Origin of the sequence: Pseudomonas thivervalensis, assembly GCF_001269655.1 — a bacterium.
Classification (GTDB): domain Bacteria; phylum Pseudomonadota; class Gammaproteobacteria; order Pseudomonadales; family Pseudomonadaceae; genus Aquipseudomonas; species Aquipseudomonas thivervalensis.
Genome location: NZ_LHVE01000020.1, coordinates 567,789 through 625,459, shown reverse-complemented (window position 1 = coordinate 625,459; position 57,671 = coordinate 567,789). Strand labels below are relative to the sequence as shown.

Below are 57,671 nucleotides of genomic sequence, written 5' to 3'. Positions count from 1 at the left end.
GGCAGGGCGAACCCCGGCACGATTGGCGAGTGGTCCTGGGCGCAACCGGCATGGCGATCACCCATTCCAGCTTCACCGTCAAAACCGTTCGAGAGGTGATGGGGGCGGACTTCCCCGTCGCCGCCATCGCCGCGCCAGTATGGGACCGCTTTGCCGCACGCGGTGCGGTGCTGGCCCAGCGACCGACGGTGGATCACATGCGCCTGCAATTGCGTGGCCTGTTGATCGACAGCCGCACCACCGACCTGCGGCCTTATGGCCCACCGGCGCATCATGCCGGCACGCCGCTGGTGCTGGACGGCCCGGCCGAGGATTGCGAGTTACTGCTGGACGGTGTGATCTACACCTCCGTGTTCAATCCTTACGACGGCCGCAAGAACTGGAAGGACATGATCAGCGCGTTTTGCACGACATTCCGCGACGTTGCCGACGCAACCTTGGTACTCAAGTTGACGCATCACGACGTCACCGCCGCGCTGACCGACATGCTTCACCACGTCTACAAGAACCAGTCGTACCGCTGCCGCATCGTGCTGATACATGGATATCTGGCGGACGCGGACTACGAGCGACTGGTGGAAGCCACCCGGTATGTGGTCAACAGTTCCTATGGGGAAGGGCAATGCCTGCCGTTGATGGAGTTCATGTCCTGCGGTCGCCCGGCGATTGCGCCGCTGAACACGGCAATGGCTGACTACATCGACCACGACAATGCCTTCGTGGTGGACTCGACCGAAGAACTGACCGCCTGGCCCCACGACCCGCGTGCCGCCTACCGGACCCTGCGGTATGTCACCGATTGGGACTCGTTGTGCTCGGCCTATCGCGCCAGTTATGACGTGGCCAAAAACGACCCTGAGCGTTACCGCCGGATGTCGGCCCACGCCGTGCGCAGCCTGGAGACATTCTGCAGTCAGGCCAATGCCGAGCAGCGTCTGCGGGCGTTTTTCGACGACATACTCAAGCGGCGCGGGAACGCGCAGCTGTCATGATCCGCCGATGGCTGGCGGGGCTCAGGCCACCGGTCGAACCTTCGCCACCCGTGACGGTGGCCGCTTCACCCCGTGATGTCGGCCTCTATGACGCGATGCTCGACGGTTGGTTTCGCAGTGAAACCGGTGAGTTGCTCAAGGGCTTTGCCATCACGGCCGAGGATACATTGCTGGATGTCGGCTGCGGCGAAGGCGTGGCGACCCTGTTTGCAATGCGCCAGGGCGCGTCCGTGATCTTTACCGACAGCGAACAGGACAAGGTGCGCGACCTGGCCCGCCAAGTCGAAGCCCGGGCCACCGCGCCGTTCCTGGGCCTGGTCAGCAACAGCCTGCCGCTGCCCCTGGCCGATGGCTGTGCGAACAAGATCGTCTGCATGGAGGTGCTCGAGCATATCCACGAGCCGGAGCCGTTCATGGCCGAACTGGTGCGCATGGGCCGGCCCGGGGCGCAGTACCTACTCAGCGTGCCGGCCTCGGTGGGTGAGCATTTGCAGCAAGGCATCGCGCCGCCGGGCTATTTTCAAGCGCCCAACCACGTGCAGATTTTCACTGCCGAACGATTCGCCGCGCTGGTGGAGGGTGCCGGGCTGGTGATCGAGCACCGCCAGGCCAGCGGATTTTTCTGGGTCATGGGCATGATTTTCTTCTGGGCCAGCGAACAGGCGGCAGGCCGGGAGCTAGAGGGCGCTGTGCGGGACCGTATCCAGGCGCCGTATCCACCGTTGATGGAGCGCTGGGCGGGCCTCTGGCGGGACGTACTGACGCAACCCGACGGCTTGGCAATCAAGCAGGTGCTGGACCGGTTCATGCCCAAGAGCCAGGTCATCATCGCGCGTAAACCCGATCCTTCTTCCGGGAGCCCTTCATGAGCAGCAAGCGGATCCTGGACATCGAGTTGCTGCGCGCCGTTGCGGTCATCGGCGTGCTGTTCCATCACCTGCAAGGCATGCCGTTTCCTGGCGGCTGGCCGCGCCTGGCGGCCCTGTCCGACAGTTTCCAGCTGTGGTGGGGCGTGGACCTGTTCTTCGCGATTTCCGGGTTCGTCATCGGGCGCAGCCTGATCCCGCAATTGCGGCGCTGCGACAACCCCCGGCAATTCTGGGCGGTCACCCGGGACTTCTGGATTCGCCGGGCGTTTCGCCTGTTGCCGTCGGCCTGGCTCTGGCTGCTGCTGGTGCTGTTCGCGGTGTTCTTCCTCAACCGCTCCGGCGCGTTCGGCAGCGTGCAGGCCAACCTGCAGGCGACCCTGGCCGGTTTCCTGCAATTTGCCAACCTGCGCTTTGCCGATGCGTTCATGCACTATGAGTACGGCGCGAGCTTCGTGTACTGGACGCTGTCGTTGGAAGAGCAGTTCTATCTGATCCTGCCGCTGCTGGTGTTCGTCTCGCGTCGCTACCTGGCGTGGGTGTTGCTGGCGGTGGTGCTGGTGCAGTTCTTTACCTGGCGGGCGCTGTGGCTGTCGGTGATTCGTACCGATGCCTTGGCGCTGGGCGTGTTGTTGTCGATCTGGAGCCTGCAGGCCAGCTACTGGCGCTTCGAGCCCACCTGGTTTCGCCGCCCGCCGTTGGGTGTGCTGCTGGTGCTGGGCCTTGGCAGCGTGATGGCCTGGATCGCGACTGAGCACTTCAATTTGTCGTTCTACCGTCTCGGGGTCATTGCCGTACTCAGCGCCGTGCTGGTCTGGGTGGCCTCCTATGATCGGGATTACCTGTTGCCCCGCGGTCGATTGAAAACGGCGCTGACCTGGGTGGGCAGTCGTTCCTATGGGATCTACCTGATCCACATCCCGGTGTTTTTCCTGCTGCGCGAGTTGTGGTTTCGTTTCGCCCCCTTGGGCTCGCCGGACCCGGCAAGCCATCCCTGGCCGGCCTTGGCCTGTGCGTTGTTGCTGATCGGGCTATTGAGCGAACTCAACTACCGCTGGGTCGAAATGCCCATGCGCAATCGTGGTGCCCGGTTGGTTGAACGCCTGTCCGCCGCCCGAACCGTCCTTCCTGCCTCTGGAGCCCCGTCATGCTGAGCCTTTTGAAGAAACTCACCACGGGCGCGCCCGCGTCCGCCGAGCCGGTCGCCGAGAAAGTCGACCCGTATATGCTCGGGCTGCACGATGCGATGCTCAGCGGCTGGTTCAACCAGCAAACCGGCGAACTGTTCACAGGGTTCCCGGTGACGCCTGAAGACACGCTGCTGGACGTGGGTTGCGGCGATGGTGGCAACGTGCATTTTTGTGGCATGCGTGGGGCGAAGATCATCATCGCCGACATCGACGCGGCCAAGGTCGAAGCCACTCGCCAGCGCTTGAGCGACACCCCCGCGCGCGAAGTCGAGTGCCACGTGACCGACTGCAACCCGCTGCCGATTGCCGATGCCACGGCTACCCGAGTGGTGTCCACCGAAGTCATCGAGCACGTCGACGACCCGGCGCAGTTCCTCGCCGAGCTGGTAAGGGTCGGCCAGCCCGGTGCGCTGTACTTGCTGAGCGTGCCGCACCCCAGCTCCGAAGACCTGCAAAAAGACATCGCCGCGCCGGAGTACTTCCGCAAACCCAACCACATTCGCATCATCAGCGAAGAGCAGTTCAAGGCGATGGTCAGCGAGGCCGGGCTGGAGGTATTGAGCCACAGCCAATACGGTTTCTACTGGTCGATGTGGATGTTGCTGTTCTGGGAAGCCAAGGTCGATTTCAGCAACCCCGACCATCCATTGCTCAAGCATTGGGCCGACACTTGGCAAGCGGTGCTGAGTTCGCCACGCGGTGCGCAGATCAAGCAGGCGCTGGACGCGGTGGTGGCCAAGAGTCAGGTGATTATTGCGCGTAAGCCTGGCGCGCTTTCATAACACCCCCTTGTAGTGATGGTGCTTACTGTGGCGAGGGAGCTTGCTCCCGCTGGGTTGCGCAGCGACCCCTTTTGGTGGGCGCTGCGCACCCAAGCGGGAGCAAGCTCCCTCGCCACAGGTATTCGCTAGGATCCGAGTGGCGTAATCTGCCGGGCTTTATGAGTGGTAAGGCTTCATGACTGTTTTTTCCCGGCTCTTCCTGGTCCTCGCCGTGTTGCTTCTGGGGGCCTGCGAACAACCTCCGGCCCCGGCCCTCGATCAACAGCTCTACATTTGGCAACGCCAATGGACCCCGGCCCACGGGCAGGCGTTGCTCCAAAGTCGCGGCGATTTCTCTACGCTACGAGTGCTGGCGTTGCAGGCGTTTCCCGGGGCGGGCTGGCGCCGTGCGCGGATCGATCCAGCCCTGCTCAAGGCGGACGGTCGTCCGCTGATCGCCGTGATTCGCCTGGACGGCCAGCTCAAGGCCCTGGACCAGGACGAGGTCATCGCGCAAATCCAGCAAGTGCTGGGCGATTGGCAGGCCCAAGGCCTGGCCCCGGTGGGCGTGGAGATCGACCACGATGCTGGCAATGCACGGCTGCCGGCCTATGGAAATTTCCTCGCCCAACTGCGGCACATCCTGCCGGCCGACCTGCGGCTCAGCATCACGGCGCTACCGGCCTGGCTCGACAGTCCTGCATTGTCGGGGGTGTTGGATGCGGTGGACAGCAGTGTGCTGCAGGTCCATGCGGTGAGCGATCCTCGGCAAGGCCTGTTCGATCCGAAACAGGCCCGGCAGTGGGCGCTACGCTGGGGTGACATCACCACCAAGCCGTTTTATCTGGCCCTGCCGGCCTACGGCGTGGCGCTGCTGACCCAGGAGAGCGGCGTGCCGGTGGTGGAAAGCGAGGTGCCGATCGACCGCGGTGGCGAGCGTCGGGAGTTGCTGGCCGATCCGCAACACGTGGCCGGGCTTGCAACGGATCTGCGGGCTGATCCGCCGCGACATCTCGCCGGGCTGATCTGGTTTCGCCTGCCCCTGGCCGGCGACCGTCGGGCGTGGAGCCTGACCACGCTCGGCGCTGTCGCTCGGGGCGATCACTTGGACAGTCGCCTGGCGTTGCAGTGGGCGGAGCAGGGCGGTTTGTACGATATCCGCCTGGTCAACCAGGGCAATCTCGACAGCCCCTGGCCTCAGCGCCTGACCCTTGCTGTCGGCGCATGTGACGGCGTCGATGCCTTGGCCGGTTATACGTTGCAACAAACCCCCGGACTGCTTACCTTCACCCGCATTCAGGAAGGCCGCTTGGCGGCGGGTAGCCAACGGGCAATCGGCTGGGCGCGCTGTACGAAAATTGACCAAGGAGGTTTCAATGTTTACCCGTAAGTGGCCTCGTCACCTGCTGTGCCTGAGTCTTTGCCTGCCGCTGGGCCCGGCGCTGGCCTGCGGGCCGGATTTCCCGATGCGCCTGCTGGATAACCGCGCCCAGACGCTGGCGGAGTTGCCCGAAGGCAGCTTTCGCTTCGAAGTCAGCCGTCTCGGCCAGGTGATTGCCGGGCTTAAGCCGGCCACCGAGGCGACGCGCAACCCGGACTACAGCTATGACGACCTGCCTTCCTACGTGGAGCAACGCAGCAAGGCCGAGCAGATTGGCCTGACCCCGCCGCAGCAAGCGGTGGTGGAGCGCTTGCGGGCGCTGACCGACATCGACCAGGTGGCGGCTGAGGCGGCGAATCTGCCGGACGAGCTGCGCCTGTATGCGCTCGGCGCGGCGGCTTTCAATATCGGTGAGCATCAGCGCGCCGTGGAAGCCTTTCAGCAATTGCTGGCATTACCGGCTGATCAACGTCGGTTGCGCAGCACCTGGGCCGCGTATTCCCTGGGGCGGGCCTTGTTCGCCGTGAGCACCGAGGCGGGTAGCGGCGACCCTGTGGCCTTGCAGGATCAGGCGCGAGCGGCGTTTCGCCAGGCTCGGGAGTTGAGCATTGCCGGCTTCAGCGACCCGCTGGAATTGGGCATCGCCAGCCTCGGCGAGGAGGCCCGGGTGGCCTACACCGCTGATGATTGGGACAGTGCCATCGGCCTGTATGCGATCCAGAACCTGCAAGGGTCTCCGGTCGGCTACAGCTCGTTGCTGCAATTGGCCGGAGATTTGAGCGTCCAGTCGGATGAGCGCTTGAGTGAATTGCTCAAAACCAAGGCGGTGCAGCGATTGGTCACCGCCTACCTGCTCAGCCGTGTCGGCTGGTGGGACGGTGAAGAACCCTCTGGCGAGAAAAGGCTGTTCGAACTGTTGCAGGCCAGCGCCCGGGACAACCTGGACGATGCCGACCGTTTGGCCGCGGTGAGTTACCAGCACGGCGATTACGCCAGCGCCCAGGCCTTTGTACAAAAGGCTGTCGACACCGGCCTGGCGTGGTGGGTGCGCGCCAAGCTGGCCTTGCGCGACGGCGATAAAGTGGCCGCGGCGGCGGCTTATGCCAAGGCTGCCCAGGCTTTCCCGAACGATGAATCCTGGGGCAGCCGGCGCACGCCGGATTGGAACTACGAGTCGGTGCAGCCCAAGTGCCGGGTCGAAGGTGAAAGCGCGATCCTGGCCTTGCAGCGCGGCGATTACCTGCAAGCCTTCGATCAGCTCTATCGCGGCCAGGGCAACTATTGGTACGACGCCGCCGCCGTCGCCGAGCGGGTGCTCACGGTGGAGGAGCTCAAGCAGTACGTCGACGCCCAAGTCCCGGCGCCACCGGCGTTGAGCCAGGCGGATCGGGACAACTACGTGCCGCTGCCCGTGGCCGCGAGTCTGCGCAATCTGCTGGGGCGGCGTTTGCTGAGGGAAGGGCGCTTCGATGAGGCGCCGGCTTATTTCGATAACCCGGAGCTGCAGGAAAAGGCCCGCACCTATGGGCGATTGCGCCAGGACGCGGAGTCCAAATGGTGGCCAACCCGACGGGCCGAGGCGTATTTCAATGCGTCCCGGATGGCCCGCAAATGGGGCATGGAGCTGCTCGGCTATGAGATGGCGCCGGATTACGCCAGCCTGGGCGGCAATTACAGCCTGGAGCCGGTCGAGCTGAACGTCGGGCCGCTGGTGGCTGAAGGTGAACTGCAGCGCCAGCAGGCCAGCGCCGCGCAGCCGGACGTGCGTTACCACTATCGGTTTGTCGCCACGGCATTGGCGAGCCAGGCAGCGGATTATCTGCCGCATACCAGCCAGGCGTTCGCGGCGGTGCTGTGCAAGGCGGTGGGCTACAACTCCAGCCTTGAAGAGCAAAGCGCGCTGTATCAGCGCTATGTGAAGGAAGGCCCGTACGTGGAGTGGGCCGGGGATTTTGGTCATCAATGCCAGGAACCGGAATTCGGCACAGCGAACAAACGCTACGTGACCCAGGCCCTGGACCCGATTCGCTCGACGCTGCGGCCTTACAAGATCTGGCTGGAAGTGGGCGGGGCCGTGTTGGTGGCGGCGGTGGCGTTGGGATTGATCAGCCGGCGCCGGCGCAAGGTGCGGATGTCGGCCAGCTAAGCTAACGGCCAGCCGAACACCGCCTGTGGCGAGGGAGCTTGCTCCCGCTCGGCTCTGTAGGAGCTGGCGAAGCCTGCGATCTTTTGATCTTTTGATCTTTTGATCTTTTGATCTTTTGATCTTTCGCTTGAGATTCAAGCGTATGGGGAAAGATCGCAGCCTCGTTGCACTCGTCAGCTCCTACACAGCTCCTACAGACGCGCTCCGGCGGGAGCAATCCCTGGCCACAAAAAAGTGTTCATTCCCGCTTTGCGTTGTTCCTACATCTGCGTCGCCATTCCCTCCACATTCATGGCCGCCTGGCGCAACGCCTCCGAACGGGTAGGGTGGGGGTGGCAGGTCAGGGCGATGTCCTCGGCCGAGGCGCTGAACTCCATGGCCACGCAGTACTCACCGATCATCTCACTGACACTCGGGCCCACCAGGTGCACGCCAAGGATTTCATCGGTGCGTTCATCGGCCAGGACCTTGGCGAATCCTTCGGTCTCGTGGTTGATCTTGGCCCGGCTGTTGGCCGTGAACGGAAACTTGCCGACCTTGTAGGCGCGGCCTTCAGCCTTGAGTTGTTCCTCGGTCTTGCCGACGCTGGCCAGTTCCGGACGGGTATAGATGACGCTGGGGATCAGCGCATAGTTGACCTCGGCGGCCTTGCCGGCGATCTGTTCGATGCAGGCCATGGCTTCGTCTTCGGCCTTGTGGGCCAGCATCGGTCCGGCCGTCACATCACCGATGACCCAGACGCCGGGGGCTTCGGTGCGGTGACGCTGGTTGGCGAGCATGCCGCGTTTATCGGTGCTCAACCCGACGTTCTCCAGCCCCAGTCCTTGTGTGTAAGGCCGACGACCGATGGCGACCAGGACGTAATCGGCGTCCAGGGTCTGTGCTTCACCGCCCGCCGCCGGTTCGACCTGCAGTTGCACGCCGCTGGCGGAGGTGGCGGCGCCGGTGACTTTCGAACTCAACTTGAACTGGATGCCTTGTTTAGCCAAGGCCCGTTGCAAGGTCTTGCCGGCCTCGCCGTCCACGCCCGGGCAGATGCGATCGAGGTATTCCACTACGGTCACCTGGGCGCCCAGCCGCCGCCAGACCGAACCCAGCTCCAGGCCGATGACACCCGCGCCGATCACCACCAGATGCCGGGGCACCTCACTCAGGGACAAGGCGCCGGTGGAGTCAAGGATGCGCTGGTTGTCGATGGCCACGCCTGGCAACGGCATGGGTTCCGAGCCGGTGGCGATGACGATGTCTTTGGCACTCAGATCGGTCTTGGTGCCATCGTCGCCGGTGACGGTCACCTTGCCTGGCCCGTCGATGTGGCCCCAGCCTTTGATCCAGTCGACCTTGTTCTTGCGGAACAGGAACTCGATGCCCTTGGTCAGGCCCGCCACGCTTTCGTCTTTCTGCTTCATCATCTGCGCAAGATTGAGCGTGGGGCTGACTTCAATGCCCAGGTTGGCGAACTCCGTTCCCGTGGCCGCTTCGTACAGTTCCGAAGCGTGCAGCAATGCCTTGGAGGGCATGCAGCCGACGTTCAGGCAGGTGCCGCCCAGCGTGGCTCGGCCTTCGACACAGGCGGCCTTCAACCCCAACTGCCCGGCCCGAATCGCCGCGTTATACCCGCCAGGGCCGCCGCCCAGAATGACCACGTCGTAGTTGCTCATCGCTGTTCTCCCGCTTGGCCTGATAAAAAATTATGCGCGTAATATGAGCGTTTCCGGAGATTTCGGTCAAGGCTTAAGTCAAGAGGCCGGCACACGCGTTGTCATGAAGAATTCAAAACGGAAATTTCACAGCAATCGTTATAAGGTAACGGCATATAACAGAGCGTCGGTGGCGTCTGTCCACGGGCCCGGATTTTGATCGCCACAAGTGCTGGGGTGGTATGCAAGTCGATCTAGATATCGAGGGAGCACAAGTGGCCGAATGGCCGCGTTTGCAGCGAGCGTCGTTTCAAGGGCGCCGCTTGAAGCGGATCGCCTTCGCCTTGGGAGGCGTGGCGGGCCTGGGCCTGGTGTTGGCGTTTTTTATCGGAGTGTTTTCACCCCAATCGCTGTGGCCGGTCTTGTTGGTCAGCCAAGGTGCGGGGTTGTTGGTGCTGGTGGCTGGCTTGCAATCCGCCTGGTGGGTGACGCAGTGGCGCAGCAGGGCGCTGTTGCCGGCTGTGGATAACCTGCCGACTGAAAACGAGCCTGTTGATAACCAGGGGTGGTATGAGCGGTTGCTGGACCGCGTCGGCGCCCGTTCGGTCGGCCTGCTCAAGCAAATCGGTGCGCCTACGCTGTGGCTGGCCGGTTGGGCGGTGCTGGTATTGCTGAGCCTGGAGCAGGCCTGGGACTTGCAACTGCCCGCTGCAACCCTCGGCGTCTCGGCCAGTGTGGGGGCGGTGCTGTCGCTGTTGTTGGCGTTCGGGTTATTGGTGTTCGAGCGACAATTGGCCCAGCAATCCCCCGTGGAATGGCCGGAAGCGCCACCGCTGGCGCAACTCACGCGGGTGGCGATCATCGTGTTGGTGCTCGGCGCCTTGTGCTTGCTGTTCTCCACCGAAACGTCCCTCTGGCCGCTGCGCCTGGCGGTGCTGATGGGGTTGTTGCCCGGGCTGGTGGCGGCGGAATTGTTGCTGCGCGCGGTGCTGTCGTTGTTCATCCCACGCCGGGACACCCTGGAGCCGACGCTGTTGGGGCGCAGTGTCATCGCCGATCTGCTGCGCTGGCCGCCGCAACCGCTGCTGGCCTTGCAGCATGAACTGCACAACCGTTTCGGCATCGACCTGCGCCAGATCTGGGCCTTCAGCTACATGCGCCGGGCTTTTTTGCCGGTGTTGGCGCTGGTGTCGCTGGTTGGTTGGTTGCTGACGGGCGTGCACGAAGTGCCGCTGCAGGGGCGGGGCATCTATGAGCGCTTTGGAAAACCGGTGGCGGTGTTCGGCCCAGGCTTGCACGTTGCGTTGCCTTGGCCGTGGGGCAGGGTACTGAACATCGAGAATGGCGTCGTACATGAACTGGCAACCAGCGTCACGGACAGTCGGACCGTTACCGAGGCTGAACCGGCGGAAGGGCCGGCGCCGGCAGTTGCCAATCGATTGTGGGACGCCAGCCATGTGAACGACAAATCCCAGGTCATTGCCAGTCGTCGTGCCGACCAGCAGAGCTTCCAGATCGTCAACATGGACGTACGGTTTGTCTATCGCATCGGCCTGACTGACGCCGCGGCATTGGCGGCTACCTATAACAGCGCCGATGTGCCGACATTGATTCGCAGTACCGCCAGCCGCATTTTGGTACATGAATTTGCTTCGCGCACGTTGGATGGTTTGCTGGGCGCGGACCGTGTCAGCCTGGCCGAAGAAATCGGTCGCGCCGTCCAGGCGGATTTGCAATCGCTCGACAGTGGCGTGGAAATTCTGGCGACGGTGGTGGAGGCGATTCATCCGCCGGCCGGTGCGGCCAATGCCTACCACGGCGTGCAGGCAGCGCAGATCGGCGCCCAGGCCTTGATTGCCCGCGAGCGTGGTGCGGCGGCAGAACAGACCAATCAGGCGCAGTTGCAAGCCAGCATCGCCCACGACCAGGCCACTGCCACCGCCGAGGAAATCAACGCGTCCGCCCAGGCTGCCGATTTGCGTTTCAACGCCGACCGCAAAGCCTACGCCACGGCGGGGCACGCTTTTGTGCTGGAACATTACTTGAGTCAACTGAGCCAGGGACTCGGCAATGCCCAGTTGCTGATTCTCGATCATCGCCTGGGCGGCAGCAGCAACGCGCCGACCATCGACTTGCGTACCTTCACGCTGCCGGCCGACCCCGCGTCGCCGCGTAACCCTGTCCCACCAGGAGCTGCCCATTGAGCCAGTCCTCTTCACACGGTCACCACGACCACGCCGGTCACGATCACGGTCACGGCGGTCATCACCCTGGTCATCATCACCACCATCATGGCGACCCGCAGCAAGCCGGTCCGTTTCCCTGGCGGCGGATGGGCTGGGCGGTGCTGTTGGTGGCATTTGCCGTCGCCGCCGCGAGCCTGGTGCAAGTGCGTTCGGGGGAGGCCACGGTCATCACCCGTTTCGGTAATCCGGCCCGGGTGCTGTTGCAACCCGGTCTGGGATGGCGCTGGCCGGCACCGTTCGAGGCGGCGATTCCGGTGGACCTGCGATTGCGCACCACGTCCAGCGGCCTGCAGGATGTCGGCACCCGCGACGGACTGCGGATCATCGTCCAGGCGTACGTGGCTTGGCAGGTGCAGGGCGACCCGGACAACGTGCAGCGTTTCATGCGTGCGGTACAGAACCAACCGGACGAAGCGGCGCGACAGATTCGCACGTTCGTCGGCTCGGCGTTGGAAACCACGGCCGCCAGCTTTGACTTGGCGAACCTGGTCAACACCGATGCCAGCCAAGTGCGCATCGCCGATTTCGAAGCCCAGTTGCGTCAGCAGATCGATCAACAGTTGCTCACCACTTACGGCGTGCGGGTGTTGCAAGTCGGTATCGAGCGCCTGACCTTGCCGTCGGTGACGCTGACCGCGACGGTGGATCGCATGCGGGCCGAGCGCGAGACCATCGCCACCGAACGCACCGCCATCGGCAAGCGCGAAGCGGCGCAGATTCACTCCGCTGCGGAACGTGATGCGCGCGTTGTGCAAGCCGATGCCACGGTGAAAGCCGCGGACATCGAAGCGCAATCCCGGGTAGAGGCGGCGGAAATTTACGGCCGGGCATACGCGGGCTCTCCGCAGCTCTACAACCTGCTCCGTTCGCTGGACACCTTGGGCACCATTGTCAGCCCAGGCACGAAATTGATTTTGCGCACCGATGCGGCGCCATTCCGTGTACTGGTAGACGGCCCTGCTTCCGTGGAAGGCAAAGGTGGAACACAACCATGAGTGTGGTTCCACGTGGAACAAATGAATTGTCCAGCCCCTGGATCCAGGCTGGGCGCCTGGCGTTCCTGGCGCTTTACGCCGTCACGGTGTTGGCGGCGTTGGCCTGGGTGTTCTCCAATGTGCGGCAGATCGACCCGCAGAATCGCGCAGTGGTGCTGCACTTTGGCGCCTTGGATCGAATCCAGAATGCCGGCCTCTTGTTGGCCTGGCCGCGTCCAGTGGAACAAGTGATCCTGCTGCCAGCGGCGGATCGGGTGCTTGAGCGGCGAGTGGAAAATCTGCTGCGCTCGGACGCGGCCCTGCAAGCTGATCGTGTCGCCAGTTTCGCCACGCCGGTCAGCGATGCGTTGGCTGGTTCTGGTTATTTACTGACCGGTGATGCTGGTGTGGTGCAACTGGATGTGCGGGTGTTCTACAAAGTCACCGACCCTTACGCCTTCGTCCTGCAAGGTGAACATGTCCTGCCGGCCTTGGACCGGTTGGCGACCCGCAGCGCCGTCGCCCTGACCGCGGCCCGGGACCTCGACACGATTCTGGTGGCTCGCCCGGAACTGATGGGCAGCGACAACCAGGCCGCCGAGCGTCGTGAACGCTTGCGGGGTGATCTGGTGCAGGGGCTTAACCGACGCTTGGCCGACTTGGCAGCGACGGGGCAGGGGTTAGGCATCGAGGTGGTGCGGGTCGACGTGCAATCGAGTCTGCCGGGGCCGGCCGTGAGCGCTTTCAACGCCGTGCTGACCGCCAGCCAGCAGGCCGACAAAGCCGTGGCCAATGCGCGCACCGAAGCCGAGAAACTCACCCAGGCCGCCCGCCAAGACGCTGACCGTGCCGTGCAAGTCGCCCACGCCCAGGCCAGCGAACGGCTCGCCAAGGCTTCGGCCGACACGGCCACGGTGCTTGGCCTGGCGAAGACCCAAGGCAGCGATCCGCAAATGCTGCTGCGCCTGTATCGCGAGCGCATGCCTGCCATCCTTCGCCAGGCCGGTTCCGTGACCACGGTCGACCCGAAAGACGATTCCCGCCTGATCATCCAGGGAGCCGGCCAATGACCGCCCAACCCCCCGCAGCACCGATGTTGTCCTCGACGGAACAACGCATCGCCGCTCGGCAACTGACCTTGGCGATGCTCGCCCTCGGCTTGCTCGCATTGGGCCTGGTATGGCGCGCTTGGTCGCCGCAGCAGAGCGGTGTCAGCCAACTGCTGTTGGGGTTCGCCTCGCTGCTGGTGGCGGTGCCGGTGATGCGTTCGGCCTGGTACAGCTTGCGTTACCCAAGCTTGCACGGAATCACTGACCAACTGATCGCCCTGGCGATGCTCGGTGCCTGGGCCACCGGCGATCTGCTGACGGCGGCCTTGCTGCCGATCATCATGATCTTTGGTCATGTGCTGGAAGAGCGCAGTGTCATCGGTTCCCAGGAGGCGATCCATGCCCTTGGTCAATTGACCCGCAGCCAGGGTCGCAAGGTGCAGGCCGACGGCTCGATCATCGATGTCGATAACGCGACGCTCCAGCCCGGCGATGTCGTCGAGGTGCGCGCCGGTGACCGGGTGCCGGCCGATGGTCGGGTGCTGTCCGGCCAGGCCAGCCTCGACACCGCGCCCATTACCGGTGAGTCGGTGCCGCTGGAGGCGGTGGTCGGCACCGAAGTCTTTGGTGGGGCGATCAACCTCGATGGCCTGCTGCGCCTGGAAGTGACCCGCACCGGCGAAGAATCCACCTTGGGCAAAGTCATCGCCCTGATGCAAAACGCCGAACGCTCCAAGCCACCCATCACCCGCTTGCTGGAGCGCTACGCTGGCAGTTACCTGGTATTGGTGTTGCTGCTGGCGGCAGTGACCTGGTTCGTGACCAATGATGCCCAGGCAATGCTGGCGGTATTAGTCGCCGCCTGTCCTTGCGCGTTGGTGCTGTCGGCGCCAGCCACCGCCATTGCCGGGATCGCGGTGGCGGCGCGCCACGGGATCCTGATCCGCAGCTCGGCCTTCCTGGAAGAACTGGCGGACCTGACCTCGTTGGTGGTCGACAAGACCGGCACCTTGACCTACGGCGTGCTGCGCCTGCAATCCATCGAACGTGCCCAGGATGTTCACGCATCGTTGTTGCTGCCATTGGCCGCCAGCCTGGGGTCGGCCAGCAGTCATCCGGTCAGTCGTGTCTTGGCGGGGTTGGTGGAGCAGGACAATGGCCTGGCCCTGACGGACATTCGCGAGCGCCAGGGGTTGGGGGTGGTCGCGATGACAGCCCAGGGCGAAGCGGCGCTCGGTCGGCCAGAGTTGTTTGCACAGTTGGGCATTCCAACGTCCGGAGTCCCTGAGCACGACGGCCCGATTGCCGGCCTGTCCCTGGACGGGCAGTTTCTCGCCTGGTTGCTGTTGGCCGACAGCGTGAAGCCGGAGGCACAGGTGGCCATGGCCGAGCTGCGCGAGTTGGGCCTGGGGCGTCAGTTATTGTTGACCGGCGACCGCCAGAGCGTGGCCGCGACCCTGGCCCGGGATGTCGGCATCGGCGACGTGCAAGCCCAGGCCTTGCCGGAAGACAAACTCAAGCGGGTCATGGCTGAAATCGACCATGGGTTCCGTCCCATGGTGGTGGGCGATGGCATCAATGATTCCCTGGCACTCAAGGCCGGGGTGGTGGGCGTCGCCATGGGCGCGGGCGGTGCAGACATCGCCCTGGCGTCGTCGGACATCGTGCTGATCGGCAGCGACTTGCGGCGCCTTGGCACCTGCGTGCGATTGAGTCGCCAATGCCGACGCACCTTGCAGGTCAACGTGATCATCGGCCTGGGCTGGACACTGGCCATCGTCGCGTTTGCCGCCTTCGGGTGGCTTGGCGCGGCGGGGGCGATGATCGCAGCATTGCTGCACAATTTGAGTACCCTGCTAGTCTTGGGTAATGCCGGGCGCTTGCTGCGGTTCCATGAGCCATTGCTCAAGATCCAAGCGAAAGGCACCGTTGAATAACTTCAGGCGAACTGCGCGTCACACGTGCAGTCTGCTATTGGAGAGGGCATACCGCCGCAGCATTTACCCGTCACAGGGAGTGATATGGGACAGCGATAGAAAAAGGCTATAAATTCGATAGCCTGCTATTTTTCTAACATGGTCTACCCTCATTTCAGACGTCTGAAACAAGGGGGATTTTCCATGCTCGCGCAACTTCCACCGGCCTTACAGAATCTGCATCTACCGCTTCGACTGCGGCTCTGGGATGGCCATGAGTTTTCACTGGGTGACGACCCCAGCGTCACGATTGTGGTCAAGGACCCACAAATGGTCGCGCAATTCACCCACCCCAGCCTGGACGCATTGGGGGCGGCGTTTGTCGAAGGTAAGCTGGAACTCGAAGGTTCGATCCACGAAGTCATTCGGGTCTGCGATGAACTGAGCCAGGCATTGGTGGAGGATGGCGCCGGCAACCAGCCGGTGCGCTCGGTCCACGACAAGGAAACCGATGCCAAGGCGATCTCCTATCACTACGATCTTTCCAACGCGTTCTATCAGCTGTGGCTCGACAGTGACATGGCGTATTCCTGTGCCTACTTCGAGACAGGCAGCGAAACCCTCGAACAGGCCCAGCAGGCCAAATTCCGTCATTTGTGCCGCAAGCTGCGATTGCAGCCGGGCGACTACCTGCTGGATGTCGGTTGCGGCTGGGGCGGTCTGGCGCGATACGCCGCGCGGGAGTTCGGTGCCAAGGTCTTCGGCATCACCCTGAGCAAGGCGCAGCTCACCCTGGCCCGGGAACGGGTCAAGGCAGACGGTCTGGAGGATCAGGTCGAGCTGCAATTGTTGGATTACCGCGATTTGCCCCAAGACGGGCGCTTCGACAAAGTAGTCAGCGTGGGCATGTTCGAGCATGTTGGCCACGCCAACCTCGAGCAGTACTGCAAGACGCTGTTCGGCGCCGTGCGCGAGGGCGGGCTGGTGATGAACCATGGCATCACCGCCAAGCACACCGACGGGCGTCCGGTCGGTCGCGGCGCGGGCGAATTCATTGAGAAGTATGTTTTCCCCAACGGCGAGCTGCCGCACCTGTCGATGATTTCCGCCCAGATCAGCGAAGCGGGGCTGGAGATCGTCGACGTGGAAAGCCTGCGTATGCACTATGCGCGCACGCTCGATCACTGGAGTGAACGTCTGGAGGACAACCTTGAGGCAGCATCGAAGGAAGTGCCGGAGCAGGCCTTGCGGATCTGGCGTTTGTACCTGGCCGGCTGCGCCTACGCGTTCGCCAAGGGCTGGATCAATCTTCACCAGATCCTGGCGGTGAAGGCCCACGCCGACGGCAGCCACGAGTTGCCTTGGACCCGCGACGATCTCTACGTCCCTTAGAGTATCGGTGAAATAAGCCGGGCGATCCGCATGCCGACCTGCTGCAGGCGGTGGGTCTCCCGGCTTTCCTGCTTGTCGATTTCCTGGGCCTGGGCGAAGTCCAGCTCAAGCATCTGCTCGACCTCGGTGGCGAAGGGGATATCCACGGTGAGCAGCATGACCTCGAAATTCAATCGGAACGAACGGTTGTCCAGGTTCGCGCTGCCGATGGCGCTGATTTCCTGATCGATCAGTACCACTTTCTGATGCAGGAAACCCGGCCCATAACGGAACATCCGCACGCCGGCTCGCACCGCTTCAAACGCATACAGGCTCGACGCGGCATAGACGATCTTGTGGTCGGGCCGCGAGGGCAGCAGGATGCGCACATCCACGCCGCGCAGGACCGCCAGGCGTAAGGCGGCGAACACCGCTTCGTCGGGGATGAAGTAGGGCGTGGTGATCCAGACGCGTTCGCTGGCGGCGTGAATGGCCTCGACGAAAAACAATGAGCAGGTTTCATAGGGGTCCGCCGGGCCGCTGGCCAGCAACTGGCACAGCACGCCGTCGTCTGGATAGCTGTCTGGCAGGATCAGTGGAGGCAGCGAACGGGCCGCCCAGAACCAGTCTTCGGCGAACGACTCCTGCATGCTCGCCACCACCGGCCCGCGCACTTGCACATGGGTGTCGCGCCACGGTGCCAAGGGTGGTTTGTCGCCCATGTATTCGTCACCGACGTTGTGCCCGCCGACGAACCCTTGCACGCCGTCTACCACGACGATCTTGCGATGATTGCGAAAATTGACCTGGAACCGATTGAGCCAACCGCTGCGGGTGGCGAACGCTTTTACGTGGACGCCACCGTCGCGCAGGGTCTGCACATAGTGATGGGGCAGGGAGTGGCTGCCGATGCGGTCATAGAGCAGGTACACCGCCACGCCTTCGGCGGCTTTCTTCAAGAGCAGTGTTTGCAGGCGTTGGCCGAGGCGGTCGTCATGGATGATGAAAAACTGAATCAGCACGGCCTGTCGTGCCTGCTCGACGGCCTGGAAAATCGCCTCGAACGTGGCGTGACCGTTGACCAGCAAACGCACCTGGTTATTCGCCAGGCACGGCGCGCGTCCCAGTTTCGGCATGGCCCGTAACGAAGCGTAGGCCTGGGAGGCGCGCGCGGTCAGGGCTTCTTCGACCCAAGGGCGCCAGTTCAGCTCGGAGATCGCTTTGCGCATTTCTTCGTTGGCTTGCCGGCGCGCCTTGATGTAGCCATCGAACGTGCTGCGGCCGAACACCAGATAAGGAATCAGCGTCAGGTAGGGAATGAACATCAGCGACAGGGCCCAGGCAATCGAACCCTGTGCGGTGCGAACCGTCAGTACGGCGTGGACGGCGGCGATGGAACCCAGGGTATGGAGCAGCGCGATCAGGTAACCGAAAACATGCGGGCCGAAATAATCCATGGGACAGCCTAGCTCCTGAGGTTTCAATGCCTAACAGACCATGTTCCAGGGCGAATGTCGCTATTTAATTCACTTGAGCGGGGCCTGAACCGAAGCCCGTGGCCGACGTCTAACGGCCACTTGTCCTCTGGAGTTTGTGCAATGAATGTTCGTCTGCTGGGTGTGGCCTTGGCGATAGGTTTGTCGGTGCCGATGGCGGCTCAGGCGCAGATGCTTCAGCCGGGTTTGTGGGAATTGACCACCAGCAACATGAAGGTCGATAACCAGAACCTGCCGGACCTGCAACTGATCCTCGGCCAGTTGCAAACCCAGATGACCCCGGAGCAACGGGCGATGCTGGAAAAGCAGGGGATCACCATGGGTGGCAAAGGCATTCGCGTGTGCCTGACCCCGGCGCAGGTGCAAACCAATGATATTCCGCTGCAAGACCCGCAATCGGGTTGCAAGCAGCAAATCACCGAGCGCACCGGCAATCAGTGGAAGTTTCGTTTCAGTTGCCCGAAAGCCCAGGGTAATGGGGTCGCGACGTTCCAGAGCGATCGCGAATTCACTACCAAGGTCAATGGCACTTTTAACGCCACCGGCATCCAGCAGAACGGCAGCCTCGACACACGCGCGGTGTGGCTGGGGCAGGATTGCGGGACGGTCAAGCCGAGGGCTTGACCGTTTCAAGCGACAGCAACGCTGTGGCGAGGGAGCTTGCTCGCGCTGGGCTGCGCAGCAGCCCTAATGCCTCCCCCCCCTTTACACAGCCTGATCAAGGCCGACTCAGCGCCTCATACAAGGTATTGAGGTTGTACTCGAACAGGCCAGTGAACGTACTGGCCGGTCCGCTGGCAGCAAGCGCATCAGAGTACAACGTGCCGCCAATATGGGCGCCACTCTCATCGGCGATCTGCTTGAGCAGGCGCGCATCCTTGATGTTTTCCATGAACACCGCTTTGACCTTCGCCTGACGGATCTGGGTAATCAGCGCCGCGACTTCTGCCGCCGACGGTTCGCGCTCGGTGGACAAACCCTGGGGCGCCATGAAGTCGATGCCATAGGCCTGGCCCAGGTAACCGAAAGCATCGTGGGAGGTCACGATCTTGCGATTACCGGCAGGCAATGCGCCGAGCTTGGTCTTGGCTTCGGCAAGCAGGGCATAGATCTTCTTCAGGTACGCCTGGCTGTTGCGTTCGTAATCGGCCTTGTTGGCCGGGTCGGCCGCTTCCAGTGCCTTGGTGATGTTACTGACGTACAGCTCGGCGTTCGCCAGGTTGTGCCACGCGTGCGGGTCGGGGACGGTTTCGCCATCCTCGTCCAATGACCGCGGGATAACGCCGCGGCTGGCGCTGATCACGGGGGCGCTGGTTTCGGTGCTGGTCACCAGACGGTCCAGCCACGGCTCGAAGCCCAAGCCATTCTTGATGATCAGTTTTGCCTTGAGCAATGCCTTGGCGTCATCCGGCGTGGGTTCGTAGGTATGTGCATCGGCGTCCGGCCCGACCATGTTGGTGATTTGAATATGCTCACCGCCGACCTGCTGGGTCATGTCGGCGAGGATGCTGAAGCTGGTCACGACCTGGAGTTTTTCGGCGGCGGACAGGGACATGGACAGCATCAGACTGAGTAGCACGAGCAGAACGCGCATCGGGAGACACCTCATTGGGATGTGAGCAAAGGCGGGCGGCGCAGCAAACCGTGCACCGGACCGAATACCACCGACAACAGATACAACACGCCCGCCACCAGAACGATGGATGGCCCGCTGGGCAGTGAGTAATAGAAGGACAGCAACAGGCCAAGCCAAACCGAGAGGCAGCCGAGCAGGCCGGCGATCAGCATCAGCAGCGGCAGGCGACGGCTCCAGAATCGCGACGCGGCGGCCGGCAGCATCATCAGGCCGACCACCATCAGCGCGCCGATGGCCTGGAAGCCGATCACCAGGTTCAGCACCACCAAGGTCAGGAACACGCCGTGGGCCAACGGGCCGAGACGACTGACGGTTTGCAGGAACAGCGGGTCCAGCGTATCGAGCAGCAGCGGTCGATAAATCAACGCCATCGCGACCAGACTGGCACCGGAAACCCACAACATGCCGGTGAGGGTCGGGCCGTCCACCGCCAAGGCCGAGCCAAACAGTAGGTGCAGCAAGTCCAGGCGTTTGCCGGCCATGCCGAGGATCAACACGCCGGCCGCCAGGGAAATGGGATAAATCGCCGCGAGGCTGGCGTCCTCTCGCAGGCCGGTGCGCCGGGTAATCCACGCGGCGAGCCCGGCCATGCTCAAGCCCGCGCCCAGGCCGCCGATGGTCAAGGCGGGCAGGCTCAACCCGGCAAACCAGAAGCCCAGGGCGGCACCGGGCAGGATGCCATGAGCGACGGCGTCACCGATCAGGCTCATGCGCCGAAGAATTAGGAACACACCCAACGGAGCTGTGCTGCACGCCAACACCAGGCCGCCCAGCAAGGCCCGGCGCATGAAGACAAACTCTTGGAACGGTTGCCAGAAATGAGTGGCCGCGAGCATCAAGCCACCCACGTTTGGGGTTGTTGGGCAATCAAGTCGACACTGCGGCCCAGCACGCAGCCGGTATTTCTGATCAGCAGCGTATGGGCGACATGTTGCCGTACCGCCGCCAAATCATGACACACCATCACGATAGTTCTGCCTGAGGCATGCCAGCGATGAATGTGTTTCCACAGGAGCGCCTGGCCTTGTTCGTCGAGGGCGGCGTGGGGTTCGTCGAGCAACAACAAGGGTGCCTCCGCCAGGCTCAGCCGGGCGAGCAGGGCACGTTGCAACTCGCCCCCGGACAGCGCCATTAAGGGACGATGCTCGAGGCCGCTCAGCGCCCAATCCTCCAGTACGGTCTGCAGCAACTGTCTGCGCATCGCCGGTGTATGCCGATTACCCCAAGCACCGGCGGCCACCAACTCTTGCAAACTGATGGGAAACTGCCGGTCCAGATGCTGCTGCTGGGGCATGAACGAAACCCCGCCACGCCGTGGAACCTCCAGGGTGACGTTGCCAGACAGTGGTTTTTGCAGTCCCGCGATGACTTTCAACAGGCTGCTTTTGCCCGAGCCGTTGGCCCCGATGATGGCGGTGAGGCTGCCTGCCGGTCGTTCCATGGCGAGTGGCGGCGTGAGCGGTTGCCCGGGAATGCCCCAGAGCAGTGCTTGGCAGTTGATCATGATAGGTCTCGGGTCCAGCGGCTTTGCGCCACGGCGTCATGGGCATGGAGGCTTTCGGAATGAACGACGCGCACGTCCAAGGCCGTGATCTCGGGGGACCGGGCCAGGGCGGTGCTCAGTCGCCGCGCAGCGTCTTCGCAGAACATCAGGTTTTGGCCGTTGGCCAGGGCGAATGCTTGCTCATCGGCGCGTTTGACGGCGGTCTGCACAGCGGTGCCGAGGGCTGCTTCGGCTTCGTTGATGAACGACTGCAGCGGCAATTCCTCGACGTCGGCGTCCAGGCGCAGGGTCAGGGTCGCGGTACTGCGCTGGCTATGCGGGGTGGCGACAATGCCGTTCGATGAACCCAACCAAGCCAGGATTTCGGCGTGCTCGAGTTTCTTGTTGGCAAATTCGTCGACGAATTGCTGCTGAATCAACTGCCGGGAAAGGGCTGCCGAGCACGGGCAAGTCGAGGAATAGGGAATCTGGATTTTCAGTTCCACGTGGAACATTGTGTTTTTCAAGTGAGCTTCGACACTCACCGGATAGCCTTTCCAACCCATCAACGGGCTGATTAACGCCGGACGCTTGAGCAATAGATCGGTATGCACGCTGAGCGAAGCCGACTGGGACAAGCCTTCATGGCTGTCGAGGAATTGCTTCAGGATTCGGCGCAATAGCGCTGGCGAAAGTGGTGTCTCTTCAAGCACCCCCAGCGCCAGATATAAGCGCGACATGTGAATGCCGCGCGCTTCGCCGTCATCGAGGCTGACACCAGCGTCGGCCGTTGCGCTTAGACGCTGGCCGTCAATCAATACCGGCGTTGCGATACCACACATGCCCACCCAATCAAGTGGCAGGGTTTGACGTGAAACCTGCGCAGCCACATCCGGCAGCGTTAACGCGTTCATGGTCAAGGTCCGTCGAAGGTTCAAAATTAGATGTTATAGTATAACGACTAATTTAAAGAAACCTTTTCCATGAAAGGAGTTTCATCTACCCAAACGCTCACGTTCCACGTGAAACATCAGCGCGGCGAATCCTGACAACCGTTCAAACGGCCGCATACAAATGCGCCGGCACTACCGCCCGAGCTCGAGAAGCGATTGAGGGTTGTCCAGCCCACACGCCGGCTGTATCCAACCCAACTTTCTCCATCCGACGCCAATCCGGTAAAGAACGTGAGCTGACCGTAACGGCTGTTCGTTTGCGCCCAATAACGGCGACTAGCAGCTTCAAAACCGCGCAAATAAATAGTGTTTCCGGCCGTCGCGACGCTATAGGCATTGCCCTGGCCATCCACGCAGGCCAGTAAATTCGCGCTTCGGGTGCAATTCGCCAAAAGTGGACTTTGGGCCTCAGCGCTCAACGCCCACAGCAACAGCGGGCCCGCCAGAATAAATTTCAATTGATTGCGCATGGATTGATCTCAGACCAATGAGGACCGGCGGGGCTGGATGGATTGCGTTGTTATACTATAACATAAAGAATGCCAGGTCCTGAACCCAGCCAAACCCTGGAAACGAGCCGTCATCGAAGCGGCCGCCCGATGAGGATATACCGATGCCCAATCGCCTTCCCGTTACCGTACTGTCCGGATTTCTCGGTGCTGGTAAAAGCACGCTGCTCAACCATGTCCTGCGTAATCGCGACAACCTGCGGGTTGCCGTGATCGTCAACGATATGAGCGAGATCAACATCGATGGCAGCGAAGTCCAACGAGATGTCACCCTGAGTCGTTCCGAAGAGAAATTGGTGGAGATGAGCAACGGCTGCATCTGCTGCACACTGCGTGAGGACTTGCTTGAAGAAGTCGGGCAGCTCGCCAGGGAAGGGCGTTTCGATTACCTGTTGATCGAGTCCACGGGTATCTCCGAGCCGCTGCCCGTGGCGGAAACGTTCACATTTCGTGACGAAGAAGGCCGAAGCCTGGCCGATGTGGCGCGACTCGACACCATGGTTACGGTGGTCGACGGAGTGAATTTCCTGCTGGATTACCAGGCTGCCGAAAGCCTGGCGTCACGGGGCGAAACCCTGGGTGAGGAGGATGAGCGCTCGATCACCGACCTGCTGATCGAGCAGATCGAATTTGCCGACGTAATCCTGGTCAGCAAGATCGACCTGATCAGCCAGCAAGAGCGGGAAGAATTGATCGCAATTCTGCAGCGCCTCAATGCCCAGGCGCAGATCATTCCCATGGTCATGGGGCAGGTGCCCCTGGGTCGAATCCTCGACACCGGCCTTTTCGATTTTGAACGCGCCGCCCAGGCACCTGGCTGGCTACAAGAATTGCGTGGCGAGCACGTACCGGAAACCGAGGAATATGGCATCGCCTCGACTGCCTACCGGGCCCGCCGGCCGTTCCATCCCCAGCGGTTCTTCAACTTCATCGATCGTCCGTGGCCCAACGGCAAGCTCCTGCGCTCCAAAGGTTTCTTCTGGCTGGCCAGCAAACCTGAGGAGGCGGGCGGTTGGTCTCAGGCCGGCGGTTTGATGCGGCATGGCTTCGCCGGGCGCTGGTGGCGGTTCGTGCCGAAAAACCAGTGGCCGCAGGACGAAGAAAGCACGGCGACCATCATGAAGAACTGGCTGGCCGCCACCGGCGATTGCCGTCAGGAACTGGTCTTCATTGGTCAGGACATCGATTTTGCTCAACTTACCGCCGAGCTGGACGCTTGCCTGCTCACCGATGCGGAAATGGCCTTGGGCGTCGAAAACTGGCGGCTGTTGCCCGATCCGTTCGGCCCGTGGCATGAAGAGGAAGCAGCGTGATGCTGGCGCCGAGCCTGAAAAGAACCCCGCAGGTACGACAGGTCCAAGGTGATACGCCAGGGATATTCACGCAGATCCTGGACGACGGCACCAACCTGGCGGTCTGGCAGCGTCAGCTTCCCGCGCACATCAGCGACTTTGCGGTCATGGTGCTGGCGATGGACCAGCCGCTGGCTGAATCCCGTGTGCTCGACTTGCCAGAGGAAGACACCCAGCCAGCGCTGCACGGCCTCGCCGCCGGTTTCAGCGACCTGCAAGGCTATGAAGGCTTTATCGCCGATGTGTCCTGGCTCGTCAGTGCGTTTGCCTGCCTGTTGGGCGCCCAACGTGTCGGTCTGCGTCTACGCACCTTGGACAAGGCCATGTGCCCGCGCTTCCACGTTGACCACGTGCCGGTGCGGCTGCTGACCACTTATGCGGGCGTGGGCAGCCAGTGGCTCGGGGAGGGCGTCATGGATCGCCGGCGCCTGGCGCAACCTGAGGCAGAACCGGTTGATCCACGCGTGATCCAGCAGTTTTGTTGCGGTGATGTCGGCCTGCTCAAAGGCGAAAAATGGCACGGCAACGAGGGGTTTGGCCTGATCCATCGCTCGCCGGAGCTCGCGCCGGGAGAGCGTCGCCTGATTCTCACGCTGGACTGGCTGACTTAAGGCTTGAGCCAGGTCCCCTGGCTTTGTCCTTCGCAAAATGGCTGCAGGTAAGCGGCATCGGTCGCCACGCCGTAATAGTGAATATCCTGGCGGTAAGGCATATTGGCGACCTGGGCGTTGCTGCACACGCCGAACGCGCCGCCAGGGCACTGATCGACGTATTGCACCTCGACCTTCTGGCCGGCCAGGTTTGGCTGGCAGAAGCCGTCGGCAAACAGTTTCTGCGGAATGTTGCGGTTCTGTTGGCAGACTTTCACGTCGAGCCGCTCCGCCTGGCTGTGAACCACGCAAGCCTGGGCCAGCGCCTGGTTCGACGTCAGCGCCAGTAACAACCAGCCGATCATTCGCATCTTCACCTCCATCGAAAGCCGTCGATTATGTTGCAGCACATTCCCACCCATGTCATCGCCGGCCCCTTGGGCGCCGGCAAGACCAGCCTGATCAGGCATCTGCTGGCCCAGCGTCCGGCCAATGAACGCTGGGCGGTGCTGATCAACGAGTTCGGCCAGATCGGTCTGGATGCCGCGCTGCTGACCCAGGCGGGCGATGGTATCGCACTGGGCGAAGTGGCTGGCGGCTGCTTGTGCTGCGTCAACGGCGCGCCATTTCAGATCGGTCTTGGGCGTTTGCTGCGCAAGGCCCGGCCGGATCGGCTGTTCATCGAACCCTCGGGCCTGGGCCATCCAGCACAATTGATGCGACAACTGAGCGAAGCGCCATGGCTCGGCGTGTTGGCGGTGCAACCCTGTGTGCTGGTGTTGGATGCCCGGGCGGTGGCGGACGGCAAACCTTTGCCCGATGCGCAGCGACAAACCCTCGCGGATGCCGGACTGTTGCTGCTGAACAAATCCGAGACCCTCACACAAGCGGATCGAGAACGGGTGACGGCGCAGTTGTCAGGGCGTACGTTGTACTTCACGCAACACGCGGCACTACCGGTCGAGCGATTGCCAGGCCTGGCGGCTCGGGGCCACGGGGCTGTGGATAACTTGACCCTGCCCAAGCGCCTGGGCCAGGTGCCGGCCATCTGGATCGACCCGGCGCAGCCCATTTGCCTGCATCAGCAACAGGACGGTGGCTGGAGTATCGGTTGGCGCTGGCACCCCAGCCAACGATTCGACGCAGCGGCGCTGACACGATGGCTACAAGACCAGGACTGGAAACGGGCGAAGATGGTTATCCACAGCCTCGACGGTTGGGTTTCAGCCAATGCGCTGGAAGGGGCGGCGCTGGGCTGGCAAGCCAGTGAATGGCGCCAGGATTCCCGGATCGAGCTGATTTTCGATCAGCCTCAAGACGTTGATCGCCTGCAAGCCGGTCTGGTGAGTTGTCGGTGTCCCTGAGTCAGCCCTGTTTCAAGGCTTCCACTTGTTGTGTTCCTGGCGCCACTGGCTCAACTCGATGACTTCAGCCCTGGGCCTGGTCTGGACCGGTTCAATGGGCGCTGGCGGTGTCTCTTCGAAGGGCATCGGGTAGGGTGCCAGCTCTATGTGTGCGCTGTGGGCACCGAACTGGGTGATGGTGCCCGAATGACGGCTTTCGCCCGTGACGGTGAACTCGAAGGTGTAGACCCGAGCCAGTCGTCGTCGACCGTTGGCGTCCTTCACGAAGCCGATTTTTTTCAGTGCCACGTTGCCGTCCAGCAACTCGATCTTGAGGTTGGCGCAATGCTGCATGACCCTGGCCAACGCCCGTTCGCGCAAGCCATGGTTGTGCCATAGCCAGGCGCCGCCGGTAGCCAGCAGCATCAGCACGAAGATGTTTCCAAGGGTCAGCATGAACGAAGTGCTCCAACAAGTTGTTGTCAGCTTAACTGTCTCGCCGGTCTGTCGTACAGGCTGCGTTTAGTCGCATACTGCGCGGCTTGAATTTCAATCGTTTTACGGAAACTTCCCGCATGAAACGTACGCCTCATCTGCTTGCTATTCAGTCCCACGTGGTGTTCGGTCACGCCGGCAATAGCGCCGCAGTGTTTCCGATGCAGCGGGTCGGCGTGAATGTCTGGCCGCTCAATACCGTGCAGTTTTCCAATCACACCCAGTACGGCCAATGGACCGGGGAAGTGCTGGCGCCCGAGCAAATTCCGGCATTGGTGGAAGGCATTGCGGCCATTGGTGAGCTGGGTCACTGCGATGCGGTGTTGTCCGGTTACCTGGGCAGTGCGGCTCAGGGGCGGGCGATCCTGACGGGTGTGGCGCGGATCAAGGCGGCCAATCCGAAGGCGCTGTACCTGTGTGATCCGGTCATGGGGCATCCAGAGAAGGGCTGCATCGTGGCTCCCGAGGTGAGCCAGTTTCTCCTGGAAGAAGCCGCTGCCGTGGCGGACCTCATGTGCCCGAACCAACTGGAACTGGACAGTTTTTCAGGACGCAAGGCGCAGTCGTTGCTGGACTGCCTGGCCATGGCTCGCGCGTTGCTGGTCCGGGGTCCGAAAGCGGTGCTGGTCAAGCACCTGGCCTACCCCGGCAAACCCGATGACAGCTTCGAAATGCTGCTGGTGACCGCTGAGGGCAGCTGGCACCTACGTCGTCCGCTATTGGCTTTCCCACGCCAGCCGGTGGGCGTGGGTGACCTGACATCGGGGTTGTTCCTGGCGCGGATACTGTTGGGGGACAGCCTGGTGGCGGCGTTCGAATTCACCGCCGCCGCGGTGCACGAAGTGCTGCTGGAAACCCAGGCCTGCACAAGTTATGAACTGGAACTGGTCCGCGCCCAGGACCGGATCGCCCATCCTCGGGTGCGGTTCGAGGCGGTGCCGATCAGCCTCTGATTACGCCCATTGGAAATGCTGCAGATCCCTGTGGGAGCGAGCTTGCTCGCGATGGCGGTGTGTCAGTCAATATCAGTATTGACTGATCGGCCGCTATCGCGAGCAAGCTCGCTCCCACAGTTGATTTCGGCGGCCGCTTAAGGCCCGTCCGCCTTGATGTCCTGATAACGCTTTTCCAGTTCCTGGCGGATCTGCCGGCGTTGCTGGGCCTGTTCGTAGCGGCGTTTTTCTTCGCTGTTTTGCGGCTGCAACGGCGGCACGGCAGCGGGTTTACGCTGGTCATCCACCGCAACCATGGTGAAGAAGCAACTGTTGGTGTGGCGCACCGAGCGTTCGCGAATATTTTCGGTCACGACTTTGATGCCCACTTCCATCGAGGTGTTGCCGGTGTAGTTCACCGAGGCCAGGAAGGTCACCAGCTCGCCGACATGAATCGGCTCACGGAAGATGACCTGGTCAACCGACAGGGTCACCACGTAGCGCCCGGCATAGCGGCTGGCGCAGGCGTAGGCGACTTCGTCGAGGTATTTGAGCAAGGTGCCGCCATGGACATTGCCAGAGAAGTTGGCCATATCGGGGGTCATCAACACCGTCATCGACAGCTGGGCGTTTCCGGGTTCCATAACGTACTCACGGTTCAAGGCAGCAAGGTTGGAGTGCACCTCTGCGGGTGCTGGTGAGTGGCCTGCAAACAGGTCACCAGGTTTTAACAACCACCGATATCGGGACGCTGCGCCTGTGGTTGCCGTCACGCGCCGATGGATCTGTTTCCATATATTGCACTGTCTTTTTGTCGGAAGTCGCGGTGTTACCCTTCAAAAGCCCGTCGCGAGGGCAATTACTACAGAGGAAACGGATTTCTCCAGCGCTGCAGTGAGTCATTTGAACAGGGAGCCCCGACATGCATGCCATCAGTTTCATCCAGGATTTGGCGATCATCATGATGGCTGCGGGGCTGGTGACCGTACTCTTTCACCGTTTCAAACAACCGGTGGTATTGGGCTACATCGTGGCCGGCTTCATTATCGGCCCGCATACGCCACCGTTCGGTTTTATCCACGACGAAGACACGATCAAGACCCTGGCCGAGCTCGGGGTGATCTTCCTGATGTTTTGTCTGGGCCTGGAATTCAGCCTGCGTAAACTGTTCAAGGTCGGCGCCACGGCCTTCATCGCGGCGTTTCTCGAAATCGTGCTGATGATCTGGATCGGCTATGAAATCGGTCGCTGGTTCGAGTGGAGCACCATGGACTCGCTGTTCCTGGGCGCGATCCTGGCCATTTCCTCCACCACCATCATCGTCAAGGCCCTCAACGACCTGAAGATGAAGAACGAGCGCTTCGCGCAGCTGATTTTCGGGGTGTTGATCGTCGAGGACATCCTGGGCATCGGCATCATCGCCTTGCTGTCGAGCATTGCCGTCAGCGGCACCGTGAGCTCCGGCGAGGTATTTTCCACAGTCGGCAAGTTGTCGCTGTTCATGATCGTCGCGTTGGTCGTCGGCATTCTATTGGTGCCGAGGGTGTTGGCCTACGTGGCGAAGTTCGACAGCAACGAAATGCTGCTGATTACCGTGCTGGGCCTGTGTTTCGGCTTCTGCCTGCTGGTGGTGAAGCTGGAATACAGCATGGTGCTCGGGGCATTCCTGATCGGTGCGATCATGGCCGAATCCCGGCAACTGCTGAGGATCGAGCGGTTGGTGGAGCCGGTGCGTGATCTGTTCAGCGCGATATTCTTCGTCGCCATCGGGCTGATGCTCGATCCGGCGATCTTGCTGCAGTACGCCTGGCCGATTGCGGTGATCACGGGTGCAGTGGTGCTCGGCAAGATGTTGTCCTGCGGCCTGGGTGCTTTTATCGCCGGCAACGACGGACGCACCTCGCTGCGCGTTGGGATGGGTCTTTCGCAGATTGGCGAATTTTCCTTCATCATCGCGTCGTTGGGGATGACCCTGCAGGTCACCAGCGATTTCCTCTACCCGGTTGCGGTCGCCGTCTCGGTGTTGACCACACTGCTGACGCCGTACCTGATCCGGGCCGCCGATCCGCTGTCCGTCAAGTTGGCAACGGTCATGCCGCACCGGCTGACGCGGGTGCTGGGGATGTATGGCGAATGGCTGCGCAGCATCCAGCCCCAAGGCCAAGGGGCGATGGTGGCGTCGATGATCCGGCGGATTTTGCTGCAGGTGGGGGTCAACCTGGCGCTGGTTATTGCGATTTTTGTCTCGGGTGGTTTTTTCGCCGAGCGAATGTCGGCTTATCTGCAAGCCTGGATCAGCGACCCGAGCTGGCAGAAAGCGCTGATCTGGGGAGCGGCGTTGCTGCTGTCGCTACCGTTCCTGATCGCCGCGTATCGCAAGCTCAAGGCGCTGTCGATGCTGCTGGCGGAGATGGGTGTGAAGCCGGAGATGGCTGGCCGCCACACCCAGCGCGTGCGTCGGGTGATCGCCGAAGTGATCCCGATTCTCTCGCTGCTGGTGATCTTCCTGCTATTGGCTGCCTTGTCGGCCAGCATCCTGCCGACCAACAAGTTGCTCGTACTGATCGCCGTGGTAGCGACTGCCGTGGCGGCAGTGCTCTGGCGCTGGTTCATCCGCGTGCATACGCGGATGCAGGTGGCCTTGCTTGAAACCCTGGACAACCACAAGGAGTCGTCCGGGCATTGACCGGCGGCGGGGCTCAGCTTTCCAGCCAGACGTCCCTGGCCCAGTGCCAGACCGATTCCCAGGTTTCCTCGGCGATCAGTTCTTCTTCGGCCTGCCACAGCACCACCGTGCCGTCCTCTTCGACGCAATAATAATCGTCGCCGTCCTGGCAGATCGGGATCAGGCTGCGGTCGACACCGGCATCCCAGGCATTGGCGGCCACGTCCGGCAGGTAGGTGTGGGACTGTGGATCGGTGACGGTCACCGGTTCCAGGCTGCCGTAGACGACATCGCTGACGGTCAGCAAAAACTCCCTGAAAACGAATGGGATATCGATGAACAGCTGCTCTTCGATCTCTACCAGCAAGTCTTCGTCGGGCAATTCCAGCGGGACCGGTACGGGCTCGTTGGCTTCACGCAATTGTTCGATGATTTCTTCCACGTCCGGGGATCCTCTTTCTCGATGGCGCGGTTTTATATGGAGCGGTTTATACAGTAGCTCGCTATAGATGCAACCGCGAAATAGAAAACCCCGGCCTGGGCCGGGGTTTTCTATTTCAACATGCAAAACGGGCAAAGGTTCAACCGTTCTGGCGGATACCTGCCACCAGCCAAGGCTGGTCATCGCCCTGGGCACGTTCCATGTTCCAGCTTTCGCTGAACGCCTCGCCCTTGTCGAAGCGAGAATCCTTCGACACACCGCTGAAGGTCAGGGTGGCGATGGTCTTGTCGGCACGATCGTCGACGCCATCCAGTTGCACCTGCAGGTTGTCGATGTAGGTGGACTGGAAGCCGTCACCCAGCTCGGCCCGTTCGCGCTTGAGGAATTCCAGCAGTTGCGGGGTGACGAACTCGGAGATCTTGTCCATCTCGTTCGCGTCCCAATGTTGCTGCAGGGCCATGAAGTGGTTGCGCGCGGCTTCGATGAAGCGTTGTTCATTGAACCAGGCCGGCGCATTGATGACCGGGCGAGCGGCCACAGGCGCTGCCGAACCACCGAAGATCGAGCCGCTGGCAGGTTGCTGGTTGAACACTTCACGCTGCATCGGCGCGTGGCCGGCTGGAGCGAGTTGCTCCTGTTGCTTGCGACGACGAGCGGCAATGAAGCGGAAGACCAGGAAGGCGATGACCGCCATGATCAGGATGTCGAAGATCTGCATGCCCTGGAAGCCGTCGCCCATGAACATGGAGGCGAGCAGGCCACCGGCGGCGATGCCGGCGAGGGGGCCGAGCCAGCGCGAAGCACCACTGGCCTTGGTGGCAGCGCCTGCCGCACCGGCCGCGCCTGCGGTGGCAGCGGTAGAGCCGGCAGCGGAAGACGGCGCCATCTGGCTGGTCTGGTGAGTCGGGGCTGCTCCCGAACTTTTACCACCGCCAAAGCGCTTGGCGGCATTGGCGTCGATGGCCATCGTCAGGCCGATGCACAACGCCATGGCGATGCTAAGAAAACGTTTCATATAAAGGCATTCCCATTTGTGGATAGCACGCGCGCCATGTTGCACAGCAGAACTGTTGCTGGCTAGCAGCAGAGTGTTTCGGGCTTTTGCATGACAGGTGAGGTTCCGCTTCAGTTGTACAAGAAGCCCTGTTCGCTTTGGGCTGTAGGAAAGGGGGACAAGTTCTATCGGAAATGTTTGGCGTCCCCAGAACAACTGTGGGAGCGAGCTTGCTCGCGATGGCGGCGTGTCAGTCAGCATCAACAGTGGCTGATCTACCGCTATCGCGAGCAAGCTCGCTCCCACAGGGGCCTATGCGAATCTTTAGATCGCTTCGAGCTTGGCATATCCCAGCATCAGCCATTTGCTGCCTTCGCTGAAGTTCACCTGCACCCGGGCCTGGGCGCCGGCGCCTTCGAAGTTGAGGATCACACCGTCACCGAACACCGAATGGCGCACGGTCTGGCCGAGGCTGAAGCCGGTTTCCGGGATATCGCTGCCGCCGAACAGGCTGCTGGTGCTTTGCTGCTGGCCGCCGCCGAACGGTCGGCTGACACTGTTGGACAGCCGCACTTCCTGGATCAGTCCCTTCGGCACTTCACGTACGAAGCGCGACACTTTGTTGTAGGTCTCGCTGCCATACAAGCGTCGGGTTTCGGCGTAGGTCATGACCAGGTTCTGCATGGCGCGGGTGATACCGACATAGGCCAGGCGCCGTTCCTCTTCCAGGCGTCCCGGTTCTTCCAGGCTCATCTTGTGGGGGAACAGGCCTTCCTCCATGCCCACGAGGAACACGTAGGGGAATTCCAGGCCCTTGGCACTGTGCAGGGTCATCAGCTGGATGCTGTCTTCATGTTCGTCGGCCTGGGTGTCGCCGGCCTCCAGGGAGGCATGACCGAGGAAGGCCGAGAGGGGCGACAGGTCTGCGTCTTCTTCGGTGTTCTCGAAGTTGCGCGCGGCGCTGACCAGTTCCTCCAGGTTTTCCACCCGGGCCTGGCCTTTCTCGCCTTTTTCCGCTTCGTGGTAGGCGATCAGGCCGGACTGCTCGATGACGGTCTGGGTCATCAGGTGCAGGGGCATTTCCCCGCACTTGGCGGCCAGGTCTTCGATCAGGTCCATGAAGGCCTTCAGGGCACCGGCGGCGCGACCGGTCACGCCTTTGTTGCCGACCAGTTGGCGCATGGCTTCCCACATGGACACGTGGCTGTGGCGCGCGTGATCGCGAATCGCCTCGACGGTTTTCTCGCCGATGCCCCGCGTCGGTACGTTGATCACCCGCTCCAGGGCCGCGTCGTTGCCGCGACCTTCGATCAGGCGCAGGTAGGCCATGGCGTTCTTGATTTCCGCACGCTCGAAGAAGCGCTGGCCGCCGTAGATGCGGTAGGGAATCCGCTCACGCAACAGCGCTTCTTCCAGCACCCGCGATTGGGCGTTGGAACGGTACAGGATGGCGATGTCGCTGCGGGCCAGGCCGGTTTTCAGCGCGCTTTCGATGGTTTCCACCACGTAGCGGGCCTCATCGTGCTCATTGAAGGCGGCGTAGAGGTTGATGGCTTCGCCTTCGCCGCCATCGGTCCACAGTTCCTTGCCCAGGCGCCCGGTGTTGTTGGCGATCAGGGCGTTGGCGGCCTTGAGGATGCCGGCGGTGGAGCGGTAGTTCTGTTCCAGGCGGATCACTTCGGCGTCGGGGAAGTCCGCCGAGTACTGGTGAATGTTCTCGATCTTGGCGCCGCGCCAGCCGTAGATCGACTGGTCGTCGTCACCCACCACCATCAGGCTGTCGCCGCCCTTGGCGAGCAGGCGCAACCAGGCGTATTGCACGGCGTTGGTGTCCTGGAATTCGTCTACCAGTACATGCCGGAAGCGCTTTTGGTAGTGGGCCAGCAAGCCCGGGTGGTCGCGCCACAGGTCCAGGGCCCGCAGCAGCAGCTCGGAGAAGTCGATCACCCCGGCACGCTGGCACGCCGCCTCATAGGCTTCGTAGATGCTGCGCATGGTCGCCAGGAACAGGTCGCCGCTGGCCTGGATGTGCTGCGGGCGCAGGCCTTCGTCTTTCTGGCCGTTGATGAACCACTGGGCCTGACGGGCGGGCCAGCGTTGTTCGTCCAGGCCCAGCTCGCGGATCACCCGCTTGACCAGGCGCTGCTGGTCATCGCTGTCCAGGATCTGGAAGGTCTGGCTCAGCCCGGCCTCCTGCCAATGCGCCCGCAACAAGCGGTGCGCCAGGCCGTGGAACGTGCCGACCCACATGCCGGCGGGGTTGATGCCCATCAGTTGTTCGATACGATGGCGCATCTCGGCCGCGGCCTTGTTGGTGAACGTCACCGACAGGACCGAATGGGGCGAGGCGTTCTCGACCTGGATCAACCAGGCGATACGGTGCACCAGCACTCGGGTTTTACCGGAGCCAGCACCGGCCAGGACCAACTGACGACCCACGGAGGCGGCTACGGCCTGACGTTGGGCATCGTTGAGAGAGTTCAGCAGAAGGGAGAGATCATCGCGCATCGGGGCATTCTAGGGTGCGGCGTCACCCCGGGCAAACCGAGCTTTGCATCAGCCGATAAAAGACCGCTGGGTGATGACCGGTGAGTCACAGGCCACAGGCGTTGATAAGACTCGCTCGGGAGGGGCGTCACCCAATGAAATAGCGACTTTTTTCGGTGTTTTTGTGAGCTGGGGCAGTGTGGGATGGCCCATGGCTTGTGTATGCTCGGTGCTCGTTTCGGGTTCTCCACGCTTCACTGAATAAGAACAAGAACAGTGCCAATGACCCTCAATTCCGATCCGGCGGGCCCCTGTGTGGAACCGCGGATCATCTGCAAGCAGTACGCCATGGAGATGGCGGTCGAGCGTACACGTCTGCTTTATCAAGGTTCGCTGCTGCCTACGCTGTTCATGCTGCTCAACGGTCTGGTCTGCGCCGCGCTGTTATGGGAGCCACGACGTTATTTCCTGGTCAGCGTCTGGCTGGTCTGGTTGTTGTCGCTGGTGGCGTTGCGGGTGATCCAAGTGGCCGCGTTCGATTCGGCGATGCCAAGCCGCCAGGCGCACCCGATCTGGTTGCGTATGTTTTTGCTCGGCTCAGCGATGACGGGCCTGACCTTGGCCGGGGCTGGCATCGCGTTGGTCCCGGCCGACAGCTTCCAGCAGCAGGCCTGGGTGTTCGGCCTGATTGGCGCGGCCGCGCTGTCGGCCAGCGTGGCCTATGCAGTCAGTCTTCCGGCGTTCCTGTCGTTTACCTTGCCCTGCCTGTTACCCGCCATCGGCTATCTGTTCTGGGGCGGCGATGAGCAGCAACGGGGGTGGGGCTGGCTGGGGCTGATCGTGCTGGTTTCCCTGAGCGTGGTGGCCTGGCAGGTCAACCGCTTGATCCACAGCGGGATGCTGCGACGCTTCCAGAACCAGGCCCTGATCGAGCATCTGCAACAAACCCAAACCCGCGGCGCGCTGCTCAACGAGGCGCTGGGTCGGGAGGTCGAGCAACGCCGCTCGGCCGAGGAAAAGTTACGGGCGGCCCAGGTTGGCCTGGAGGCGCGGGTCGCGCAGCGCAGTCTGGAGCTGGAGGCCGCCAGCCAGGCCCTGAGCAAGAGCGAGGCGCGCCTGGCCCTGGCCCTCAAGGCCAGTGAGCTGGGGTTGTGGGATTGGAACCTGCAGACTGACGAAGTCCATCACACCCAGCTCAAGGAACTGTTTGGCCTGGAGCCCGAATACGTCACGGCGATGCTCAGCCATCTCACTCCGCGCCTGCATCCCCAAGACCTGCCGGCGCTCAAGCGGGCCTTGGTCGAACACCTCAAGGGCCGCAGCGAGGATTACCAGATCGAATACCGCGTGCGGCACGGCGATGGCCACTGGGTCTGGATCGAAGACCGCGGTCGGGCCGTGGAGCGCAGCGCCAGCGGACGGGTGTTGCGCATGGTCGGGACTCGGCGCGACATCAGCGCCAGCAAGGAACTCGAGCAGCAACGACAGCTGGCGGCCACAGTGTTCGAGGCCGCCAGCGAAGGGATTGTGATTTTCGACCCCAACTATGTGCTGCTTGCGGCCAACCAGGCGTTCACGCGAGTCACCGGCTTCAATATCGATGACATGCTCGGGCGCAACGTCGTCAACCTGCCGTGCAGCCGCGATGCGCGCCGGCATTACCCCATCATTCGCCAATCGCTCAAGGAGCACGGCACCTGGCAGGGCGAACTGGTGGAGGCGCGGGCCAACGGCGAGCTGTATCCGCAGTGGCTGCAACTGAACGTCGTGCGCAATGCTCGGGGAAATGTCAGTCATATCGTGGGCTTCTTCGCCGATCTTTCGGCACGACGTGAATCCGAAGAACGCATGCGCTACCTGACCCACTACGACGAGCTGACCGGGTTGGCGAATCGCTCGCTGTTCCGCGAGCGCCTGAACGAAGCTCATCAGCGGGTGCGCCAGGGCGGACGACGCAGCCTGGCGCTGTTGCATATCAACCTGGACCGTTTCAAGTTGCTCAACGACAGCCTCGGCCATGACATCGCCGACCAGTTGTTGCAGAAAATGGCACGGCGCCTGATCAATGCGCTGCCTGAGGCCGACACCATTGCCCGGCTATCCGGCGATGAGTTTGCGGTGTTGTTCGATGCCTATGGCAACCTTTCAAGCCTGGCGCGGGTGGCGACCCGATTGGCCGCCAAGCTGCGCGTGCCGCTGACCATCGAAGGCCATGAGCTGGTGCTCAGTGCCTCCATCGGCATCAGCCTGTTGCCCGACAACACGCGGGAAATCGCCACGCTGGTCAGCCAGGCGAACATGGCCATGCAGCATGCCAAGCATTTGGGGGGCAACAATTTCCAGTTCTACACCGAGAGCCTCCAGGCCAGCACGCTGGAGCGCCTGCAACTGGAGAACCAACTGCGCAAGGCTTTGGAAGAGCAACAACTGAAAGTTTTTTATCAGCCAAAACTGTGCCTGGCGACCGGTCGCCTGAACGCCGCCGAGGCGCTGGTGCGCTGGGATCATCCGGCCATGGGCCGGGTTCCGCCGGGGGATTTCATTGGCCTTGCCGAAGAGACCGGTCTGATCGGGCCGATTGGCGAGTTCGTGTTGCGCCAGGCCTGTTGGCAGGCCTGCGAGTGGCAGCGCCAGGGGCTCGCGCCGATCAGGGTGTCAGTCAATCTGTCGGTGCATCAATTACGCCAGGGCAAGCTCGTCAGCCTCGTGCGGCAAGTGCTGGAAGAAACCGGTCTGGAGCCCCAGTACCTGGAGCTGGAATTGACCGAGAGCCAGTTGCTCGACAGCGTTGAACACATCATCGCCACGTTCCAGCAATTGCGTGACCTTGGGGTCAAGCTGGCGATCGACGACTTTGGCACCGGCTACTCATCGCTGAGTTATCTCAAGCGCATCCCGGTGGATTACGTGAAGATTGACCAGGCGTTCATTCGCGGGCTGGGTGAGGCTAGCGTGGACATGGCCATTACCCGGGCGATCATTGCCATGGCCCACGGGTTGTCGCTCAAGGTAGTGGCTGAGGGCGTTGAGCGGCAGGAGCAGCTCGAGTTTCTCAGGAACGAGCGCTGTGATGAGGTGCAAGGGTATCTGATCAGCCGGCCGGTGGAGGCCGAGGGGCTGGCTGGGTTGTTACGGATGCAACGCTTGGATTGAATGAACCTGATTCCCGACAAGAACTTCCTGCCAGACGACTTTGTTGCCCTGCGGGAAGTGGTGTGTGGGCTTGCGTTGCGGCACAGGCTGCTACATCGGCGATCTTCGGCCAAAACAAAGGGGCAACGAGGCAATCCAGTTACGTTTTGGACGGGCAAAGAGCCAGTTCTTGTAGTATAACTACAAGCTTGCTACATCCCGGCACCTGCCCATAACAAGAGTCCAGCCCCTTGAACCTGTTGCAACACATCGCCCAGTCACGCCACTTGCTGCGCAAGTCGGAGCTGAAAGTCGCCGATCACGTCCTGCTTGATCCTGCGGCCGTGATGCATAGCTCCATGGCCGATCTTGCCCACAGCGTCGGCATCAGCGAACCGACCATCGTGCGCTTCTGCCGGGCCATCGGTTGCTCGGGCTTCCAGGACCTGAAACTCAAGCTGGCGCAAAGCCTGGCCGCCGGCGCGAGCTTTGGCCAGTTTGCGATCCATGAAGATGATTCAGTGGCGGACTACAGCCTGAAAATCTTCGACACTACCCTGCATACCCTCATGGAGGTTCGCGAGAAACTCGATCCGGTGGCATTGCAAAAAGCCGTCACGGCCATGTCTCAGGCCCAGCGTGTCGAGTTTTATGGCTTTGGCGCCTCGGGCGCGGTGGCGGCCGATGCCCAGCACAAGTTCTTCCGGTTGCTGCTGACGGCAGCGGCCTATTCCGACCCGCACATGCAGGCCATGTCGGCGGTGACCTTGAAACCCACCGATGTGGCGATCTGCATTTCCCAGTCGGGGCGTTCCAAGGATCTGCTGATTACCGCGAACCTGGTGCGCGAAAGCGGTGCCTCGCTGATCACCTTGTGCCCGAGCCAGACGCCACTGGCGGAGCTTTCCACGGTGAACCTGGCCATCGATGTGCATGAGGACACCGAAATCTACACGCCGCTGACCTCGCGCATCGCCCATCTGGTGGTGATCGATGTGCTGGCGATGGGCGTCGCCATGGCCCGTGGCCCAAGCCTGGTCAACCACCTCAAGAGCGTGAAGCGCAGCCTTCGCAGCCTGCGGTTGTCACCCAAGTCGGTGAAGGCGCTGGACGACTGAATCCCGAGCCCTGAGGTCGAGGGCTTCTGTGGCGAGGGAGCTTGCTCCCGCTCGGCTGCGGTAGGAGCTGCCGAAGGCTGCGATCTTTTGATTTTGATCTTTCGCTTTTGACTCAATTGTCAGTGGAAAGATCGCAGCCTCGCTCCGCTCGACAGCTCCTACATAGCTCCTGCGACCCAGCGCGAGCAAGCTCCCTCGCCACAGGGTTCATTTGCCCGAATTCATCGTTCTGTAACGCACGCGCCGCCAAACCGTCATCCCCCGCCGTCATCGTAAAGCTCCCGTATACGTCTTGGGAGTCTCGACATGACCCAGTCCTACGAAGAACGCAGCGCCGTCAAAACCCGTCGTCAGCAGGAAGACCAACGCCGCATGGCGTTCCGTCGTGCCATCGAAGACCGCTATGAACAGCGCCAGCTTCTGGCCGAGATCAGCGAATTTCCTGACGCGGTAGAGTTCAATTACTGGCAGGCAACGCCGGCGGCTTCCCGTCGAAACGCTCAACCAGGCCGATGATCTGAGCCCGCTCGCCACGAACGAAGGCCAGGAAGGCGTGGGCCACCGGTGACAGGCGCTTGGCCCTGGCCTGCACCAGGCACCAACTGCGGTACAGCGGCAATTCCTCCACCGGCAACTCGATGAGCGCGCCGGATGACAGTTCCCGGCTCACGGCGTGGCGCGTCAACAGCGCCACGCCCAGCCCGGCCACCACACACTCGCGCTGGGCCTCCGCCGACGCCACTTCCAGCGTCTGGGTGAAATGCACCCGTTTCTCCTTGAAGTACTCCTCGCAGGCCAGCCGCGTGCCGGATCCCGGTTCGCGCAACAGCAGCGTGTAGGGCTCCAAGTCCTGCAAACGCAGCGGACCCAGGTGACACAGCGGATGGTCGGGCGGCGCCACGGCGACGATCGGATTGTTGAGGAACGGCAGGAATTCCAGGCCCATGTCCTGGGGCACCATGGACATGATCACCAGGTCGTCACGGTTGTCCGAGAGCCGGCGGATGACCTGGCCGCGATTGACCACGGTGAGGTTCAGGTTGACTTCCGGATGCTGGCGCTTGAACGCGGCGAACAAATGCGGGACGAAGTATTTGGCGCTGGACTCCACTGCCAGCTTCAATTGGCCTTGCAGCGAACCCTGCATGTCCGACAGTTGCATATCGAGGTTTTCCAGGCGCCCGAAGATGTCCCGACTGGCCCGTTGCAGGGCTTCGGCGGCTTCGGTCATGTAGAGCTTCTTGCCGACATACTCGAACAGCGGCTGGCCAATGAGCTCTTCCAAGGATCGAATCTGTAGGCTAACGGCCGGTTGTGTGAGAGACATTTCATCAGCTGCACGGCTGTAGGACCTCAGGTCGCACACCTCGTTGAAAATCTGCAATTGACGCAATGTCATACGCATCAATGACTTACGCATTTTCTAAGCACTCAGGGGTAGGGCGGACAGCTCAACTATAAGTCTTTGCTTATGCATGACCCAATAATTATTCATTTTTGTTAATTCACAGCCAGGACTAGTGTGGAGCTGCGACCAATTGTTACATCTGGTCACGCGTCGGCCTGGACCCCAGGCCGTGGTATCACCGGCTCAAGGGAACCTCCAATTGATAACAAAGATCCTGATCGCCAACCGTGGTGAGATTGCCGTCCGCATCGTGCGCGCTTGCGCCGAGATGGGCATTCGCTCGGTCGCGGTCTACTCCGACGCGGACCGCCATGCGTTGCATGTCAAGCGTGCGGACGAGGCCCACAGCATCGGCGCCGATCCGCTGGCCGGCTACCTCAACCCGCGCAAACTGGTGAACCTGGCGGTGGAAACCGGCTGTGATGCCTTGCACCCCGGCTACGGTTTCCTTTCGGAAAACGCCGAACTGGCGGACATCTGCGCGGAACGCGGCATCAAATTCATTGGCCCCTCGGCAGAAGTCATTCGCCGCATGGGCGACAAGACCGAAGCGCGCCGCAGCATGATCAAGGCCGGTGTGCCGGTCACGCCGGGCACCGAAGGCAACGTGGCAGGCATCGAGGAGGCGCTGACCGAAGGTGATCGGATCGGTTACCCGGTGATGCTCAAGGCCACGTCGGGCGGTGGCGGTCGCGGTATCCGTCGCTGCAACAGCCGCGAAGAACTCGAACAGGCCTTCCCGCGGGTGATTTCCGAAGCCACCAAGGCATTCGGTTCGGCGGAAGTGTTCCTGGAAAAATGCATCGTCAATCCCAAGCACATCGAAGCGCAGATCCTCGGCGACAGTTTCGGCAACGTCGTGCACTTGTTCGAACGGGACTGCTCGATCCAGCGCCGTAACCAGAAGCTGATCGAAATCGCCCCGAGCCCGCAACTGACGCCTGAGCAGCGCGCCTACATCGGCGACCTGTCGGTGCGCGCCGCCAAGGCCGTGGGCTACGAGAATGCCGGCACCGTGGAGTTTTTGCTCGCCGAAGGCGAGGTGTACTTCATGGAGATGAACACCCGGGTGCAGGTAGAACACACCATCACCGAAGAAATCACCGGTATCGACATTGTTCGCGAACAGATCCGCATCGCCTCCGGGCTGCCGCTGTCGGTCAAGCAGGAAGACATCCAGCACCGGGGCTTTGCGTTGCAGTTCCGCATCAACGCCGAGGACCCGAAAAACAACTTCCTGCCCAGCTTCGGCAAGATCACCCGCTACTACGCCCCTGGCGGCCCGGGTGTGCGCACCGACACGGCGATCTACACCGGCTACACCATTCCACCGTTCTACGATTCGATGTGCCTGAAACTGGTGGTCTGGGCGCTGACCTGGGAAGAAGCGATGGACCGTGGCCTGCGGGCCCTGGATGACATGCGCCTGCAGGGGGTCAAGACCACCGCCGCGTATTACCAGGAGATCCTGCGCAATCCGGAATTCCGCAGCGGCCAGTTCAATACCAGCTTCGTTGAAAGCCACCCTGAACTGACCAACTACTCGATCAAGCGCAAACCCGAAGAGCTGGCCCTGGCCATCGCCGCCGCCATTGCCGCCCACGCAGGCCTGTAAGGAATCATGACAATGTCCAAGAAGATCCACGTTACCGACACAATCCTGCGCGACGCCCACCAATCGCTGCTCGCCACCCGCATGCGCACCGAAGACATGCTGCCGATCTGCGACAAGCTCGACAAAGTCGGCTATTGGTCGCTGGAAGTCTGGGGCGGCGCCACCTTCGACGCCTGCGTGCGCTTCCTGAAGGAAGACCCGTGGGAGCGCCTGCGCCAACTGCGTGCGGCGCTGCCCAACACGCGCTTGCAAATGCTCCTGCGCGGCCAGAACCTGCTGGGCTACCGCCATTACAGTGATGACGTGGTCAAGGCCTTCGTGGCCAAGGCCGCCGTCAACGGCATCGATGTGTTCCGTATTTTCGATGCGATGAACGACGTGCGGAACCTGCGGGTCGCCATCGAAGCGGTGAAAGCCGCCGGCAAGCACGCCCAGGGCACCATCGCCTACACCACCAGCCCGGTGCACACCATCGACGCGTTCGTGGCCCAGGCCAAGCAGATGGAAGCCATGGGTTGCGACTCGGTGGCGATCAAGGACATGGCCGGCCTGCTGACCCCGTATGCCACTGGCGAGCTGGTGAAAGCGCTGAAGAGCGAGCAATCGTTGCCGGTGTTCATCCACTCCCACGACACCGCCGGCCTGGCCGCGATGTGCCAGCTCAAGGCCGTCGAAAACGGTGCCGACCACATCGACACCGCGATCTCCAGCTTCGCCTGGGGCACCAGCCATCCGGGCACCGAATCGATGGTCGCGGCCCTTAAAGGCAGTGAATTCGACACCGGGCTGGACCTGGAGCTGCTGCAGGAAATCGGCCTGTACTTCTACGCCGTGCGCAAGAAGTACCACCAGTTCGAAAGTGAGTTCACCGCCGTGGACACCCGCGTCCAGGTCAACCAGGTACCGGGCGGGATGATCTCCAACCTTGCCAACCAGTTGAAAGAGCAGGGCGCACTGAACCGGATGAACGAAGTGCTGGCGGAGATCCCGCGCGTGCGCGAAGACCTCGGCTTCCCGCCCCTGGTGACCCCGACCTCGCAGATCGTCGGCACCCAGGCGTTCTTCAACGTCTTGGCCGGTGAACGCTACAAGACCATCACCAACGAAGTGAAGCTCTATCTGCAGGGCGGCTACGGCAAGGCGCCGGGCTCGGTGAGTGAGAAGCTGCGTCGCCAGGCCATCGGTAGCGAAGAAGTGATCGACGTGCGTCCGGCCGATTTGCTCAAGCCGGAAATGACCAAGCTGCGTGGCGAAATCGGTGCACTGGCCAAGTCCGAAGAGGACGTGCTGACCTACGCCATGTTCCCGGACATCGGTCGCAAGTTCCTCGAAGAACGCGAAGCCGGCACCTTGACCCCGGAAGTGCTGCTGCCGATCCCTGAGGCAGGCAGCGTGAGTTCCGCAGGCGGCGAAGGCGTGCCGACCGAGTTCGTCATCGACGTTCATGGCGAAACCTACCGCGTCGACATCACCGGTGTGGGCGTCAAGGCCGAAGGCAAGCGTCACTTCTACCTGTCCATCGATGGCATGCCGGAAGAGGTCGTGTTCGAACCGCTCAATGAATTCGTCGGCGGCGGCAGCAGCAAGCGCAAGCAAGCCACTGCGCCAGGCCATGTCAGCACCACCATGCCGGGCAACATCGTCGATGTCCTGGTCAAGGAAGGCGACGTGGTGAAGGCCGGCCAAGCGGTGCTGATCACCGAAGCCATGAAGATGGAAACCGAAGTGCAGGCGGCCATCGCCGGCAAGGTCACCGCCATTCACGTGGCCAAGGGCGACCGGGTCAACCCGGGCGAGATCCTGATCGAGATCGAAGGCTGACTGAACAGCCTCGATACAACGCTTTAACCTCGGGGGGGCATGTGCTCCCCTTTTTTTTTGCCTGTCAGAACATCATTCGCCACTGGCCCATCAGGGCACCGTTGCGGTTGTCCTTGCCGGTTTCACCGCTGTAGCTCAATCCAAAGGTATGCCGGGGCGAAACGGCCAGGTCCAGTCCCGCTTGCAGCAGAATGCTGTCGCGGTCCAGTTCGACCCCTTCGATCGTATAGGTGCCGCCGCCGCTTACCAGACGTTGGTGGGATGTGCCCCTGACGTTGCCGTACAAGTGTTTCCAGCCGACATCCAGCCGCGGTGTTAATCGCATGCCTCGGTCGAAAACCAAAGGGCGGGCGAGGCGCAGGCCGAGGTCGCTGCTGTAGTGTTCTTGTGCCTGGCCGTTGTACTGCAATGCGGCGTCTCCACCTTTTTCGGTATAGGCATCGCGTTGATAGCGCTGGTAACCCACCTGGACATAGGGTTCGATATCGAAATGTCCAATATCCAGGTTGTAGCCGACCTGTCCGAAGACCTGTTGCGTCGTGGCGTCGTAACGACCCTTGAGGCGATCCCTGAAACCATTGAATGCGACATGGCGCTTGGTGCTGCCGTCATGGTTGCCATAAACGGCCCCCAGCCGCAGCGCCAACGGCCCTTCCTGGCGCAAGGCGTAGGCGCCCACCAGCCAGCTGTCGAGCCGGCCATCGAATTGATGGCTGTCCAAGCGGGTTTGGGTCTTGCCGCCGATGATTCCCAGGCGCCAGGCAGGGCTGACGACCCAGTCGGTTCCCAGCATCAAGCCCTCGGTCTTATGCTTCAGGGCGTAACCGCCCAATGGCTTGCCGAGACTGCCGCTGTTGCCGATGGCCTGGACCCAGACCTGACCGTCGCCCCGTGTGTTTCCTGCTTGTATCGAGTCCATGGCCGAGAGCACGCCGGTGCTGATCGGTGCGACGCTGCTCAAGGTGGCGTTGCCCAGATCAGCGGTGTGGTAGCCACTCAGTTGATCAATGGCGTTGGCCGCCGTAATCATATCGGTGCCGAGCAGGGCATTGATGGCGGTATTGGGTGGCGCTTCGGTATTGATGGTTCTTGGTGGTTCGGTGGGAATGTGTGTCACGCCATGGTTGTCTGGCTTAACCGCAGACACCTGAGCGATGGCCGGGGCGACAATGGGGGTTGGCTCTGGCGGTGCCACCTGTTGCGGCTCTTCGATACTGGCCACGAATTTCCGTGCGTTGTCCGTGGTTGCTGCATCTTCAAACTGAACTTCATTACGCGTGTAGGTCAGGCCCACCTGTTTTGCGGTGTAGTCCACCGTCGCTGTCATGAACGCAAGTTCATTGACGATCGCCCCGAACTCCCCATCCACCTTCTTTGCATCGATCACGACGTGATTGCTGGTGCCGATGTATTCACCGGGCACGTTGACGATTTTCAGCGATGCATTGCCCAGTTTCGCGGTGCCGCCGACTTTGATCGTGGCGCTGCCGCCGTTTGGATGGATGCCGTAGAGCAATGTTGCGCCTGGCGCCAATTCAAGATTCCTTTTGATCGTCGGCGCCCCTCTCTCGGGGTCGACCGCCAACTGGCCGTGCACCTTCAGCGCGTTGACGGTGCCAGGACCGCTAAACGTGCCAGTCTGGTCCACGAAAACAGACTTGCCCACGCTTCCCTCGTTATGAAAGTCGCCGGCAACCTCTATCTCGGCACCAATTCGGCCGAGGTTGCGAAATTGGGTGTCCGCCGCAACCCGGCCTTTATGGCTGAAACTGATGTGGCGCGACCATTCGCCTTCCATGGTTGTGAACTTGGGCGGTCTGCTGGACGCCTTGGTCGAATTTTCGGGTTGGGTTTGCGGCTGGGGGGCTGTTTCAGAGGGGGGAGCAACAGCATCATCGGTCGATTGCCGGGCCATCGAAACATCGGCGCAACCGAGCACCAAGGCAATCGCCAGGGCGAGGTGTCGGGGTGGGTACACAGGTGGGGTAGGCATCGTGCGGTCTCTCATGAAGGGAACCCGCACTTTAAAAACTCACCCCGGAACGCGATGCCAGCCATCTCCTTGCGGTGGGCAAGACACAGCGGATGAAATCTGTAGGCTGCTTTTGCTGCAATCAGGGCATCGTTGCGTTGGCTTCCATGGCCTGAGGCATTGCCCTACAGCATGTGTAGATATTTCTGTTTGATTGAAGTCTGAGGGGGGGCGACCAGGTCATGCAGGTCAAATCTGGTCGGACGCGGCAGCATTACTAGATTTATGGCGGCTGTGCGGGGGACATCTTCGGGTGTGCCGGATTCTCTTGTCCGGTCGGCTAACCCGCGTACAGCTGCCACCTACATTCGTTTAGCCGCGAACGGTGGTAGCTCCCAACTCAAGAGAGCAACCCGATGATCAGGTACCACGCCGTTCAAGCCAATACCAGCGTCGGCGCCACACTGTTTATCGACACAGAAGCTGGTGCCTCCGATCTTCTGGAAACTGCTGCGCATCGCATCAGAGCCGGCCGAGACTTAGGGTTCCGCCCTGACGGCGGGTCACTTTCGAAAAGCCGGAATGCCGGGTTGCCCACTGCGCAATTCCTTCGTTCAGCCATCGTGGTTAACGGGACGCCGAGCCTAGGCGAGGTGCCAAGTGGTGGGGCAGAAGCGTTTTGCTTACTTTTGACTGCTTCCGAGCTTCTCAACAGTGAGCTGCCGTCAGGGCGGAACCCTAAGTGGCCGTGACCGCAGAAATGGATATGCACACTGTCCTCAAAGGCACCTCGGAACAGCTCAACGATTATTCAGATAAGCCTTCCCATAGTGCCGCTCCATCCGCGCCTGAATCAGCTCCAGCGCAATGGACATCAACCAATAGATAATCGCCGCCGTCGTCAGCATCTCGATATAACGATAACTGGAACGCCCATAAGACTGCGCCAGAAACATCACCTCCCAAACCCCCATCACCGAGATCAGCGAGGAGTCCTTGAGCATGGAGATAAACTGGTTGGTCGTCGGCGGAATGATAGTGCGCATGGCCTGGGGCAGGGTGACGCGCCAGAAGATCACGGTTTCGCTCAAGCCCAGGGCCAGGGAGGCTTCGCGTTGGCCGTTGGGGACGCCGAGGATGCCGGCGCGGAAGATCTCGCTCAGGTAGGCGCCGTAGTTCAGCGACAGGGCAATGATCCCGGCAGCGACGGCGCCCGGGACGACACCCAGTTGAGGCAAGCCCAGGTAGATCAACAGAATCTGGATCAGCAGTGGCGTGCCGCGAAAGAACGACGCATAGAAACTGGCGATGCCGAACGCCACCGCGCTGCTGGACAGCCGCGCCAGGGCGGTGATGAAGCCCAGCAATGACGAGGCGACGATCGAACACAGGCACAAAAACAACGTCAGCACCGCGCCCTGCAAAAAGCCATTGGGCGCCAAATGCATGCCCAGCAGGTTCGGCAGTTTGTCGAGGATGATGGAGAACTTCAGGTCGAAGCTCAGGAAGAAACTCGCGAACAGCACCAGCATGGCCGCCCAGGTCAGGTACAGCCGGGTGCGAAAGCCGAAGATTTTTTGCAGGCGTGATTCAGCCACCGTAGGCGGTGGCTGAGGCGGTGGAAAAGAAGTCATTGGGTGATGTCGGCGCCGATCCATTTCTGCGAGAGTTTGCTCAAGGTGCCGTCCTGTTTCAACTGGGCAAAGACTTCACGCACCTTGCTGTCCCATTGGGCGTCGCCCTTTTCGATGGCCACCGAGTTCGGTTCGGAGTAGAGCGACGCGCCGGCCAGCTTGAAGCGCTTGTCTTCGGTCAGGCGCGGCTGCGCGGTCACCAGGTTGGTCAGCACTGCGTCCAGGCGCACCCCGGCGCCCAGGCCCAGGTCCTGGAACGCCACGTTGTCGGTGTCGTAGGGGGCGATCTGCACGTCCTCGAACGGGTAGCTCAGTTGGGTGTCCTCGGCGCCTTCGATCACCAGGTTCTTGTTCAGGTAGCTCTCGTAGCTGGAGGCGCTGGTCAGGCCAACCTTCTTGCCGCTCAGGTCCTTGGCGCCGTGGATACGGTCGTCCTTGGCGTTGACCACGATCACCGCTGGCGAAGCGTAATACTGCACCGGGAAGTCGAACACTTCGGCGCGGGCCTTGCTCGGCGTCATCGAGCAGATGCAGATGTCATAGCGCCCGCTCCAGTGACCGGCCGCGATCACGTCCCAGGACGGCGTTTCCAGGCGCAGCTTCACGCCCAGTTTCTGCGCCACGGCCTTGGCGACGTCCACGTCAAAACCGTCGAGCTGGTTCTGATCGTTGAGGAACGAGAAAGGCGGATAACTTTCCATCAGCACACCAACCAACTCTTTTTTCTGTTCGATGCGATCCAGCGTGGCGCCGGCGAATGCTTGCGAGGAGGCAGCCAGCAGCGTCAGGCCCAGGGCCAGCAATGGTTGTAATTTCATGTGAGGGCCCTGTTAGAAAAATAAGTTGTAGTTCTCTGAATGGTGCGTATTAAATAGTTATAAGAACAACTCCGGTAGTGAGTATTTTTCATAAGCTTATGAGTGAATCGCATATGGGCGCAGTAACGACAGTTATTCTCGATGGCGGCATGGGCCGTGAACTGCAACGCCGTGGCGCGCCGTTCCGACAGCCCGAGTGGTCGGCGCTGGCCTTGAGCGAAGCGCCCCAGGCGGTGGAAGCCGTGCATGCGGCCTACATTGCCAGCGGCGCCAACGTGATCACGAGCAACAGCTATGCCGTGGTGCCGTTTCATATTGGCGAAGCGCGGTTCGCCGCCGAAGGCCAGGCCTTGGCTGCGCTGGCTGGCGAGTTGGCGCAACGGGCGGTGCAGGCTTCAGGCAAAGCGGTGCGGGTAGCCGGGTCGTTGCCGCCGCTGTTCGGCTCCTATCGGCCGGACCTGTTCGACGCTTCCCGCGCCAGTGAACTGTTGGCGCCCCTGGTGAACGGCCTGGCGCCCCATGTCGACCTGTGGCTGGCCGAGACCCAAAGCTCCACGGTCGAAGCGCGGGCGATTCACGCCGGGTTGCCGAAAGACGGCAAGCCGTTCTGGCTGTCGTTCACCCTGAAAGACGAAGACACCGATGAAGTGCCGCGCCTGCGCTCCGGCGAGCCGGTGGCGGACGCCGCGGCAGTAGCGGCCGAGCTGGGCGTCGAAGTGCTGTTGTTCAACTGCAGCCAACCGGAAGTGATCGGCGCGGCCATCGATGCGGCGCGGGCCACCTTCGAGCGCTTGGGGGTGAAGATCGACATCGGTGCCTACGCCAACGCCTTCCCGCCGCAACCGAAGGAAGCGACGGCCAACGATGGTTTGGACCCGCTGCGCGAAGACCTCGACCCACCGGGTTATCTGCAATGGGCGGCGGACTGGCGCAAGCGCGGGGCCAACCACCTGGGCGGCTGCTGTGGGATCGGGCCGGAGCACATTGCCGTGTTGGCGCAACAGCTGGACTGAGTAGCCGGGCAGGACATCCAAGCTTACGATTCTCGTCGCTTGCGCGGCGATGCCTATACATATGTATGTCATTTGCGCTTTTGCGACGGGATAGGGTCCGGTTTCCTCAATCAAACCGGGCCCTTGAATGTCTACTTTTTCCGAAGATGCGCCAGGCGCGCCATCGAATCCCTCTGTTGTCCACCTCAAACCCACCGACGTGTTACCCAGCGGCCCCGACAGCGCGGCTCAAGCCGACTTGCTCAGCCCCAAGGGAAAAGAACAGGCCAGGTTATTGGGTTTGCTGGATACCAACCAAGCGAAACTGGCGCGTCTGTTCGCCAGTCTTCCGACGTTCGACAGCGTGCTCAAACGTTTGCTGGTCGACACACTCCAGACAAAAATCCCCTCGCGTAAGTTACGCACCTCACGGCCTGATGAGATTGATCCGGACTTCTGCTATGTGGGGCACTTCACGGCTGACTCCAACGGCGGGCGCTCGCTGACGACTTCGCAGAGTTTTACCGACGTCCTGTGGCGTTGCATGCAGACGGATACGCCCGAGACCTATACGGGCGGCGGCGTGGGTTTTTTCACCCGTCCAGACTCGGTGAAGGAGGCTGACAGCCTGTTTGTCGATCCGCTGGACGCGCAGGATCTACGGGCCATGGAGGCGGTGCTCTATCTCACCAACCCCACCATGAATGAGCGCGTGAAGCGCCAGTTTCGCGACGACTTGACCCTGTTTCGCAGTCGCCCCTACCGCGAAGACAACCTCGAACTGCCCACCACGGCGGCCGCCTTCGCTCATTGGCTTTCCCTGCGATTCCTGCATCTTTTCAACCTTTACAAAGTCGATCGGCGGCCGGCCTCCCAACTCACGCCCAGTGAGCGCATCCAGCAGAAAGATGAAGACCGCCTGCTGGACATCATCACCACCCATCCTGCCAAGGCGGACCGAAACCGGTTGCTGCTGGCTCCTATTCCCCACGTCTACACCGTGATGCTGGACATGGGGACGGCGGCACCGCAGAAATGGCCTGCCGCGATGGTGATCAAGTTTACCGATCGCCTGACGTTGTTCCTGTACTCCCTGGAAGGTGGGTTACAGCGATTCCGCTCGGTACAAGACCTGATCAGCAACGTGCACCCGACCCACGATGGGCAGGAGCGCACCATCCTGGATATAACGACCGAACTGTCCGGGCATGTGTTTGAGGTGGCGGTGGATGACCTGCTGCAGTTGCAAAGCGCTGCACTGGAAACGGCCTTGAACGCGCCAGGCAACGAGACGCTCGCGTTGAACACCTTCGCGCAACGCGTGGAAAGTGCGCTCAGCTTGCCCATGTTGGCACTGGCCGAGCCCCTGGCGGTGCGCCAGCAAACCCTGGTGGAAAACAATCGCCCGGGTTTCTACCGGGCCGCGACCCGCTCCGAGCAAGCCCATTATCGTCGTCTGGAAGGGCAGGTGTTCAAGGCCGTCTACGCCTTGGGTGGCGGTGTGCAGACGTTGCTGCAGTTCACTCGCCAGCAGATCAGGCAGTACCTTGAGCGCACCGTGTATCCGGGCATCGAGCCGGACCCGGACAAAACCATGATCACGCTGTTCCAGGGCGGCAATGCCCGTCCGAGTCAGTTTCGCAGCAGCAGCCTGACCCAATTGATGCTCGATAACCTGCGCCCGCATCAGTACCCGAATGCGATGCGCGAAGTCCTGCCGGTTTATCTGCTCGATCGACATGGCCAACGGGTCAAGCATCCCGCCAATGGCTTTTTCGTCACGTTGACGGGCCAGCAATTGGCGCGGATGGCGAACGAGCTTGATGTCGGGGGCCGTTATGAAACCCTGCTGCGCAGGGAGATGAACAAACCTCAATACAAGGCCGCGTGGCAAGCGGCGTATCTGGCCAATTTGCAATTCAAGGGCTACGAGGCCGCGCTCAGGGGCGACGAGGTGTTCAAGGCCTCCGTGCTGGATAAGGCTTTCAATCCACCGAGGTCACGCAAGCGGGTGGCTCTCTGGCTGGACGCGGTCCTGGGTTCACCGACAGCGGCGGGGCGTGCGTGGGTCGACGGGCGCAAGGTCTGCGTCCATGGACTGGTATTGGGCGGCAGCGTCGGGGCAGGAGAGCAGCGAGATGCGCTGAATAATGCGGTCAGCATCGATGGTGTATTGATTTTTTCCGATCAGGACGGCCCGGATATCCAGGGCACCGTGGGCGTTTATTTCCCGGACAGCCCCGGTGGTGACGATTTCCGCGAGTTCGCTGACCTGAGCGACGGCATTGCCGGGCTGTTGCCGGAAGAACAATGGCAGGCGTACTTCCGTTCGCGCATTTCCACGCTGGATCCCGGGCAGATCAAGCGCTTGTTGGGGCAGCAAGGCGGTCGACCGTTGATTCGTGGGGTGCTGTTGAGCGGCGATCTGTTTGAGGTTCTTCATAAGGCCTATGTCGAATTCCAAAGCGCCTACGCGGATCACCGCTCCAACAGCAACCGGGACATCAGTCATCAAACCGCTGTGAAGTTGGCGATGATGACCGTCGAGCTCATTTTTGACCTGGCTGGTCTGCTACTGATACCGGGTTTCCAGCTGCTCAAGCGCGCCATCAAGACCGGCTTGCTGGTGCTCAAGACCGGCGCTGTCCCGACGAACCTGCCCACCCTGGCGTTCGTCGATCGCGTGGCCAACCATGTGCAGAAAGGGTTGGCCGGTGGGGTGAGCGTTCCGGTGCGCGGCAAGTCCACTTTCCTGGCGATGACGGCTCGCCAGAACCCGGCCGAAGCGTCAGCCGGACTGCCGCTGGAAGAGGCGCTTTATCGCCGTTATGCGGTGACGGATACGTCGTTGCTGCAAGGGGTCACGCCGGATCCCCAGGGTTTTTATCGCCCCACGCTCACACAGAACGCCACGGGGAGCGTGACCCGCCCGGTGTATGTGCGGCAACCCGACGGAACGGTGTTCCGGGTGCACGACCATACGCGGTTGAGGGCCACCGAGGCGAACATCGTCGACCCTGCCACGGGGTTGAGTATCCGTTCCAGTGGCGTGATGAGGAGTACCGTGGCGCGGATGCCCGATGGGGAATGGCGCGCAGTAGGACACGGCTGGGGCGGCGGCAAGCGCTCGCGGGGGACGTCCCCTCAGCCAGGCCCGTCAAACCCCAAGCGGCCTGCCGCATTGCCTCGCAGCGCTGCCAATCTGGTGCGTACGCCGAACGAGTGGGACGTCGAGATCATGGACCTGGTCCCGGCCCTCATCACCCGGCTACCGAATTGGCCACGCAACCGCAGCTTGTTGATCATCGAGCAAAGGCCGGAGCGTCAGGACTGGTCGGTGCGTTTTACCCCGGGGCAGGTTGAACGGGCTTATCCAGCGATCGATCATCCGCTTAGATCCGGCGCAGATGTCGTCTTGAGGCGAATCGGTGAGAACCATTACAACCTGGTGCCGAGCGAGGGTAACGAGATCGAGTTCGATGCCGACGGCGACTGTTTCTTCAATGCCGTCGCCCGGGGATTGAATGAGGGGCAGGCACCGGAGCGGTTTTCGATGCAGGGATTGCGTAATGACGTCGCCGACTACATCGACTTGCATCCAGAAGTGAATGACTACCTGGTGGCGCAACCCTCCGTTATTCAGCAGGCGCTTTCTGATAATGCGCGGACGCTGGCTGAAATAATGGACGAGCAGGCAGTGCTCGACCTGACCCAAGTCATCTATGGAGGTGCCAATCCACATGGCTTGTTTCAGCCGATCCGCAATTACTTGGACCTTTACGGTAGAGCGCTGGGCCGCCGGGAGTTGAGCCAAGCAAAGCGTGGTGACTTACCACGGGAAATCCTGCAATACATCGGGAGCTATTTATCACCCCGGCCGCCGGGACGCCTGATGCTGAGCAGCATTCCGTACTACACGCAAAAAAGTCAGGCCTTGCAGGCATTCTTCGAGGACGTGCTGTTGCAGCCCATCGACAGCCGGGAAATCGCCGAACTGCTCAATAACGAATTCCTCATGCTCTCCCAAGATGTGATGCACATCATGCTTGAGTACGGCGTTCGGGCCCGTAACCTGACAGACCATCACCCCCGCAATGAGATGGCCTACGTCAAATACGACGAGGCCGTGCACGGCCAGCTCACTGACGATCAACTCGACGAACAGCTCAAGGGTGCTCTTTTGGTCGATCGCGACGACCTGAAGGACGTGGCAAGACGATTCGAGCGTGAAACGGGCACCGTCATCGCTGACGATATCGACCTGATGGACCAGTTCATGTACTACGACAGGGTCGAGGACCTCACGGACTTGCTCATCGTGTCCCTTGAGCGTTACCCCGTCTTGTTGGCGCGGGCCCAGACCCTCCTGCGCAGCCCGGTGATCGCTTCCAACCTGGGCGGTCTGTTTCCGGTGAATACCCTTGCGGCATGGATACGCAATCCGGCGCTGAATGACGCGCGCCTTCAAATCATCGCCGAATACGCCGGTAGCCGTTACAAAGAGCTGGTGAGAAGAGGCGACATCGATATTGATTGGATGCGGCCGTTCGATGATCGCAACCTGCGCAATCTGGTTTACCAGCAGGACGCCTTGGTGAGTTTTTGGGATTTTCTCCAAGGCGTTCGGTATCTCGATGAGAGCAATATGTCGACAGCCACGGGGTTGTTCAGCGTTTCCGGGCAAATGGCTTCCAATAGCCGGATTGCGGTTTTGTTCGAGACCCCGAACCTGTGGCAATCGATTCAGAATATGCCGGGCATCTCACCGCGCAGCGCTCGGCGAATCTGGGAAGATTTGGTGGGCCCGCAATTCAGTGATGAGAATATCCGACGAACATTGGCGCAGCGTGATTCGCTGAGTTCCGAGTCGGCGTTCACCAGCGCCTTGATCGACAGCCTGACCCTCGACGAAGCCCACGCCCATCAGGTCATTCTCGGCGCCTATGGCGTGACCCCAAGGCAAGTCCTGCATTTTCTGAATAATTTTGATTTTCCAGGGACGCTTGCAGAGCACAGCCGCCTGGCGCTCGCGCTTTACTTGAGTCGTCGTGGATCGATACCGGATTGGGCCTGGCAATATGCCCGGCCGGGGGTGACACCTGAATCGCTGCGGTCGTTCCTGGCCGCACGCAAGGCGTCGAAACCAGATTGATTCGAGCCGTTTCTGTGGCGAGGGAGCTTGCTCCCGCTGGGCTGCGCAGCAGCCCAAAAGGCCTGACACAATCAGCCTGACCCACCGAGGCGGCAGGTTATAGGGCTGCTTTGCACCTCAGCGGGAGCAAGCTCCCTCGCCACAAGTGTCGTGGTGAGGCGGAGATTGGATTCCGGCCAGCCACGTTAGGTGGTTGGCATCGAACCTAGGACCGGCATTCCACCAAACCGCGCACTTGCCCGTCCTCGCGCTGGTTCTCCTCGCTCAACCAGCGTTCGAACCCGGCGCCGATGGCGGGCCATTCCGAATCCAGCATCGAGTACCAGGCGGTGTCGCGGTTCTGGCCCTTGACCACCATGTGCTGGCGGAACACGCCTTCGAACGTGAACCCCAGCCGCTCGGCTGCATATTTGGAGCGGGCGTTGGCGTTGTTGCACTTCCATTCCAGGCGGCGATATCCCAGGGCGAACGATTCTTTTGCCAGCAGATATACCGCCTCGGTGCTTTTTGGCGAGCGCTGCATCGGCGCGCCGAACGTCACATGGCCGATCTCGATGCGGCCCTGGGCCGGCACGATCGACATGAGGCTGAGAATGCCCTGCACCTCGCCGCTGGCGCGGTCGATCACGCTGAAGAAATACGGGTCGGTGTTGGCGGCATGGTTGTTCAGCCAGGCATCGAACGCGCCGCGCTCCTTGAACGGGCCATAGGGCAAGTAATCCCAGAGTTTCGGGTCAGCCCCGGGCCCTTCAAGGGCTTGCCACAGGCCATCGGCGTGTCGCGCCGGGTCGAGTTTTTCCAGGCGGATGAAACGCCCTTCGAGCAACTGCGCGGAGGGTGCCGGCGCACCTTTCCAATCAGCGAGTGAAGACGACATGCGGCGCTCCTTAAAGGGCTTTGCGAAATTGAATGAAGCCTGGGCGCTCGGCGATGCGCGCGTAGAGTTGGATCGCCGTGGCGTTGGTTTCGTGGGTCAACCAGTGCACCTTGCAGCAACCGTCGGCCTTGGCGGTGGCGTAGACGAACTCGATGAGCTGGCGACCCACACCGGTGCCACGGCTCTGTTGCGTCACCAGCAGGTCTTGCAGGTAGCAGGAATTCTCGATGCTCCAGTTCGACCGGTGATAGATAAAGTGCACCAGGCCCACCGCCGTGTCGCCCTGCCAGGCCAGGGCAGCATGGGTCGGTTCACGTTCATCGAGCAAGCGCTGCCAGGTGCTTCGGGTCACCGCGTCCGGCAATTCGGTGTTGTAGAAGCGCAGGTAGGCTTGCCACAGCGGCAGCCAGGCGGCGTGGTCGTCGGTGCTGACGCGGCGGATGTCGAGTTGGCTCATGTTCACTCCTTGGACGATTGTTCAGGCATCAGGTGGGCGAGGACCCGGTCCTGCGGATCGGGGCTGGCGGCGAGTCCGTTGCGTACCCCGGCGACATCGGCGGGGCTGCGGTTCTGGCTGAGCTTGCGCTTGCCTTCCAAACGCTGGATGGGCAGGGCGAAGCCGACGATGGCCTTGAGAATGCTGTCGATGTACTCGGCCGGTGCATCATCGAGCTTCCATGGCTGTTCGCGAGTGGATTCGTGGCGGTCGGTGAGGGCGCTGACCAGATTGCGCAGGCGATGAGGGTCGCTGAACACCTCGGCACTGCCGTAGGCGTGTACGGCCACGTAGTTCCAGGTTGGCACGACTTTGCCGTGTTCGGCCTTGCTCGGGTAGAAAGCCGGGCTGACGTAAGCCTCGGCACCGGCGAAGATCACCAGGGCCTCGGCGCCCGCTTCGAGATCGCGCCATTGTGGATTGGCCCGGGCCATGTGCCCGTAGAGGCTGCCATTCGGCCCCTGTTGCGGGTCCAGCAATAGCGGTAGGTGGCTGGCCTGCAAACCATGTTCACCGTGGGTGACCAATACGGCCAGGCGGCAGTCGCCCATCATCTGGTGCAGTTGGGGCAGGTCTTCGACAGCAAAGGCTTTGGGGTTGTACATGATGATTTTCCTTGGCGAATGCGAGCATCCTAGGCAGGCTATTGGTCTGTTGTAAGAGCCACTTCTGGCCAATTCGATAGGTCCATTCGTGAGGGCTGTCATGCACAACGCCGCGCCGCCACTGTCGTTCAATCCCGCTGGCATCGAACTGGACCGCCGCCAGGGGCTCAGCCGTCAGCTTTACCAGGCATTGCGTGCCCGGATTCTGGACGGACGACTGGCCAGTGGCACGCGCCTGCCGGCCAGCCGTGATCTGGCGGCAGCGTTGTCGATCTCGCGCAACAGCGTGGTACGGGCCTACGACCAGCTCTATGCCGAGGGTTTCATCGAAGGGCGGGTCGGAGACGGGACTTACGTGGCGAAACTGTCCTCGACGACACTCCCGTTGAAAAACATATCCACAAAAGTATCCACAGGGTTTTCAACAGGCTTACCCACAGCCTTATCCACAGATTGGCTCGATTTGCCTGTGGTTCCATCCAGTAAAGTTATCCACAGCGGTGCGCTGAACCGCGTCGAAAAACACCATTTGCCTCAGCCACCCAGCGGCCCGCCGCGAGCGTTCAGGGTCGGTGTACCGGCGTTCGATCTGTTCCCTTTCGACGTCTGGGCCAAGCTGAATGCGGCTTTCTGGCGCAAGCCGGACCTGCAACAGCTGTGTTATGGCGATTCCCAGGGAGATGCGCGCTTGCGCGGACTGATCGCCGCCTACTTGCGCAGCTCCCGAGGGTTGCAGTGCACGGCTGAACAAATTGTGATCACCAGCGGCGCCCAGCAGGGCATTAGCCTTTGTGCACAGCTGCTGGTGGACCCGGGTGACGTCGTGGCGGTGGAAAACCCCGGCTATCGCGCGGCCGGGCATGCGTTCGCCGTGGCCGGTGCCGACGTCAGGGGCGTGCCGGTCGATGGCGATGGCTTGGATTGCGCAGCGCTCGGTGGGTTGAGCCACTGTCGACTGGCCTATGTCACCCCGTCCCACCAGTACCCGACCGGGGTCGTCATGAGCCTGCCACGGCGCCTGGAGCTGCTGGCCTGGGCCGAACGCAATGACGGCTGGATCGTCGAGGACGACTACGATGGCGAGTACCGCTACAGCGGCGCACCGCTGGCGCCCTTGGCGGCATTGGATCGCCAAGGCCGGGTGCTTTACGTCGGCACGTTCGGCAAAGTGGCGTTCCCGGCCCTGCGCCTGGGCTACCTGGTGCTGCCGCCAGGCTTGGTCGATGCCTTCGCCCGGCGCCGCGCCGTGGACGTGCGTCACTCCGAAGTCAGCACCCAGGCGGTGATGGCCGAGTTCATGGCCGCCGGGCATTTCCAGCGGCATATCCGGCGGATGCGCAGGGCCGCCCTGGCTCGGCGTGACGCGTTGCTGGCGGGCTGGCCGAACGCGATTGCAGGCGTCGGAGCCATGCCCACGGTGGTGGCCGGGCTGCATGTCACCGTGCCGGTGGACAGCGTTGAGCGTGAGCGCGAACTGATCGCCCAGGCGGTCAGCGTAGGTGTCGAGGTCAATGGCTTGAGTAGTTATTGGTTGCCCACCACGACGTCGTCCCAGGTGCGTGCCGGGCTGGTGCTGGGGTTCGCGGCCGTCCCGCCAGCGGCGATAGACATCGCGCTGGCGAGCCTGGCGGGCGCCTGGAAAACCTGACGGCTGGCGCCAAGTCATCCGTGGGTTCCGGCCGTTATGACAGTTGTTGTGGAAAAAACACTTCTTTGGCCTGATCTACTGCAATCTCGCTGCGGTAATGCTCGATCAGTTGGCGCTGGTCGAGTGCCTGGGTGGATTCGACGGCCAGCCCTTGATTGACTTGCTCGGGTGTTCGCAAACGCGCGGAAAGAAACGCATGAGGCGGCACCCAGCTCGTTGAGTAATGGAAGTCGGCGAACCAGAGGGGCCTATTGGTTTTCAGGTCCTTGATCTCATACCGGTCGAGATAACCCTGGCGGGGGATCTTGATACGTTGCCGATTCTTTTGCTTGGTGATGAAGACCTGGTTTCGGTTTTTAAGCCAGAGCAGGTCGCTCATGGTCGGCGGGCGTTGTTTGATGACGTTCAGCACGGTTTCGAAGCTTTCGTCATGCAAGGTTTTCGATGCCCTCTTGAGTGCCGTGCGCGTGGATT

At 61.7% G+C, this 57,671-nt stretch carries 46 protein-coding genes (2 of these 46 cut by a window edge); 25 read left to right on the top strand and 21 right to left on the bottom strand.

The annotated features are described in order from the left end of the window. From AD659_RS27735 to AD659_RS27710, 6 genes are all read left to right on the top strand, one after another. Positions 1 to 992, top strand: partial view of a glycosyltransferase gene (locus tag AD659_RS27735; RefSeq protein ID WP_053126763.1) — the 3' portion only. It extends 301 nt beyond the left edge of the window; 992 of the gene's 1,293 nt are visible here — the last part of the coding sequence; its start codon lies beyond the left edge, outside the window; it ends in the stop codon at positions 990 to 992. Then, positions 989 to 1,861 (top strand): class I SAM-dependent methyltransferase, encoded by an 873-nt coding sequence (locus tag AD659_RS27730; protein ID WP_053126761.1) that lies wholly within the window; start codon positions 989 to 991, stop codon positions 1,859 to 1,861. The genes AD659_RS27735 and AD659_RS27730 overlap by 4 nt, the downstream gene beginning before the upstream one ends. After that, positions 1,858 to 3,012, top strand: coding sequence for an acyltransferase family protein (locus AD659_RS27725; RefSeq protein ID WP_053126759.1), 1,155 nt, complete (start codon positions 1,858 to 1,860; stop codon positions 3,010 to 3,012). Before AD659_RS27730 ends, AD659_RS27725 begins: the two co-directional genes overlap by 4 nt. Then, a complete protein-coding gene (locus AD659_RS27720; RefSeq protein WP_053126756.1) occupies positions 3,006 to 3,830 on the top strand; it encodes a class I SAM-dependent methyltransferase in 825 nt (274 codons plus the stop codon). Before AD659_RS27725 ends, AD659_RS27720 begins: the two co-directional genes overlap by 7 nt. Before the next feature lie 175 nt (positions 3,831 to 4,005). Then, on the top strand, positions 4,006 to 5,199 hold the full coding sequence (locus tag AD659_RS27715; RefSeq protein WP_053126755.1) for a DUF3142 domain-containing protein: 1,194 nt from the start codon (positions 4,006 to 4,008) through the stop codon (positions 5,197 to 5,199). Then, positions 5,186 to 7,336: a hypothetical protein gene (locus AD659_RS27710; RefSeq protein WP_053126752.1), complete on the top strand. Its 2,151-nt coding sequence runs from the start codon at positions 5,186 to 5,188 to the stop codon at positions 7,334 to 7,336. Before AD659_RS27715 ends, AD659_RS27710 begins: the two co-directional genes overlap by 14 nt. A 260-nt stretch (positions 7,337 to 7,596) precedes the next feature. Here AD659_RS27710 and lpdA read toward each other — a convergent pair whose 3' ends face one another. Continuing rightward, positions 7,597 to 8,997 (bottom strand): dihydrolipoyl dehydrogenase, encoded by a 1,401-nt coding sequence (lpdA, locus tag AD659_RS27705; RefSeq protein WP_053126750.1) that lies wholly within the window; start codon positions 8,995 to 8,997, stop codon positions 7,597 to 7,599. 221 nt (positions 8,998 to 9,218) lie between these two features. On the opposite strand from lpdA, the gene AD659_RS27700 reads away from it, so the two are divergent. The 5 genes from AD659_RS27700 (at position 9,219) to cfaB (ending at position 16,553) form a co-directional block, all read left to right on the top strand. Further along, on the top strand, positions 9,219 to 11,180 hold the full coding sequence (locus AD659_RS27700; protein WP_053126748.1) for a protease modulator HflK: 1,962 nt from the start codon (positions 9,219 to 9,221) through the stop codon (positions 11,178 to 11,180). Further along, the gene (hflC, locus tag AD659_RS27695) at positions 11,177 to 12,217 is read left to right on the top strand and encodes a protease modulator HflC (protein WP_053126746.1); all 1,041 of its coding nucleotides are present in this window, start codon (positions 11,177 to 11,179) and stop codon (positions 12,215 to 12,217) included. Before AD659_RS27700 ends, hflC begins: the two co-directional genes overlap by 4 nt. Further along, positions 12,214 to 13,266, top strand: a complete 1,053-nt coding sequence (gene hflK, locus AD659_RS27690; protein WP_053126744.1) for a protease modulator HflK — start codon at positions 12,214 to 12,216, stop codon at positions 13,264 to 13,266. The genes hflC and hflK overlap by 4 nt, the downstream gene beginning before the upstream one ends. Then, the gene (locus tag AD659_RS27685) at positions 13,263 to 15,182 is read left to right on the top strand and encodes a heavy metal translocating P-type ATPase (protein ID WP_053126742.1); all 1,920 of its coding nucleotides are present in this window, start codon (positions 13,263 to 13,265) and stop codon (positions 15,180 to 15,182) included. The genes hflK and AD659_RS27685 overlap by 4 nt, the downstream gene beginning before the upstream one ends. Before the next feature lie 183 nt (positions 15,183 to 15,365). Then, on the top strand, positions 15,366 to 16,553 hold the full coding sequence (gene cfaB, locus AD659_RS27680; RefSeq protein ID WP_053126741.1) for a C17 cyclopropane fatty acid synthase CfaB: 1,188 nt from the start codon (positions 15,366 to 15,368) through the stop codon (positions 16,551 to 16,553). Here the strand turns inward: cfaB and cls are convergent. Then, a complete protein-coding gene (gene cls / locus AD659_RS27675) occupies positions 16,550 to 17,989 on the bottom strand; it encodes a cardiolipin synthase (protein WP_053126739.1) in 1,440 nt (479 codons plus the stop codon). The two genes, cfaB and cls, sit on opposite strands and share 4 nt — an antisense overlap. A gap of 141 nt (positions 17,990 to 18,130) precedes the next feature. On the opposite strand from cls, the gene AD659_RS27670 reads away from it, so the two are divergent. Beyond that, complete coding sequence (locus tag AD659_RS27670) at positions 18,131 to 18,652, top strand: DUF3617 domain-containing protein (protein ID WP_053126737.1); 522 nt, start codon at positions 18,131 to 18,133, stop codon at positions 18,650 to 18,652. A gap of 94 nt (positions 18,653 to 18,746) precedes the next feature. Here AD659_RS27670 and AD659_RS27665 read toward each other — a convergent pair whose 3' ends face one another. The 5 genes from AD659_RS27665 to AD659_RS29650 form a co-directional block, all read right to left on the bottom strand. Then, positions 18,747 to 19,622 (bottom strand): metal ABC transporter substrate-binding protein, encoded by an 876-nt coding sequence (locus AD659_RS27665; protein WP_053126735.1) that lies wholly within the window; start codon positions 19,620 to 19,622, stop codon positions 18,747 to 18,749. A gap of 11 nt (positions 19,623 to 19,633) precedes the next feature. Beyond that, positions 19,634 to 20,500 (bottom strand): metal ABC transporter permease, encoded by an 867-nt coding sequence (locus tag AD659_RS27660; RefSeq protein WP_053126733.1) that lies wholly within the window; start codon positions 20,498 to 20,500, stop codon positions 19,634 to 19,636. Beyond that, entirely contained in the window at positions 20,500 to 21,168 is a 669-nt protein-coding gene (locus AD659_RS27655; protein ID WP_053126731.1) for a metal ABC transporter ATP-binding protein, read from the bottom strand. The genes AD659_RS27660 and AD659_RS27655 overlap by 1 nt, the downstream gene beginning before the upstream one ends. Continuing rightward, the gene (folE2, locus tag AD659_RS27650) at positions 21,165 to 22,061 is read right to left on the bottom strand and encodes a GTP cyclohydrolase FolE2 (RefSeq protein ID WP_053126729.1); all 897 of its coding nucleotides are present in this window, start codon (positions 22,059 to 22,061) and stop codon (positions 21,165 to 21,167) included. The genes AD659_RS27655 and folE2 overlap by 4 nt, the downstream gene beginning before the upstream one ends. A 116-nt stretch (positions 22,062 to 22,177) precedes the next feature. Then, on the bottom strand, positions 22,178 to 22,570 hold the full coding sequence (locus AD659_RS29650; RefSeq protein ID WP_082342056.1) for a glutamine synthetase: 393 nt from the start codon (positions 22,568 to 22,570) through the stop codon (positions 22,178 to 22,180). A 143-nt stretch (positions 22,571 to 22,713) separates the two neighbouring features. Between AD659_RS29650 and zigA the strand changes: the two genes are divergently transcribed. After that, the gene (gene zigA / locus AD659_RS27645; protein WP_053126727.1) at positions 22,714 to 23,922 is read left to right on the top strand and encodes a zinc metallochaperone GTPase ZigA; all 1,209 of its coding nucleotides are present in this window, start codon (positions 22,714 to 22,716) and stop codon (positions 23,920 to 23,922) included. Next, positions 23,922 to 24,572 carry a DUF1826 domain-containing protein gene (locus tag AD659_RS27640; RefSeq protein WP_053126725.1) on the top strand — a complete coding sequence of 217 codons (651 nt, stop codon included), beginning with the start codon at positions 23,922 to 23,924 and terminating at the stop codon, positions 24,570 to 24,572. The genes zigA and AD659_RS27640 overlap by 1 nt, the downstream gene beginning before the upstream one ends. On the opposite strand, the gene AD659_RS27635 is transcribed toward AD659_RS27640, so the two are convergent. Continuing rightward, positions 24,569 to 24,922, bottom strand: coding sequence for a hypothetical protein (locus AD659_RS27635; protein WP_014340943.1), 354 nt, complete (start codon positions 24,920 to 24,922; stop codon positions 24,569 to 24,571). The two genes, AD659_RS27640 and AD659_RS27635, sit on opposite strands and share 4 nt — an antisense overlap. Positions 24,923 to 24,949: 27 nt before the next feature. Between AD659_RS27635 and AD659_RS27630 the strand changes: the two genes are divergently transcribed. Next, positions 24,950 to 25,915, top strand: a complete 966-nt coding sequence (locus tag AD659_RS27630) for a CobW family GTP-binding protein (protein ID WP_053126723.1) — start codon at positions 24,950 to 24,952, stop codon at positions 25,913 to 25,915. A 12-nt stretch (positions 25,916 to 25,927) separates the two neighbouring features. Here AD659_RS27630 and AD659_RS27625 read toward each other — a convergent pair whose 3' ends face one another. Next, positions 25,928 to 26,350, bottom strand: coding sequence for a DUF3301 domain-containing protein (locus AD659_RS27625; RefSeq protein ID WP_053126721.1), 423 nt, complete (start codon positions 26,348 to 26,350; stop codon positions 25,928 to 25,930). Between the two features lie 119 nt (positions 26,351 to 26,469). Between AD659_RS27625 and pdxY the strand changes: the two genes are divergently transcribed. Next, on the top strand, positions 26,470 to 27,342 hold the full coding sequence (pdxY, locus tag AD659_RS27620; RefSeq protein ID WP_053126719.1) for a pyridoxal kinase PdxY: 873 nt from the start codon (positions 26,470 to 26,472) through the stop codon (positions 27,340 to 27,342). A gap of 137 nt (positions 27,343 to 27,479) precedes the next feature. Here pdxY and AD659_RS27615 read toward each other — a convergent pair whose 3' ends face one another. Further along, positions 27,480 to 27,965: an acyl-CoA thioesterase gene (locus AD659_RS27615; RefSeq protein WP_053126717.1), complete on the bottom strand. Its 486-nt coding sequence runs from the start codon at positions 27,963 to 27,965 to the stop codon at positions 27,480 to 27,482. Positions 27,966 to 28,243: 278 nt separating this feature from the next. Here AD659_RS27615 and AD659_RS27610 point away from each other — a divergent pair, with 278 nt between their 5' ends. Continuing rightward, positions 28,244 to 30,007 (top strand): cation:proton antiporter, encoded by a 1,764-nt coding sequence (locus AD659_RS27610; protein ID WP_053126714.1) that lies wholly within the window; start codon positions 28,244 to 28,246, stop codon positions 30,005 to 30,007. Between the two features lie 13 nt (positions 30,008 to 30,020). Here AD659_RS27610 and AD659_RS27605 read toward each other — a convergent pair whose 3' ends face one another. The 3 genes from AD659_RS27605 to uvrD form a co-directional block, all read right to left on the bottom strand. Continuing rightward, the gene (locus AD659_RS27605; protein ID WP_003187120.1) at positions 30,021 to 30,428 is read right to left on the bottom strand and encodes an SMI1/KNR4 family protein; all 408 of its coding nucleotides are present in this window, start codon (positions 30,426 to 30,428) and stop codon (positions 30,021 to 30,023) included. A 139-nt stretch (positions 30,429 to 30,567) separates the two neighbouring features. After that, positions 30,568 to 31,443 carry a Tim44 domain-containing protein gene (locus AD659_RS27600; RefSeq protein ID WP_053126712.1) on the bottom strand — a complete coding sequence of 292 codons (876 nt, stop codon included), beginning with the start codon at positions 31,441 to 31,443 and terminating at the stop codon, positions 30,568 to 30,570. 303 nt (positions 31,444 to 31,746) lie between these two features. Further along, positions 31,747 to 33,930, bottom strand: coding sequence for a DNA helicase II (gene uvrD / locus AD659_RS27595; RefSeq protein ID WP_053126710.1), 2,184 nt, complete (start codon positions 33,928 to 33,930; stop codon positions 31,747 to 31,749). A gap of 261 nt (positions 33,931 to 34,191) precedes the next feature. Here uvrD and AD659_RS27590 point away from each other — a divergent pair, with 261 nt between their 5' ends. The 3 genes from AD659_RS27590 to AD659_RS29645 all read left to right on the top strand — a co-directional run bounded on the left by AD659_RS27590 (position 34,192) and on the right by AD659_RS29645 (position 38,675). Beyond that, a complete protein-coding gene (locus AD659_RS27590; RefSeq protein WP_053126707.1) occupies positions 34,192 to 37,062 on the top strand; it encodes a putative bifunctional diguanylate cyclase/phosphodiesterase in 2,871 nt (956 codons plus the stop codon). A 230-nt stretch (positions 37,063 to 37,292) separates the two neighbouring features. Beyond that, entirely contained in the window at positions 37,293 to 38,159 is an 867-nt protein-coding gene (hexR, locus tag AD659_RS27585) for a transcriptional regulator HexR (RefSeq protein ID WP_003187110.1), read from the top strand. A gap of 306 nt (positions 38,160 to 38,465) precedes the next feature. Beyond that, complete coding sequence (locus AD659_RS29645) at positions 38,466 to 38,675, top strand: PA3496 family putative envelope integrity protein (RefSeq protein ID WP_080675527.1); 210 nt, start codon at positions 38,466 to 38,468, stop codon at positions 38,673 to 38,675. Here the strand turns inward: AD659_RS29645 and AD659_RS27580 are convergent. Beyond that, positions 38,617 to 39,579, bottom strand: a complete 963-nt coding sequence (locus AD659_RS27580) for a LysR family transcriptional regulator (RefSeq protein WP_053126704.1) — start codon at positions 39,577 to 39,579, stop codon at positions 38,617 to 38,619. The genes AD659_RS29645 and AD659_RS27580 overlap by 59 nt on opposite strands. A 187-nt stretch (positions 39,580 to 39,766) precedes the next feature. On the opposite strand from AD659_RS27580, the gene AD659_RS27575 reads away from it, so the two are divergent. Both AD659_RS27575 and oadA read left to right on the top strand, forming a co-directional pair. Further along, on the top strand, positions 39,767 to 41,182 hold the full coding sequence (locus AD659_RS27575) for an acetyl-CoA carboxylase biotin carboxylase subunit (protein WP_003187105.1): 1,416 nt from the start codon (positions 39,767 to 39,769) through the stop codon (positions 41,180 to 41,182). A 12-nt stretch (positions 41,183 to 41,194) separates the two neighbouring features. After that, positions 41,195 to 43,003 (top strand): sodium-extruding oxaloacetate decarboxylase subunit alpha, encoded by a 1,809-nt coding sequence (oadA, locus tag AD659_RS27570; RefSeq protein WP_053126702.1) that lies wholly within the window; start codon positions 41,195 to 41,197, stop codon positions 43,001 to 43,003. Positions 43,004 to 43,067: 64 nt separating this feature from the next. On the opposite strand, the gene AD659_RS27565 is transcribed toward oadA, so the two are convergent. The 3 genes from AD659_RS27565 to AD659_RS27550 all read right to left on the bottom strand — a co-directional run bounded on the left by AD659_RS27565 (position 43,068) and on the right by AD659_RS27550 (position 47,427). Next, entirely contained in the window at positions 43,068 to 44,669 is a 1,602-nt protein-coding gene (locus AD659_RS27565; protein WP_231987661.1) for an autotransporter outer membrane beta-barrel domain-containing protein, read from the bottom strand. A gap of 1,106 nt (positions 44,670 to 45,775) precedes the next feature. Then, complete coding sequence (locus tag AD659_RS27555; protein ID WP_053126697.1) at positions 45,776 to 46,609, bottom strand: amino acid ABC transporter permease; 834 nt, start codon at positions 46,607 to 46,609, stop codon at positions 45,776 to 45,778. Continuing rightward, entirely contained in the window at positions 46,606 to 47,427 is an 822-nt protein-coding gene (locus AD659_RS27550) for an ABC transporter substrate-binding protein (RefSeq protein ID WP_053126695.1), read from the bottom strand. The genes AD659_RS27555 and AD659_RS27550 overlap by 4 nt, the downstream gene beginning before the upstream one ends. A 113-nt stretch (positions 47,428 to 47,540) precedes the next feature. Here AD659_RS27550 and AD659_RS27545 point away from each other — a divergent pair, with 113 nt between their 5' ends. Further along, on the top strand, positions 47,541 to 48,440 hold the full coding sequence (locus AD659_RS27545; protein WP_053126693.1) for a homocysteine S-methyltransferase family protein: 900 nt from the start codon (positions 47,541 to 47,543) through the stop codon (positions 48,438 to 48,440). 127 nt (positions 48,441 to 48,567) lie between these two features. Beyond that, entirely contained in the window at positions 48,568 to 53,571 is a 5,004-nt protein-coding gene (locus AD659_RS30315; protein ID WP_231987660.1) for a dermonecrotic toxin domain-containing protein, read from the top strand. A gap of 205 nt (positions 53,572 to 53,776) precedes the next feature. On the opposite strand, the gene AD659_RS27535 is transcribed toward AD659_RS30315, so the two are convergent. Genes AD659_RS27535 through AD659_RS27525 form a run of 3 tightly spaced genes read right to left on the bottom strand, consistent with a single transcriptional unit; the run spans position 53,777 to position 55,549 of the window. Continuing rightward, positions 53,777 to 54,448, bottom strand: a complete 672-nt coding sequence (locus AD659_RS27535; RefSeq protein WP_053126691.1) for a GNAT family N-acetyltransferase — start codon at positions 54,446 to 54,448, stop codon at positions 53,777 to 53,779. 10 nt (positions 54,449 to 54,458) lie between these two features. Further along, positions 54,459 to 54,905, bottom strand: coding sequence for a GNAT family N-acetyltransferase (locus AD659_RS27530; protein ID WP_053126689.1), 447 nt, complete (start codon positions 54,903 to 54,905; stop codon positions 54,459 to 54,461). Between the two features lie 2 nt (positions 54,906 to 54,907). Then, positions 54,908 to 55,549 carry an FMN-binding negative transcriptional regulator gene (locus tag AD659_RS27525; protein ID WP_053126687.1) on the bottom strand — a complete coding sequence of 214 codons (642 nt, stop codon included), beginning with the start codon at positions 55,547 to 55,549 and terminating at the stop codon, positions 54,908 to 54,910. 100 nt (positions 55,550 to 55,649) lie between these two features. Here AD659_RS27525 and pdxR point away from each other — a divergent pair, with 100 nt between their 5' ends. Continuing rightward, complete coding sequence (gene pdxR, locus AD659_RS27520; RefSeq protein ID WP_053126685.1) at positions 55,650 to 57,197, top strand: MocR-like pyridoxine biosynthesis transcription factor PdxR; 1,548 nt, start codon at positions 55,650 to 55,652, stop codon at positions 57,195 to 57,197. A 34-nt stretch (positions 57,198 to 57,231) separates the two neighbouring features. Here pdxR and AD659_RS27515 read toward each other — a convergent pair whose 3' ends face one another. Further along, positions 57,232 to 57,671 carry the end of a dermonecrotic toxin domain-containing protein gene (locus AD659_RS27515; protein ID WP_053126683.1) on the bottom strand. 6,607 nt of this gene lie beyond the right edge of the window, so 440 of the gene's 7,047 nt are visible here — the last part of the coding sequence; its start codon lies off the right edge, out of view — the gene reads right to left on this strand; the stop codon is at positions 57,232 to 57,234.

Bases quoted from the DNA above. Each gene is read 5' to 3' on its own strand.
- AD659_RS27670 (WP_053126737.1), top strand. From the start codon at position 18,131: ATGAATGTTCGTCTGCTGGGTGTGGCCTTGGCGATAGGTTTGTCGGTG.
- AD659_RS27710 (WP_053126752.1), top strand. From the start codon at position 5,186: ATGTTTACCCGTAAGTGGCCTCGTCACCTGCTGTGCCTGAGTCTTTGC.
- folE2 (WP_053126729.1), bottom strand. From the start codon at position 22,061: ATGAACGCGTTAACGCTGCCGGATGTGGCTGCGCAGGTTTCACGTCAA.
- pdxR (WP_053126685.1), top strand. From the start codon at position 55,650: ATGCACAACGCCGCGCCGCCACTGTCGTTCAATCCCGCTGGCATCGAA.
- AD659_RS27530 (WP_053126689.1), bottom strand. From the start codon at position 54,905: ATGAGCCAACTCGACATCCGCCGCGTCAGCACCGACGACCACGCCGCC.
- AD659_RS27635 (WP_014340943.1), bottom strand. From the start codon at position 24,922: ATGCGAATGATCGGCTGGTTGTTACTGGCGCTGACGTCGAACCAGGCG.
- oadA (WP_053126702.1), top strand. From the start codon at position 41,195: ATGTCCAAGAAGATCCACGTTACCGACACAATCCTGCGCGACGCCCAC.
- zigA (WP_053126727.1), top strand. From the start codon at position 22,714: ATGCCCAATCGCCTTCCCGTTACCGTACTGTCCGGATTTCTCGGTGCT.
- AD659_RS27525 (WP_053126687.1), bottom strand. From the start codon at position 55,549: ATGTACAACCCCAAAGCCTTTGCTGTCGAAGACCTGCCCCAACTGCAC.
- AD659_RS27700 (WP_053126748.1), top strand. From the start codon at position 9,219: ATGCAAGTCGATCTAGATATCGAGGGAGCACAAGTGGCCGAATGGCCG.
- AD659_RS27610 (WP_053126714.1), top strand. From the start codon at position 28,244: ATGCATGCCATCAGTTTCATCCAGGATTTGGCGATCATCATGATGGCT.
- AD659_RS27550 (WP_053126695.1), bottom strand. From the start codon at position 47,427: ATGAAATTACAACCATTGCTGGCCCTGGGCCTGACGCTGCTGGCTGCC.
- AD659_RS27630 (WP_053126723.1), top strand. From the start codon at position 24,950: ATGTTGCAGCACATTCCCACCCATGTCATCGCCGGCCCCTTGGGCGCC.
- AD659_RS27640 (WP_053126725.1), top strand. From the start codon at position 23,922: ATGCTGGCGCCGAGCCTGAAAAGAACCCCGCAGGTACGACAGGTCCAA.
- AD659_RS27580 (WP_053126704.1), bottom strand. From the start codon at position 39,579: ATGCGTAAGTCATTGATGCGTATGACATTGCGTCAATTGCAGATTTTC.
- cls (WP_053126739.1), bottom strand. From the start codon at position 17,989: ATGGATTATTTCGGCCCGCATGTTTTCGGTTACCTGATCGCGCTGCTC.
- AD659_RS27715 (WP_053126755.1), top strand. From the start codon at position 4,006: ATGACTGTTTTTTCCCGGCTCTTCCTGGTCCTCGCCGTGTTGCTTCTG.
- AD659_RS29645 (WP_080675527.1), top strand. From the start codon at position 38,466: ATGACCCAGTCCTACGAAGAACGCAGCGCCGTCAAAACCCGTCGTCAG.
- AD659_RS27730 (WP_053126761.1), top strand. From the start codon at position 989: ATGATCCGCCGATGGCTGGCGGGGCTCAGGCCACCGGTCGAACCTTCG.
- AD659_RS27655 (WP_053126731.1), bottom strand. From the start codon at position 21,168: ATGATCAACTGCCAAGCACTGCTCTGGGGCATTCCCGGGCAACCGCTC.
- AD659_RS29650 (WP_082342056.1), bottom strand. From the start codon at position 22,570: ATGCGCAATCAATTGAAATTTATTCTGGCGGGCCCGCTGTTGCTGTGG.
- AD659_RS27625 (WP_053126721.1), bottom strand. From the start codon at position 26,350: ATGCTGACCCTTGGAAACATCTTCGTGCTGATGCTGCTGGCTACCGGC.
- AD659_RS27720 (WP_053126756.1), top strand. From the start codon at position 3,006: ATGCTGAGCCTTTTGAAGAAACTCACCACGGGCGCGCCCGCGTCCGCC.
- pdxY (WP_053126719.1), top strand. From the start codon at position 26,470: ATGAAACGTACGCCTCATCTGCTTGCTATTCAGTCCCACGTGGTGTTC.
- AD659_RS27545 (WP_053126693.1), top strand. From the start codon at position 47,541: ATGGGCGCAGTAACGACAGTTATTCTCGATGGCGGCATGGGCCGTGAA.
- AD659_RS27685 (WP_053126742.1), top strand. From the start codon at position 13,263: ATGACCGCCCAACCCCCCGCAGCACCGATGTTGTCCTCGACGGAACAA.
- AD659_RS27615 (WP_053126717.1), bottom strand. From the start codon at position 27,965: ATGGAACCCGGAAACGCCCAGCTGTCGATGACGGTGTTGATGACCCCC.
- AD659_RS27600 (WP_053126712.1), bottom strand. From the start codon at position 31,443: ATGAAACGTTTTCTTAGCATCGCCATGGCGTTGTGCATCGGCCTGACG.
- AD659_RS27665 (WP_053126735.1), bottom strand. From the start codon at position 19,622: ATGCGCGTTCTGCTCGTGCTACTCAGTCTGATGCTGTCCATGTCCCTG.
- AD659_RS27660 (WP_053126733.1), bottom strand. From the start codon at position 20,500: ATGCTCGCGGCCACTCATTTCTGGCAACCGTTCCAAGAGTTTGTCTTC.
- AD659_RS27590 (WP_053126707.1), top strand. From the start codon at position 34,192: ATGACCCTCAATTCCGATCCGGCGGGCCCCTGTGTGGAACCGCGGATC.
- uvrD (WP_053126710.1), bottom strand. From the start codon at position 33,930: ATGCGCGATGATCTCTCCCTTCTGCTGAACTCTCTCAACGATGCCCAA.
- AD659_RS27555 (WP_053126697.1), bottom strand. From the start codon at position 46,609: ATGACTTCTTTTCCACCGCCTCAGCCACCGCCTACGGTGGCTGAATCA.
- cfaB (WP_053126741.1), top strand. From the start codon at position 15,366: ATGCTCGCGCAACTTCCACCGGCCTTACAGAATCTGCATCTACCGCTT.
- AD659_RS27535 (WP_053126691.1), bottom strand. From the start codon at position 54,448: ATGTCGTCTTCACTCGCTGATTGGAAAGGTGCGCCGGCACCCTCCGCG.
- hflK (WP_053126744.1), top strand. From the start codon at position 12,214: ATGAGTGTGGTTCCACGTGGAACAAATGAATTGTCCAGCCCCTGGATC.
- lpdA (WP_053126750.1), bottom strand. From the start codon at position 8,997: ATGAGCAACTACGACGTGGTCATTCTGGGCGGCGGCCCTGGCGGGTAT.
- AD659_RS27725 (WP_053126759.1), top strand. From the start codon at position 1,858: ATGAGCAGCAAGCGGATCCTGGACATCGAGTTGCTGCGCGCCGTTGCG.
- AD659_RS30315 (WP_231987660.1), top strand. From the start codon at position 48,568: ATGTCTACTTTTTCCGAAGATGCGCCAGGCGCGCCATCGAATCCCTCT.